Below are 55,961 nucleotides of genomic sequence, written 5' to 3' on the forward strand. Positions count from 1 at the left end.
CGTCATTCTCGCCAACACAATCCTCACCCGACAGACCGAATGGACGCCGAAATATGTGAAAGGATGAGACATGGTTGCTCCCCGCTGGGGAGAAGGGAAAGCCGCACCCGCTGCGGCCTCTTTCCCCTCTCCCCTCGGGGAGAGGGTAGGGTGAGGGGGCCGCTGGTGAGGCGCTGCCAAGGGGCCCCCCACAAAACAGAAATGCGAAGCCACCTCTCGATGGCTCCGCATTTGCATTTCAGGCGGTCTCCGCGACCCGTCTTTGCGCGGCCCTCACCCCGCCGCGAGCGGTGCGCCCCAGCCGCCCCAGACGTAGATCGAGAAGAACAGGAAGAGCCAGACCACGTCGACGAAGTGCCAGTACCAGGCCGCCGCCTCGAAGCCGAAGTGCTGCTTGGGGGTGAAGTCGCCGCGGATCGAACGGATCAGGCAGACGACCAGGAAGATCGTGCCGACGAGCACGTGGAAGCCGTGGAAGCCGGTCGCCATGAAGAAGGTGGCGCCGTAGATCGAGTTCTTGAAGGCGAACGGCGCGTTGGCGTATTCGTAGGCCTGGACGGTGGAGAACAGCACGCCGAGCAGCACCGTCAGCGTCAGACCCTGGATGAGGCCCTTGCGGTCGTTGTGCAGCAGCGCATGGTGCGCCCAGGTGACCGTGGTGCCCGAGAGCAGCAGGATGACGGTGTTGTAGATCGGCAGGTGCCAGGGGTCGAGAACCTCGATGCCCTTGGGCGGCCACTGGCCGCCGGTGAAGGCGACGCGGGAGGCCTGGATGGCTTCGTTCGGAAACAGGCTGGCGTCGAAATAGGCCCAGAACCAGGCGACGAAGAACATCACTTCCGAGGCGATGAACATGATCATGCCGTAGCGCAGATGCAGCGACACGACGCGCGTGTGAGAGCCCTCATGGGCCTCCTTCACCGTGTCGGACCACCAGCCGAACATCACGTAGAGAATGACGGCGAGGCCGATGAAGAACAGCCAGGGATGCGCCCATTCGATGCCGAAGAGACGCAACGAGCCGCCGTTGAGGTAGCGCATGAAGCCGACGCCGCCGAAGGCCATGACGAAGGCGCCGATCGAGGCCAGCAGCGGCCACGGGCTCGGATCTATGATGTGGTAATCGTGACTTTTCTGATGCGCGTCGGCCATATGCACTCCCCCGGATCTATCCTCTCCGCTCCGGCCTGGCCGGAACGGACCCAGTATTAAAGTTTCTTTTCCAGCTTTTGCGTTTTATCCTCGCTCGAAGCCACCGGCTTCGGTCCTTCCTTCGGATAGAACGTATAGGACAAGGTGACCGTGTGGATGTTCCTGGATTCCACGGCCTTGGTGATGTCGGCATCGATGTAGAAGACGACGGGCATGTCCAGCGTCTCGCCCGGCTTGAGCTCGGTATCGCTGAAGCAGAAGCACTGCACCTTGTTGAAGTAGACACCCGCCTCGCCCGGCGTGACGTTGAACACGGCCTGGCCGCGCGAGGGCTTGCTGGACTTGTTGACGGCGGTGAAATTCACCTGGATCGTTTCGCCGATGCGCGGATTGACCTCGCGCTGGACCGGCTTGAACTCCCATTCCAGCCCGGGCGCGACATTGGCATCGAAGGTGACGCGGATCTTGCGGTCGAGGATGACGGACGAGGCCTGCTCGACGCGCTGCGTCGTGCCGCCATAGCCGGTCAGCTGACAGAACATCCTATAGAGCGGCACGGCGGCATAGCTCGCCGCGCCCATGCCGAAGACGAAGGCAAGGCACATGAGGACGACGGCGCCGTTGTTGCGCGGTTTTCTCGGCGTGCCTTGCTGATCGTTCATGTCCCCGGTGTCCTACATAAACTTCACGATTGTTATGGCGTAGAAGATCACGACCAGGCCGGCCAGAACCAGCCCGAGCGCGACGTTGCGGTTGCGGCGAGACTTGCGCTGGGCGTCGGTCAGCTTGACGGTATCGATCACAGCCACGCACCTCCGCCAGTCACGACATAGGCCGCCAGACGATCGAACATCAGCGCCGAGAAGACGGCGAAGAGGTAGAAGATCGAATAGCCGAAGAGCTTCTTGGCCGGCACCATCTTCTCGTCGCCTTCGGGCATGCGCCAGCAGAGGACGGACCAGTAGACGAAGCCGGCGCCAAGCAGGCCGGCGACGGCGCCGTAGCCGATGCTGGCGAAGCCGAAGTAGGTCGGCGCAACGGCGCTGACCGCGCTCAGGACGGCGTAGACGACGATCTGATTCTTGGTGGTGCGCTCGCCCGAGACATTGGGCAGCATCGGCACGCCGACTGCCTCGTAATCGCGCATCTTGAACAGCGCCAGCGCCCAGAAATGCGCCGGCGTCCAGAGGAAGATGATCATGAAGAGCGTGACGCTCTCGATGGTGACGCTGTTGGTGACGCAGGCCCAGCCGATCATCGGCGGGAAGGCGCCGGCGGCGCCGCCGATGACGATGTTCTGCGGCGTCGAGCGCTTCAGCCACATCGTGTAGACGACGGCGTAGAAGAAGATGGTGAAGGCCAGGATCGAGGCTGCGAGCCAGTTGACGGCGAGCCCGAGGATCGACACGGAAAAACAAGCGAGCACGAGGCCGAAGGCCAGCGCCTCGTTGGGCTTGATGCGGCCGGCCGGGATCGGACGCTTGGCGGTGCGCGTCATCACCGCATCGATATCGGCATCGTACCACATGTTGAGCGCGCCCGACGCGCCCGCGCCGACGGCGATGCAAAGGATCGCGATGATCCCGATGACGGGATTGATGTAGCCGGGCGCCACGATCAGGCCGGCGAATGCGGTGAAGACCACAAGCGACATGACGCGCGGCTTGAGGAGCTCGAAATAATCGCGTGCGCTGGCTTCCGACAGGAGAAACTCGCTGTCGTCTCCTAGGCTGCTGCGATCGTCGATAACTGTCATTTACTCTTGTCCTGCAAACTTGGAGCGCGACCGCCACGCAACTTCGGCGGCGGTCGCGATGTCTCGCACCCTTTTACTTGATGCGCGGGAGCTGTTCCCATTGGTGATAGGGCGGCGGCGAGGAAAGCTGCCACTCGAGGGTCGTAGCACCCTCGCCCCACGGATTGTTTCCGGCGACGCGCTTCTTGGCGAAGGCTTCGTAGACGCCGAAGAGGAAGATCAGAACACCGAAGGCCGAGATGTAGGAGCCGATGGAGGACACATAGTTCCAGCCGGCGAAGGCATCCGGATAGTCGATGTAGCGGCGCGGCATGCCGGCCAGCCCGAGGAAGTGCTGCGGGAAGAACACCAGGTTGACGCCGATGAACATGACCCAGAAGTGCAGCTTGCCGATGAACTCGTTGTACATGTAGCCGGTCATCTTCGGGAACCAGTAGTACCAGGCCGCGAAGATGGCGAAGACGGCGCCGAGCGACAGAACGTAGTGGAAGTGCGCCACGACGTAATAGGTGTCATGCAGCGAACGGTCGAGACCGGCGTTCGCCAGCTGCACGCCGGTGACACCACCGACCGTGAACAGGAAGATGAAGCCGATCGCCCAGACCATCGGCGTCGAGAAGGTGATCGAGCCGCCCCACATCGTCGCGATCCAGGAGAAGATCTTCACGCCTGTCGGAACGGCGATGACCATCGTCGCGAAGACGAAGTAGCGCTGCGCGTCGAGCGACAGGCCGACCGTGTACATGTGGTGCGCCCAGACGACGAAGCCGACGGCACCGATCGCGACCATGGCGTAGGCCATGCCGAGATAACCGAAGATCGGCTTTCTCGAGAAGGTCGAGATGATGTGGCTGATGATGCCGAAGCCGGGCAGGATCAGAATGTAGACCTCGGGATGACCGAAGAACCAGAACAGGTGCTGGTAGAGGATCGGGTCGCCGCCGCCCTCGGGCACGAAGAAGGAGGTGCCGAAGTTGCGGTCGGTCAGCATCATGGTGATGGCGCCGGCGAGAACCGGGAGCGACAGCAGAAGCAGGAAGGCGGTGATCAGCACCGACCAGGCGAAGAGCGGCATCTTGTGCAGCGTCATGCCGGGCGCGCGCATGTTGAGGATCGTGGTGATGAAGTTGATCGCGCCGAGGATCGACGACGCACCGGCGATGTGGAGCGAGAGGATCACGAGATCCACCGCCGGGCCCGGCGTGCCGGAGCTGGAGAGCGGCGGATACATGGTCCAGCCGCCGCCGGCACCGTAGGCGCCCGCGGGGCCTTCCACGAACATCGACATGATGAGCAGGATGAAGGCCGGAACGATCAGCCAGAAGGAGATGTTGTTCAGACGCGGGAAGGCCATGTCCGGCGCGCCGATCATGATCGGCACCATCCAGTTGGCGAAACCGCCGATCATCGCCGGCATGACCATGAAGAAGATCATGATCAGCGCGTGCGCGGTCGTGAACATGTTGAACATCTGCTTGGCGCCGTCGATGGCGGCATCGCCCTCGTAGCCGTAGACCAGCGAGGCCAGGCCATGGAAGATCTGGATGCCGGGCTCCTGCAGCTCCATGCGCATGGCGACGGAGAGCGCGCCACCGACGATGCCGGCCATGATCGCGAAGATCAGGTAGAGCGTGCCGATGTCCTTGTGGTTGGTCGAGAAGAGCCAGCGATTGACGAAGCTCGGCTTGTGCGAGTGGTCATGATCGTCATGGGCGTGCGCGCCATGATCGTGGTCGTGCGAATGATCGTGTGCGGAAGGTCCAGCCATGTCCCGTTCCTTTTCCTTTACTGAGCGACGTTTTCGGCGACATCGACGGCCCGTGCGGGACCATCGGTTTCAGCCATGAGGTTCTTGTAAGCACCCGGCAGGTCGGAGGCGGCGGACGCCATCCACTGCTTGTACTTGTCCTCGGAAACGACGCGAATGGCGATCGGCATGAACGCGTGGTCCTTGCCGCAAAGTTCGGAACACTGCCCGTAGAACAGACCCTCGCGCTCGGGGCGGAACCAGGTTTCGTTCAGGCGGCCGGGCACGGCATCGATCTTGATGCCGAAGGACGGCATCGCGAAGGCGTGAATGACGTCGGTGGGCGCCGCGGTCACGAGCACGCGCACCGTCTTGTTGACCGGCAGCACGAGTTCGTTGTCGACGGCCAGAAGGCGCGGATACCTGGCCTTGTCTTCCTTGCCGGCGGCGGCGCGGTCCTGATCCTTCAGGAGAAAGCTGTCGAAGGCGAGCGGATTGTCGCCCGAGCCTTCGTATTCATAGTTCCACTGCCACTGCGTCGCGGTCGCCTTGATGGTGACATCAGGGTTTTCAGGAAGCGTCAGCTGCGCGGTCAGGAGATTGAACGACGGAATCGCCAGGAAGAGCAGCACCAGTACCGGTCCCACGGTCCAGGCGATCTCGATCGCGGTGTTGTGGCTCGTCTTGGATGGCGTCGGATTGGCACCGGCGCGGAAGCGAAGACAGACGATGATAAGAAGAGCGAGCACGAACAGCGTGACGGGAACAATAAACCAAAGAGTATACTGCTCGAACCAACGAATACTGCGCATGATCGGCGTCGCGGCAGGCTGCAAAGTGGTCTGCCACGGCAACGGTTGATCGGCATAACTGCCGGAAGCAAAAAGCAGACAGACCATCGCGGTCATGCCTGCATAGGCCTTCTTAATCACGTTTCATCTCCCTCGAGCGCTGACCCGCGTGCAACACCACGCAGAATCCTTGCCATCCTCATGCGCTTCAAACCACAGTTTAGCACTTGCCGCAATAATCCAAAGAGTTTGGCCATGCGGCATTTTCGCTTCGTTACACCCCTCCTCCGGGCGCATCGAAACATGCCGTGATTTTCCCTATGATACGGAAAATGTTGGCGTCGGCCAGCCACCCTTTCCAAGAATAATCAAGAAACGTCCCATTTCCGCCGTAGTCCCCCGCTTTTCAGCGGTTGGGGCTTTTCATTTTGGACGCCCCGCCCCAACTTAGCGGCACTGATTCGAACTGCAGAGGTTTTCATGGGTTTTCGTTCCCGAGTGCGGCCGTTCGTGCTGTCGGCTTGCATCACCGCCGCGGCGATCGTTCCGGCTTTCGCACAGCAGCCAGCGCCAGGGCAGCCCGCTCCCGGCGCCCCTGCCGCGCAGGCGACACCAGGACAGACGCAACCGCAGGCGCCCGGCACCGTCCGCTCCAATCACGGCGCATGGTCCGTGGTCTGCGACAAGCCGGCCGGCGCTTCGGTCGAGCAATGCGCGCTGATGCAGAACGTGATCGCCGAGGACCGGCCGGAAGTGGGCCTCTCGGTGGTGGTGCTGAAGACCGCCGACCGCAAGTCGAAGATTCTGCGCGTTCTCGCACCGCTCGGCGTGCTTCTGCCGAACGGCCTCGGCCTCAACGTCGATGGCAAGGATATCGGCCGCGCCTATTTCGTGCGCTGCTTCGCCGACGGCTGCTACGCCGAAGTCGTGCTTGAGGACGAGCTGCTGAAGACCTTCCGCAGCGGCGCCAGCGCCACCTTCATCGTCTTCCAGACGCCTGAAGAGGGCATTGGCATTCCCGTCGACCTCAAGGGCTTCGCGGAAGGCTACGACGCGCTTCCCTGATCACGGGGCCCGCTATCCGCTTATGGTCGCTTGTGCGATCCTTACCAATTCGACACTTGCTCGAACCGTCCCCGGGACCTACATCGGCAGGAAGCATTTCCTGCCGCAGCGGAGCATAACGCCATGAATACCGATCTCCTGACGCTTTTCGACGCCGATGAAGCGAAGATGCGTTCGCTTGTCGCCGAGGCCCTTTCCGGTTCGGACGACGGGGAGCTCTACATCGAGCACGCGCAGGCCGAATCGCTGATGTTCGACAATGGCCGCCTCAAGGGCGGCAGCTTCAACACCGAGCAGGGTTTCGGACTGCGCGCGGTGGCGGGCGAAGCCGTCGGTTACGCTCATGCGGGCGATCTCTCGGTTTCGGCGCTGAAGCGGGCGGCCGACGCGGTGGGCGCGGTGACGCGCGGCTATTCCGGCAGCTATGCGGCGGCCCCGCAGGGCACCAACAAGAAGCTCTACAGCGACGAGAATCCGATCGGCTCGCCCACCTTCGAGGAGAAGGTCAAGGTTCTGCAGGACATCGACGCCTATCTGCGCGGCAAGGACGACAAGGTCCGGCAGGTGACGGCTTCGGTCGCCGCCAGCTGGCAGGTGGTCGACATCCTGCGCGCCGACGGCCACCGGGTCCGCGATATCCGGCCGATGACGCGCATCAACATCTCCGTCATGGTCGGCCAGGGCGACCGTCAGGAAAGCGGCTCCTACGGCAGCGGCGGACGCATCGGCTTCGGCGACTTCATCGCCGAGGGCAACTGGCAGCATGGCGCCGACGAGGCGCTGCGCCAGGCTCTCGTCAATCTCGAGGCGATCGACGCGCCCGCGGGCACGATGGACGTGGTGCTCTCCTCCGGCTGGCCGGGCGTGATGCTGCACGAGGCCGTCGGGCACGGGCTGGAAGGCGATTTCAACCGCAAGAAGACGTCGGCCTTCGCCGGCCTGCTCGGCCAGATGGTCGCCGCCCCCGGCGTCACCGTGGTCGACGACGGCACGATCGACAGCCGCCGCGGCTCGATCACCATCGACGACGAAGGCACGCCTTCGGGCTACAACGTGCTGATCGAAAACGGCAAGCTCACCGGCTACATGCAGGACCGCCAGAACGCGCGGCTGATGGGCATGAAGCCGACGGGCAACGGCCGCCGGCAGGGCTACGCGCATGTGCCGATGCCGCGCATGACCAACACCTACATGCTTGGTGGCGACAAGACGCCGGAAGAAATCATCGCCTCGGTGAAGAAGGGCATCTATGCCGTCTCCTTCGGCGGCGGACAGGTCGACATCACATCCGGCAAGTTCGTGTTCGGCTGCACCGAGGCCTATCTGATCGAGAACGGCAAGATCGGTCCCGCCGTCAAGGGCGCCATGCTGATCGGCAATGGTCCCGACGCGATGAAGCGGATTTCCATGGTCGGCAACGACATGAAGCTCGACACCGGCATCGGCAATTGCGGCAAGGCGGGACAGTGGGTTCCCGTCGGCGTCGGCCAACCGCATCTGAGGATGGACCAGGTCACCGTCGGCGGCACGCAAACCTGATTACAGGAAAAAAGCAGCGCTCGCGCATAACCGGACGAGCGCTGTCTTCAACTGTTCGAACCAGAATTTTCGCATGAAACCAGTCGCTTGCGCTTGATCGCGGCGGCAATGTCCATGCTCTCAGGTGGGCGGGATCAGCCGCGGTCGGGAAGCAGCATGCAGTCGTAGGAGCGCTTCTTCAGCGCGTCGCAGGCGGAGGTGGCGGCGTCACGGCTCTGGAAGCCGACGAAGCGGGCGCGGTAGACCTTGTTGGCGCCGGAGCCGACGGCTTCGGTATAGGGGTTGGCCAACTTCAGCGCGGCGCCGCCTTCGGACTTGGCCTGGGCGAGAAGCGCGCGGGCGGCGTCGTCGCTCGGGGCGGCGGAGATCTGGATCTGCCAGTCGCCCGTCGAGGCCACCGATGCGGGCGGCTTCGCCGAGGGGGCAAGCCTGGCCGGCGGTGTCACGGCGTCGAGCGCGGACGGACGCTCCTGCGGAATGGTGTCGGTGAGGTAGCCGAGGGCTCTCGGCGTCAGCTCGCTGCGGGCAATCTCCGGCGCGGCCGGCGCGACATCCTCGACGCGCGGCGCCGATGCCGGAACCGGCAGGTCGCTCGCGGCTGCCGCGGAAGCGACTTCGACCGGCTGGCGCGAATTGACGCTGGCAACCAGGCGGGCGCCGCCCGACGACGAGGCGCGGCCCATGGCCTTGTCGAGGAGGCCGGCCATCTTGTCGTCGCGGCTGCGGGCGGTGCGGCCGCCAAGCACCACGCCGACCAAGCGGCGGTTGCCGTCACTGACGGCGCTGACGAGGTTGAAGCCCGAGGCGTTGGTGTAGCCGGTCTTGATGCCGTCCATGCCCTGGTAACGGTACATCAGGTTGTTGTGGCCACGGATCGTGCGGCCGCGGAAATTGAAGCTCTCGGTCGCAAACAGGCGATATTCGCGGGGATAGTTCTTCATCAGGGCGATGGCGAGCGTGGACATGTCGCGGGCCGTGGTCACCTGCTGCCTATTCGGCAGGCCGGAGGCGTTGGCGAACACGGTGCGGCTCATGCCGAGCTGGCGGGCTTTCTGCGTCATCAGGCGCGCGAAATTGGCTTCGGAGCCACCGAGCTTCTCGCCCATCGCACTGGCCGCGTCGTTGGCCGACTTGACGACCATGCCGAGGACCGCCTCGCGAACGGTGATCGTCGTGCCGGGCCGCACGCCGAGCTTGGTCGGCGGCCGGGAGGCGGCGTATTTCGACATGACGATCGGCGTATCCCAACTCATCTTGCCGCGATTGATGGCCTCGAAGGCCATGTAGATCGTCATCATCTTGGTGAGCGACGCGGGATAATTGAGGACATCGGCGTTTTCCGACGACAGAACCTTGCCGGTTCTCGCATCGAGGATGAGCGAAGCGTTGCCTGCCATGGCCGACAACGGCGCCGCAACGACCAACGTCGCGGTTATGATCGCGGCCAACAGCTTTCTCATGCACTTCCCCTCGATGAACGGCCGACCCTCGTCGCCCGGAATTTGTCCCGTTCTCGTACAGAAGGACACAATATGCGCGACTTTGCGGCAACGTGGACCATTTTTGTCAAATTTTATCCTTTATGGTGAAAAAACCGTAAACCACGCGTGCGAAGTGGGTGTTCAGCAAGGCTTAACCCCCGACTTGCTAGAGTGCCCGCGAACGGAGCGGAGACGATGAACGCCAGAATGCTGGCAAAGCGAATCGCGATAACAGGCGGGCTGGAGGTGGCCAACCTCCTGCGCTCGGTCGGGCTGATGCGCGGCGCGCGCGGCATGGGCGCGATCTTCACGCTGCATCACGTCCGCCCGCACGAGCCTTCCGCCTTTTCGCCGAACGCGCATCTGGAGATCACGCCGGAATTTCTCGACGCGGTGCTGACGCGACTGAAAAGCGACGGCTATCGTTTCGTGTCGCTGGCCGAGGTTCCCGATGCGCTCGCGGAGCCGAAGCCCTCGCAGCCCTTCGCCGCGTTCACCCTCGACGACGGCTATCGCAACAATCTGGTCTACGCCATGCCTGTGTTCGAGCGGCACGAGGCGCCGTTCACGATCTTCGTGGCCAAGGGGCTGATCGAGCGGACGCATACGATCTGGTGGGAGACGCTGACGGCGCTCTTGAGGCGCGAGGAGAGGATCAGCTTCGATTTCGGCGACGGCGCCGAGACGATCGACACCGCGACCCCTCAGGACAAGCACCGCGCCTTCGCCCGCTTCGCGCGCTATATTCACGCGCATGAGGAGACGGCGGCCGTATCGGCGGTGGATACGCTGGCGCGGTCGCACGGGGTCGATCCGGTCGAAATCGTCGACGATCTGGTGATGGGCGCGCCGGAGCTCAACCTGCTCGACGCCAGTCCGCTCGCCTCGCTCGGCGCCCACACCGTCAGCCACCGCGCCGTGGCGCGGCTGTCCGACGCCGAGGTTCGCGACGAGATGGCGCACTCCTCTGACTATGTCGAGGCGATCAGCGGCCACCGCCCGGGGGCGTTCGCCTATCCTTATGGGACGCGCGAGGCGGTGACGCCGCAGCAGGCGACGATCGCAAGGGATCTCGGCTTTTCCGTCGCGGTCACGACGCAGCCCGGCGTCATCGGCCGGCAATCGCTCGCGCGTTCGACCTACCTGCCCCGCCTGTCGATCAACGGCCTCTACCAGAAACCGCGCTATGTCTCCGGCCTTGCTTCGGGGATTCCATTGAAGCTGATGGGCGATCGCGGCTGACGATCGGCCCCGCCCGACCATTATCCACCGATCACTTTATTTTGAGCTCGCGCACCATTGGTTGGCGGCGGCGCCTCTCCGGCGGCTCGTTTTTTTCAACCTAGGATGAAAATTCGAAACGGAAGCGCCGTGGTCGCACGGCACTCCTTCCTTGCGTCATCGGCGGCGACCTCCTGGTGTGCCGACGGACATGCAGCCGGACGTGGCGCTCAGGGGTACATCCGCACCTTGTCCCAGCCACCCTCGGGCGCGGCGCGGCGGAACTCGATGCGGTCGTGGAGCCGGAACTTCTGGTCTTTCCAGAACTCGATCGAGGTCGGCCGAATGCGGAAGCCGGACCAGTGCGGCGGGCGCGGAATCTCGCCGATCGCATAGCGGGCGGTGTATTCGGCGACGGCTTTCTCCAGCGCGAAGCGGCTTTCGAGCGGACGCGACTGCCTGGAGGCCCAGGCGCCGATGCGGCTGCCGCGGGCGCGGGTCTTGTAATAGGCGTCGGCCTCCTCATCGCTCACCACTTCAACCGGGCCGCGCAAGCGGACCTGGCGGCGCAGCGTCTTCCAGTGAAAGCACATGGCAGCTTTTTTCTGGCCGAGGACTTCGCGGCCTTTCTGACTCTCGAAATTCGTGTAGAACACAAATCCGTCTTGATCGAATCCCTTAAGGAGAACCATGCGGACATTGGGAAGGCCGTCTTCGTCGACCGTCGCAAGCGCCACCGCATTCGGGTCATTGATCTCGGAAGCCTCGGCCTCCTTCAGCCATTCCGCGAAGAGCTGGAACGGCTCGTTTTGCTCGGTGAAGTCACTGGTTGTTAACTCATTTTCCGACATATTAGCTCAAATGCCCCGGGTTTATTCGATAATTGCCCAGCCCAAAACCACTGGACAGGACACAGGGTGGAAGTCATAGCAAAGTCAGTTCGTCATACAAAGGGCCTGATGCGCCAGTGCGCGGCCATCTGCGTTGTCGGCGTGGCCGTGCTTTCTCTCTCCGGCTGCATGGCCGGCGGGCTCGACATGCTGAGCGGCAACAAGGTCGACCGTTCGGTGGTGACCGGCACGCTGCCGCAGCCGGCGCCGACGAGCGACAGCATCTCCGACGAAATGACCGTGGGCAATGCCGTGACATCGGCGGACATTCGCGGGCTCGAGGGACGGCCCCTTCCCTGGGCGAACGCCTCCACCGGCAGCGCCGGCGTGATCGACACGATCGTCGAGAACAACGATACCGGCCAAGTCTGCCGCCAGTTCAAGACGACGCGCCACTCCTATGTCGGCATCTCGAAATTCTACGGCAAGACCTGCCTCGTCGGCGGCGGCAACTGGCAGCTGCTGAGCTTCCAGCCGGAAAGCTGACCGGCCTTTCCGGGCAGGCGTTAACGGCTGCTCCGGCCTTTCCTTCAAGATTTAGCAAAAGATAACCATCCCGCGTAAAACCGTGGCGTGTCCTGACGCCAAATAAGGACTGATTAGCAAGTTTACGGGACTGTGCTTCGCATATGTGCGCAGATTTTCCGCCCGCGAAGCGAACTTCGGCGCACCAAATGAGTTTAATCGGGGCTGCGGGGCGCTCAACGGAAACGGGCAACCCGCATTTGGACACCGGGCGGGTTTGGAACATGCGCGATCCTTATAAGATATTGGGCGTCAGGCGCGATGCGGGGCAGGACGAGATCAAGGCAGCCTGGCGCAACATGGCCAAGGTGGTGCACCCCGATCACAATCAGGGCGACCCGCTGGCCGGCGCCCGCTTCGCCGAGATCGGCCGCGCCTACGACACGCTGAAGGACCCGAGGAAGCGCAGTCTTTTCGACAGCGCCGCACGGGCGGCCGAAGCCAAGCAAAACGAAAAGCAGAGCGAAAACACCATCATGGCGCAACGCCAGGCGGCGCGCGAGGCGGCGATCCGCGCCAAGCAGGCGCAGGAAAACGCCGAGCGGGTGATGGAAGAGCTGGCGCGCGCGGCGGCGCAGAAGGCGGCCGCGGAGGCTGCCAAGCAGCCGCAACAACAGCAACAGCAGCAGACCGGCGCCGCCGAACCGGCTGAAGAGATGATCGAGCGGATCTTCGGCGCCCAGGCCCGCACCGCCAGCGGCGGCGGACGGACGCGCGGCTTCGCTTCCGGCAAGACCAAGCGTCCGGAGCCCGAGGGCACCGAAGCCGACAGGCAGACGGACAAGCCAAACGAGAGCGCCAAGGCCGGCGTCGCCGGCAAGGCCACGGAAGACGAGCACGCGGAAGAGGCAGCGGCCGCCACCAGCGCCGTCCTGCAGCCGCTCAGCCTGCTCACCTCCTTCGTCCGCCGCTTTACCGGCGGCGCGGCACCGGTGCCCGAGAAGGCGCCGGATCAGCTGGCGATCGCGACCGTGACCATCGAGGATATCCTGAAGGGCGCGTGGGTGAACGTCGATCTCGGCGATGGCCGCGACGCCGGCTTCACGCTGACGCCGGGAACCACCGAGGGCCACACGGTGCGTCTCAAGGGCCAGGGCCACAAGCTGACGGGCATGCAGCGCGGCGACGCGGTCGTCAACATCCACATCGCGCCGCACGCAGACTTCACCGTCGACGGGTTCGACCTGCACACCGTCCTTCCCGTCACCATCGAGAACGCCGTGCTCGGCACCGACGCGCGCATCGACGGACCGAACGGACCGCTGACGGTCACCGTGCCGGCATGGTCGGGATCGGACAAATCAATCCGGTTCGAAGGCCAGGGATTGCCCAAAACGGATGGCGAAAAGGGCGATCTCGTGGTCGAACTGCGCATTATCCTGTGGGAAAAACCCGACGATAAGGTCACGGATTTGATGCGAATTATGAAGAACGGGCTGTTTTTGTGAATTTTAGGTGACAATAGCACCCTTTGTTACGCTCCCTAACAGTTGATGATTGCTGCCAATCTTGAACAGGGTGGCCGGCTATGCCATAGGCAGGATCGATCAATTATTTAAGGGGCGAAACATGGCTCAGGCACAAGGCCTCATGTCAGGCAAGCGCGGCGTCATCATGGGCGTTGCCAACAATCGGTCGATTGCGTGGGGCATTGCCAAGGCTATTCATGCACAGGGCGGCGAGATTGCCTTTACTTATCAGGGCGATGCGCTGAAGAAACGGGTCGAGCCGCTGGCAGCCGAACTCGGCGGCATTCTTGCCGGACACTGTGATGTCAGCGATGAAGCATCGATCGACGAGGTTTTCGACAATATCGAGAAGACCTGGGGCAAGATCGACTTCATCGTGCATGCGATCGGCTTTTCGGACAAGGACGAGCTCACCGGCCGTTACGTCGACACCACGGCGGACAACTTCGCCAAGACGATGCAGATCTCCGTCTATTCCTTCACCTCGGTCGCACGTCGCGCCGAGAAGCTGATGACGGATGGCGGCTCGATGCTGACGCTGACCTATTACGGCGCCGAAAAGGTCATGCCGAACTACAACGTCATGGGCGTCGCCAAGGCAGCGCTCGAAGCCAGCGTGAAGTACCTGGCGGTCGATCTCGGACCGAAGAACATCCGCGTCAACGCGATCTCGGCCGGCCCGATCAAGACGCTCGCGGCGTCCGGTATCGGCGACTTCCGCTACATTCTCAAGTGGAACGAATACAACGCGCCGCTGCGCCGCACCGTCACCATCGAAGAAGTCGGCGATGTCGGCCTCTACATGCTTTCGGACCTGTCGCGCTCGGTCACGGGCGAAGTGCATCACGCCGACAGCGGCTACCATGTTATCGGCATGAAGGCTGTGGACGCGCCGGATATTTCCGTCATAAAAGACTGATCGTACTCTCTTATGAGTCATGCTCGCGGCCCCTCCTCGCGGAAGCGATCAGGGGCCGTTTGCAATATGGAGCCGATCATTGCTTATCTACGTCATTCGTCACGGCCAGACAGACTGGAACGCGGAACGTCGCCTGCAAGGGCAAAAGGACATCCCGCTCAATGCCATAGGCCGTGAACAGGCGCGCCAGAACGGCATCAACCTGGCGGAAATCCTGAAGGTCGAAGGCATCGAATTCGACTTCATCGCAAGCCCGCTCGGGCGCACGCGCGCGACGATGGAGATCGCCCGCGAAGCGATGAACCTGCCACCCGAGGACTACCGCACCGACGAGCGGCTGGTGGAAGTCTCCTTCGGCGACTGGGAAGGCTTCACGGTCAAGGAACTGAAGGCGACCGCGCGCGACCGGATCACAGAGCGCAATCTCAACAAGTGGGATTTCATTCCGCCGGGTGCCGATGCCGAGAGCTACGAGATCATGTCGTGGCGGGTGGCGTCCTGGCTGAACGAGGTGGACCGGCCGACGGTCTGCGTCACGCATGGCGGGGTCATTCGCAGCCTGTTCAAGACGATCGCCGACGTGCCGAAGGATGAAGCGGCCGAGGGCGAGATCCCGCAGGACCGGATTCTCAAGATCGAGACCGACACGAAGCAGATCGGCTGGATCTGAAACTGATCTCCGGCCGAATTACTGTACGATATCGAGATCGTTGATGACGCGCTTTCCGTCGACTTCCGTATAGAAGACGATGACCTTCACGCCTGCCTTCAAGCCTTCGAAATTGAACTCTTCCGACGCCTGATAGGTCTTGCCGTCATCGAGCGTGAGGCTGAGATTGCTCATGTCGATGTTCTTGATCGTCGCCTCGACGTCGGCGCTTTCGGCAAAGCCGCTGATCGGCGACAGAAAACTCGCTGTGGCCAAAAGTGTAGCAACTACGAAGCGCATAACGGCATTCCTTCGAAAACACGACTCAAACATCCAATGGCGCACAGATAACCTCCCGAATATGGCAAAAGTTGCCCTGAACCGTGACCTTTCCCGCCCAATTGATGAAGCGCATTTTAACAACAATCAAGAGGCTTCGTTAATACAGTCGCACACTTAAAACGTGTCTCCAATACTACCTGTAAGAAATCGTAAATTAACCCCCGCTACTTACAGTCATAGGGAAACGGGGAGACTGGGGTTTTGCTATTCCGCCGGAAACATAACGAGGCAACGCGGAGTGCTTTGAGGAATACCCATATCTCGTTTCTGGTTTCCTGCCTCGTCGCCGTCGTCGTCATTATTGTCGGCTTCAGCCTGGACCGCGCCAATACCGCGGCTAATCTTCGCGAACTGACGATCCGCACGGAAAACGAGGCCGGCCTGATCCGGGCGCGCGTCACCGCGCAGATCAACATGGACATCACCATCGTGCGCGACCTCTCCAACCTGGTCGCGATCAGCTCGAAGATAAGCTCCGAGGAGATGGAACGGCAGATCAACTGGCTGCTGATCCAGAACCCGCATTTCGTGCATATCGCCGTGGCGCCCGATTTCGTCGTGCAGTCGGTGTTTCCCTCGACGGCGGCCAAGCAGAGGCTCGGCCGCGACGTGCGCGAATTTCTCTCGGATCGCCAGTCGGTCGCGCGCACCACCGGCAGCCAGCAGGCGCGCTTCTACGGGCCGATCCGAACGCCCGACGGCAGGGATACCTTCGCGATCTTCTTCCCCGTCTTCGTCAAGGAGAATGGCCAGCGACGCCTCTGGGGCGCGGTCGAGGCGGTGATCGACGCCGACATGTTCTACGAAAACACCGGCCTGAGGCCGGCGCGCGACAGCGAGAACCGCGAAAAATACCCGCAGCTCGACCGCCTTTCCATCGCGCTGCGCGATCTCGGCACGGCCGGCGCCGCCGTCACCCCGTTCTTCGGCGCGCCCGAGGTCTTGGCGCAGCGGCCGCTGACGCGCAAGATAACCTTCGCGGGCGGGCGCTGGGAGATCGCGGCGGTGCCGAAGACGGGCTGGACCGCCCCGCCGGAAAACCAGCGGACGCTGCGGCTCATCATCCTGGCCGCCGCCTGCCTGACGATCATTCCCGTCTTCTTCGCGACGCTGCTGCTTGGCGAGCGCAACAGGAATATCAAGCAGCTGGAAAAGCGCGAGGCAACGCTGCTGGAGCTTTCGCAGCGGCTCAACCTGGCGCTGGAAACCTCCAATATCGGCATCTGGGAGCTCAGGAACGATGGGCAGAGCCTGTTCTGGGACGGCCGGGCCGCGGCGCTGCACGGCAAGCTGCCGATCGAAGGCAGCTACCCGCTCGACGACTGGCTGGAAACGATCGTTCCCGACGACCGCAGGGTGGCGAAGATCCACCTCTTGAAGGACGGCCGGTCCGGCTCCTCCTATACGACGCAATACCGGATCGAGCTTTCCGACGGCGGCACGCGCTACCTGAGATCGGTCGGCTCGGTCTACAACGACGCGGCCGGCACCACCAGGACGATCGGCATCGTCTGGGACGTGACCGCCGATGCGGTCGCGGCCGAGACCATGCGCCGGGCAAAGGATGTCAGCGACATCAAGAACGCCGAGCTGGAACTTGCGCTCGACGAACTCTCGCATCGCGAGGCGGAACTCGCCGAACTCTCGGGCAAGCTCGATCTGGCGCTCGATTCCTACCAGTGCGGCATCTGGGACGCCACGCTCGGCAAGCCCGGCTCCTTCTGGGACGACCGGATGCACGAGCTCTACGGGCTGGAGCCGCGCGCCGGCTTCATGGACGAGGAGACGTGGCTGTCGCGCGTGCTCGAGCAGGACCGGCCGCTCGCGATCGAAAGCGCTCGATATTTCAAGAAGGTCGGCGATACCCACACCGTCGTCTGTCGCGTCCCCACCGAGGACGGGGGGATGCGCTACGTGCGCTCGACCGGCAAGGTGCACGCGACTGCGAACGGCCAGCTGAAGATCATCGGCGTTGCCTTCGACATCACCGAAGACGCGCTGATGACGGCGGAGCTGAAGGCGGCGAAGGACGAGGCGATCGGCAAGAACATCGAGCTCGAACTCGCCAATGCCAGGATCGAGCACAATTCGCTGCACGATCCGCTGACCGGGCTCGCCAACCGCCGCAAGCTCGACGTGGCGCTGGAGCAGCTGACCCAGGCCGGCCAGGACGCCAGGCAGAAATTCGCGATCCTGCACATCGACCTCGACCGCTTCAAGGAGATCAACGACACGCTGGGGCACGCGGCCGGCGACGCCATGCTCGTCCATGCGTCCCGCGTGCTCTCGCGCAGCATTCGCCCGAGCGATATCGTGGCGCGCATCGGCGGCGACGAATTCGTCATCCTGGCACTCAACGCCAACGACGCCGAGATGTCGGCGCTGGCGGGCCGGATCGTCGAGGAGATGCGCCAGCCCATCGATTTCCAGGGGTTTGCCTGCCGCTGCGGCGTGTCGATCGGGATCGCGCTGGCGAGCGGCCTGCGCGTCGATGCCCGCAAGGTGCTGATCAACGCCGATATCGCGCTCTACCGCGCCAAGAGCCAGGGCCGCAACCGCTTCCAGTTCTTCAATCACAACCTGCAGGCCGACATCATCAACAACAAGCGGCTGGCCGACGAGATCCTGTCGGGCATCGAGAGCGGCGAGTTCACCACCTGGTACCAGCCGCAGTTCAGCGCCCGCACCATGCAGCTTACCGGCGTCGAGGCGCTGGTGCGCTGGCAGCACCCTTCCCGCGGGCTGCTGACGCCGGACAAATTCCTGAAGATCGCCGAGGAGATCAACGTCGTGCAGACGCTCGACCGCATCGTCCTCGAAACAGCGCTCAAGGACAAGATGCGGTGGGCGGCGCTCGGCGTCTGCGTTCCCAAGGTGTCGGTCAACGTTTCGGCGCGGCGCCTGCATGACGACGCGCTGGCCGATTCGCTCCGGATGCTGCAGATCAGCCCCGGCGAAATCTCGTTCGAGCTGGTGGAATCGATCTTCCTCGACGAAAGCGAGGACGTCGCCGCCGAGAACCTCGAGAAGATCAAGGCGCTCGGCATCGACATCGAGATCGACGATTTCGGAACGGGTCACACCTCCATCGTCAGCCTGCTGAAACTGAAGCCGAAGCGGCTGAAGATCGACCGGCAGCTGGTGCAGCCGATCATCACCTCGGCACAGGAACGCGCGCTGGTGCGCTCGATCATCGACATCGCCCGCTCGCTCGGCGTCGAGACGGTGGCCGAGGGCGTCGAAACCGTGGCGCATGCCAGTCTGCTTCTCGAACTCGGCTGCGACCTGCTGCAGGGCTACGCCTTCTCGCGCCCGCTGTCCTTCGACGATTTCACGCAAGCGGCCATCGGCACGGCCTGGCGCATCGCCTCATAGCGCCGCCGTGGGCGCTTGTTCGCGCATGAGAGGAAACACCGTTTCCCGATCGAGACGGTTTGGCGCAAAGAAAGCCTTTTGCCCTCCCGCCTTTTGGCCTATGAGTGTCGCGCCTTTTTAAAGAATGGCGCGGCCAGGCGACGCCCGGCGGCGCGATCCGGTCGGAGCCTATGTCACACAATACATTCGGTCACCTCTTCCGCGTAACCACCTGGGGCGAAAGCCACGGTCCGGCGCTCGGCTGCGTCGTCGACGGCTGCCCTCCCGGCCTGCGCTTCACGCTCGCCGAGCTGCAGGTATGGCTCGACAAGCGCAAGCCCGGCCAGTCGCGCTTCGTGACGCAGCGCCGCGAGGACGACCTCGTCAAGGTTCTCTCGGGCGTTATGCTCGACGCCGACGGCGAGACGATGATCTCGACGGGTACGCCGATCTCGATGCTGATCGAGAACACCGACCAGCGCTCGAAGGATTACGGCGAGATCGCCCGCCAGTACCGGCCGGGCCATGCCGACTACACCTACGATCTCAAATACGGCATCCGCGACTATCGCGGCGGCGGGCGTTCTTCGGCGCGCGAGACGGCCGCGCGTGTTGCGGCCGGTGGCATCGCGCGGCTGGTCGTTCCCGGCGTTCGCGTGCGCGGCGCGCTGGTGCAGATCGGCAAGCACAAGATCAACCGCGACAACTGGGACTGGGACCAGGTCGACCAGAACCCGTTCTTCGCGCCGGATCCAGAGATCGTTCCCGTCTGGGAAGAGTATCTCGACGGCATCCGCAAGAAGGGCTCGTCGATCGGCGCCGTGGTCGAAGTCGTCGCCGACGGCGTTCCGGCCGGTCTCGGCGCGCCGATCTATTCGAAGCTCGACCAGGACATCGCCTCGCTTTTGATGTCGATCAACGCCGTCAAGGGCGTGGAGATCGGCAACGGCTTCGAGGCCGCCGAGATCACCGGTGAAGAAAACGCCGACGAAATGCGCATGGGCAATGACGGCCAGCCGATCTTCCTGTCCAATCACGCCGGGGGTATCCTCGGCGGCATCTCGACGGGGCAGCCTGTCATCGCGCGTTTCGCGATCAAGCCGACCTCGTCGATCCTGACGGAACGCCAGTCGATCGACGCCGATGGGAAGAATGTCGATATCCGCACCAAGGGTCGCCACGACCCCTGCGTCGGCATTCGCGCCGTGCCGATCGGCGAGGCGATGATCGCCTGCGCCATCGCCGACCACTATCTCCGTGACCGCGGCCAGACCGGCCGGCTGAAATAGGACGCTTGCCATGGCTTATGATCAGAAGCGCGTCGTAGACGCTATCCGGGCCTTCGAGGCCGGTGAGATCGTTGTCGTCGTCGATGACGACGGCCGCGAGAACGAGGGCGATCTCATCGTCGCCGCCGTTCACTGTACGCCGGAAAAGATGGCCTTCATCGTGCGCCACACCTCCGGCATCGTCTGCACGCCGATGCCGAAGGAAGAGGCCAAGCGCCTCGGCCTCAACGCCATGGTCGCGGAAAACGATAGCGCGCATACGACGGCCTTCACCGTCACCGTCGACTTCAAGCACGGCACGACAACGGGCATTTCCGCCGACGACCGCACACTGACGGTGCGCAACCTCGCAAACCCGAATGTCGGCGCCTCCGACTTCGTGCGCCCCGGCCACATCTTCCCTCTGGTCGCCCGCGAGGGTGGCGTGCTGATGCGCTCCGGCCATACGGAGGCCGCCGTCGATCTCTGCAAGCTCGCCGGCCTGCCGCCGATCGGCGTGATCTGCGAGCTGGTCAACGACACCGGCAGCGTCATGCGCGGCCCGCAGGTCTCGAGCTTCGCCGACGAGCACGGCCTGAAGCTGGTCTCCGTCGCCGACCTCATCGCCTACCGCCAGCGCAAGGAAACGCTGATCCAGCTGCAGGCGAGCTTCGATGTCGAAACGCCGTTCGGCAAGGCCAAGGCGCACAGCTATTCGCTGCCCTGGGACCCGATGCAGCATCTCGCCGTGGTCTTCGGCGATATTCGCGACGGCGTCGACATTCCGGTGCGCCTGCACACCGAAAGCGTCGTGGACGACCTGTTCGGCAAGCGCTCCGTCGATCACTACATGAAGAAGATCGCCGAGAAGGGTCGCGGCGTCATCGTCTATCTGCGCGAGGGTTCGGTCGGCGTCGGCCATCAGGACAATGGCCGCAAGGCTCTCGGCCAAGGCCGCGAAGCCCATGCGGAAGCGCAGAACCGTGAAAGCGAATGGCTGGAAATCGGTCTTGGCGCGCAGATCCTGAAGGATCTCGGCGTCAGCTCGATCAAGCTCCTGACCCGCAGCGAGCGCCACTATGTCGGCCTCGAAGGCTTCGGCATCAAGATCGCCGAAACGGAGATCGGCTAAGACCGATGATCAGCCGGCGGGCAAGGCTCGCCGGTTTGAACCGTCGTCAGGCGGCGATGCGCTTGAAGCGTGTCCTGACGTTCTGCATGTAATATTTGCCCGGCGATTCAGACGTCACCATGGCGATGACATGGGCCTCGGCCACGCCTTCGAACATGCGCTCCTCGCCATTGTTCAGGCAAACCCGCAATCTGCCGTCTTCCTGGCTGAAATAGACCGCATCGATCAGGGCCGACTTGACGGTGACGGGCTTCATCCGCGCACGCTGTTCGCTCAACGAAACAATCGAACCGGTCGCCGCGGCGCGGGCGTCGCGACGGTTACGCATCAGTGCTCTGACCCTGCGGGCGAGGCTGTTCCATGCCGTCCATGCGGCGTATCTGATCGCTCGTGTTTTCATGCTGTAATCGTAGGCGAACGGTCCTTAAGAAGTTCGCGAAGAAGCATGGTAAACCCCCGTCAAGATTAACAGGCGGTAATCATCTAAAATCCGAACTATCTCAACGATGACAATCGGTTAGCCGCGCCAACCATCCAGCATCTCGACCCGCTCGACGCCGGCGAAACGGGCGACGCGATCAAGCTCGGCGGCAAGCTTTTCGAGGCGGCCGGCGGAGGGTTTTACGCCCGGTTCCAGCCACAGACGCCTGACGTCGAGCGAGCCCTTCCTGCGATCCGCCTTCATGTCGATGCGACCGATCAGGCGATCGCCTTCCAGCAGCGGAAAGACGTAGTAACCGTACTCCCGCTTCGGCTCGGGCACGAAGATCTCGATGCGATAGAAGAAGCCGAAGAGGCGTTCGGTGCGGTTGCGGTCGCGGATCATTGGATCGAAGGGGCTCAGCACGCGGATGCGCGGTGGCGCCGCGGGATAGTCGTCGAGCGTATCGAGGAAATCCGAAAACGCCCAGGAGGGGCGCGGTTTGCCGCCCAATGCCGGCTCGATCAGGATCTCGGTCAGTTCATCGCGATGGGCGGTGACCCAGCCCTTGGCTTCATCCGGCGAGACCAGCGCCCAGAAGGCAGCGATCTCGCCATGGGTGGCAAATCCCAGCCTCGTCAACGCGCTGCGGCAAGCCCAGTCCACGAATTCCTCGCGGCTAACCTCCGGCTCATGGAACTCGGCCGGGATGACGCGCTCGACCAGATCGTAGACCTTCTGGAAATTCGAGCGGCCTGAAATGGCGAACTTGCCGGTGCGCCAGAAATATTCGAGCGCCGTCTTGTTGGGATGCCAGTTCCACCAGCCGCCGGAGACGTGACCATCGGCCTTGATCTCGCGGGCCATGATGGCGCCGTCGCGGCTCACCCGCTCGTAGGTCTCGTCGAAAGCGTCCTCGAAGCCCTCGCCGCGCCATTTGCGCCAGCGATCCACCAGCACTTCCTCCTCCCGCCGGAACTTGTGCTTCCAGTAGCGGAAGAAGCTGCTCGGCAGGATGGAAGCGTCGTGCGTCCAGTGCTCGAACAGCGCGCCATCCTTTTCGAGCAGCGTGGTCAGGTGCTCGCGCCTGTAGGTCTGGTTGCGCGAGAAGAGGATCTGGTGATGGGCGCGCTCCACCCACTGGATGCTGTCGATCTGCACGAAGCCGAGATCGTGGATCAGCTGCAGCAGGCCGGATTTGGTGAGCACGCGGTTGGGCGGCGCGCTCAGGCCCTGCTTGGCCAGAAAGATGCGGCGGGCGTCGGCATTGGAGATCAGGTTCGTCATGACAGCGATCATAATCCGGAAAATGTTCCTGAAGCGCGTTGCGCTACAGGTCCCTGTTTTGCCGCATGCCGTTATCGCAAAACCGCTTCACACTTTTGCGCGACATGCCCTGGCCACCCGAATATGGCGGGTTCGGGCGAGGATGCAATGGGGTCAGGTCGCGTCGCGTTTTGATCTTCCCTCCGGCGGGATTCGTTTATAGAACGGCGCTTCATCTCGGGGGGACGCAGTGAATATCCGTTTCGAAAGCGCCGGCGTCAGCTACGGGTCGCGGACAGCGCTGCAGCCGCTGACGCTGGAGCTCAATGAACAGCGCATCGCCATCATCGGGCTGAACGGCTCCGGCAAGACGACCTTCGCGCGCCTGATCAACGGCCTGACCAAGCCGACGTCAGGCCGCGTCATCGTCAACGGGCGCGACACTTCGGATGACAAGGCGGCACGTGGCGATGTCGGCTTCATCTTCCAGTCGCCGCAGAACCAGATCATCCTGCCCGTCGTACGCGACGACATCGCCTTCGGGCTGAAGAGCCGCGGGCTTTCGAAGGCTAAAATCGAGGCGAAGGTGGCCGAAGTGCTCGACCGCTTCAATGCCGGGCATCTGGCCGAGCGGCGCGCGCACGAGCTTTCCGGCGGGGAACTGCAGATGGCGGCCCTGTGTTCGGTTCTCGCCACCGGTCCCGATATCCTCATTCTCGACGAGCCGACCAACCAGCTCGACTTGCGCAACCGCGGCCTCGTCAAGGGGCTGATCGAGAGCCTGCACGAAAGCGCCATCGTCATCACCCACGATCTGGAGCTCATCGCCGATTATCCGCGCGTGCTCGTGTTTCACGAGGGGCAGCTGGCGGCCGATGCGCCGGCGGCAGAGGCGATCGCCCGCTACCGGGAGCTCGCGGCCTGATGCAATCGCTTTACGTCGAGGGCAATAGCCGGCTGCACCTGATATCGGCGCGGGTGAAGCTCATCGTGCTTGCCGCTCTCGGTGTCGCGCTCTTTACCACCGCCAATATCGCGCTGCTGGCCATCGCCGTCGCGGCCACCGGCGTCGTCTATTTCGGCATCGGCATGCCGGTTCGCTCCGCGCTCGGCCGGTTGAAGCCGATCCTGCTCACCATCGTCATCGTCGCCGTCTTCAGCCTCGCCTTCAATCCCTGGCACGGCGCGGTGGTGGCGCTGCTAAGGCTGACGGCGCTGATGCTGTTTGCCGCGAGCGTCACGGCGACCACGACGATCGCCGCCTTCATGGACGAGATCACGCTGGCCGCCCGGCCGCTCGAGCGGCTCGGGCTGGTGCGCGCCGACGATGTCGGGCTTGCCGTCGGGCTGGTCGTGCGCTTCGTCCCTGAAATCATCGGCCGCTACCACGCGATCGCCGAGGCGCACCGCGCGCGCGGGCTGAAGGTGCGGCCATCAACGGTGCTGGTGCCGCTGATCATCCTGACGCTGAAGGATGCCGATAACATCGCGGCCGCGATTGACGCGCGCGGCATTCGGCGGCATGTGAATTAGAATATGTTGAACCACGGAGCCATCATGAGCACCCGAGACCTCGTTCTTTCCGCCCTGTTTGCCGCCATCATCGTGGCGCTCGGCATCCTGCCGCCGATCACGCTCGGCTTCATTCCGGTGCCGATCACGGCGCAATCGCTCGGCGTCATGATGGCCGGCGTGGTGCTCGGCGCCCGGCGCGGCACCGTGGCGGTGCTGATCGTGCTGGTGCTGGTCGCCATCGGCCTGCCTGTTCTCTCGGGCGGGCGCGGCGGGCTGGCGGCTTTCGCGGCTCCCACCACCGGCTTCCTGATCGGCTGGGTCTTCGCCGCCTTCACGACGGGCTATCTCAGCGAGCGGCTGGTGAAGCACGGCCAGGCGGCCGGCATGCAGCTGACCGGCTTCTTCTTTTCGGCCATGATGGGCGGGATCGTCGTGCTTTATGCATTCGGCATCGTCTATCTCGCCTTTGCCGCGCAGATCGGCCTCACGGCGGCGTTTACCGGCTCGATGGCCTTCATTCCCGGCGATGTGATCAAGGCCTTCGTGGCGGCGCTGGTCGGCCGCGCGGTCATGGCCGGCTATCCGCTGCTGCCGGTCAAAAGCTAAGGCAAGAGCCAAGCCAGAAGCTAGTTCATGAAACCGTAGAGCCAGTCCCGCGTCACCTCGGGCAGCGGGACCGGCGCCTTGTCCTCGCGGGTCTGCGCCTGCCAGACGATCTCGACCTCGGCGGCGCGCTCGTCGCCCGTGTCGACCGCGATGATGAAGCCGACGGAGCGCACGCCGATCTTGTCGACGGCGGTGGTGAACAGCACCATTTCGTCATAACGCAAAGGACGATGCAGGATGCAGGTGATCTTGCTCGCCACATAGAGCGGCTCGTCCGCCAACTCAGGGCGCTCGGACCAGAATTTCGCCAGCGCGGATTCGGCATAGGAGATGTAGGAGCCAAGGAACATCTGGCCGTTCATGTCCACATCGCGGAACGGCACGTGGATCTGCACGATATTGGAGCGCATCGCGGCGTTCATCGTTTCCCCCTGCTCTTACCCCTGCTCTTACTCTTGCCAGCCAAGAATAACGTCGCGCTAATATTATGTAAATGAAGGCGAAAGGCGTATGACAACGCGCGATTGTTGAAATCATCGCGCCCTGTCCCATCTGCTGTGGAACATCACGAGGCAGGCAGATAGAGTGATTTAGAGCCTTTCCTGGTTAGCTTGAAGCATTCTGCCGGAGCAGGTTTTCGTCAGGGCAAAGGCGATTGGCGAAGGGCATACCCCGGGTACGGTCGAGCCGATCGCCTTTGATCCTGGCGGAAAGATGCCCGGCCCTTCGGGTTGGCTGAAACGGGCCGCCTGATCGTCCGGCCGGCTTGGCCGTATGCTTGGGCTACGACGCGCGCCGGCCGGACGACCATTCGACTCCGTTTGAGCCAACAGAATGCTTCAATCTAACCAGGAAAGGCTCTTATGAGCACCCGCCTTTACGAACATCCGATCTTTCTTGAACACATCACGCCCGAGGGACACCCCGAGCGATCCGACCGGCTGCGGGCGCTGAACGTGGCGCTGGGGCATCCGCATTTCGACCGGCTGGACCGCCAGCAGGCGCCGCAGGCCTCCGAGGACGCCGTGCTTCTGGCGCATCCGGAAGAGCATCTCTTCGCCGTGATGCGGCAGGTGCCGGAGGAAGACGGCGAGATCAACCAGCTCGAGGCCGACACCTATGCCAGCCCCAAAAGCCTGCAGGCGGCGCTGACGGGGATCGGCGGCGCGATGGCGGCCGTCGACGACGTCTTTACCGGCAACGCGGACAATGTTTTCGTCGCCTCGCGGCCACCCGGCCACCACGCCGAGAAATCCAAGGCGATGGGATTCTGCTTCTTCAACAACGCCGCCATCGCCGCCCGCCACGCCCAGCGCCGGCATGGGGCCGAGCGCGTGGCGATCGTCGATTGGGACGTGCACCACGGCAACGGCACGCAGGACATCTTCTGGGACGATCCGTCGGTGCTGTTCTGCTCGACGCACCAGATGCCGCTCTATCCCGGCAGCGGCGCCAAGACGGAGACCGGCGCGCACGACACGATCGTCAACGCGCCATTGTCGCCCAATGTCGGCAGCGAGCATTTCCGCGAGGCGTTCAAATCCCGCGTGCTGCCGGCGCTCATCGATTTCCGCCCCGACCTCATCATCATCTCGGCCGGCTTCGACGCGCATCACCGCGACCCGCTGGCGCAGATCAACCTTGTCGGCGAGGACTTCGACTGGGCGACCGGACGGCTGCTCGAAGTGGCCGACAAAAGTGCCGGCAACCGGGTCGTCAGCCTGCTGGAAGGCGGCTATGATCTCGAGGGCCTGGCCGAATCGGCCGGGCTGCACGTTTTGAGAATGATGAAGGGTTGAGTATGACCGACAACGCCAAGCCCGATGTATCGGGCCTCTCCTTCGAAAAGGCGGTCGCCGAACTCGAAAGCATCGTCGCGCGGCTGGAACGCGGCGACGTGGCGCTGGACGAATCCATCGAGATCTACGAGCGTGGCGAAGCGCTGAAGAAGCATTGCGAGACGCTGCTGTCGGCCGCGGAAAACCGCATCGAGAAGATCAGGCTCGACCGCGCCGGCAAGCCGCAGGGCGTGGAGCCTTTGGACGGGGCTTGATCGGCGCGCCCCGCCCGGTTGCGAACCGGCCTCAATTGTCGAGGCTGATCATCACGTAGGCTTCGCCGCCTCTCCTGTCGTGCTGGAAGACAAAGCGCTTTCCCTTGATCGTCGCGACGAAAGGCTTTCCGGATTTGCCACCTTGCGGCACATCCGCGCCGGAGCTTGCGATGACACGAAGAAACTGCGCATAGAGCGTCGGGTCGGAACGATTTTCGCTCGTGACCGCGCATTCCTTTTTGGGTTTGACCTGAACGGACATGGAGCCGTCTTCGGTCATGCCGCCGAACTGCTGATCTGCATCCTTCACGCCATAGCGTTTCGCCTTTGCGGCGGCGGTGGCGAATGTCGGCGCCGATGCAAGGCAGACATCCTTGAAAGCGGCGATTGCTATGTCGTTGCCCTTGCTGCTCTTTGACGCGGCCGACGCGGTTTGCGGCACGATCAGGCAAGCTGCGAGAGCCAGTGCGACACCGAACCGTGCGGGGCGGCGGGAAATGCGGTCCGTGGAGATCATCTTCATAGGTTTACTTTGCCTCGGGCTTCGGTGTTAGGGCCGACAACAGCAGGACGTAATCGGCCGTGAATTTCGTGTAGGTGATGCGTGGATAGATTTCCGGAACGTTCAGGCGGATGGCATCCTTGAATGTCTGCGGCGCCTCCGAGCCTGCCAGGCGCGCCCGCGCGCTGGTAAAGAATCCACCGCTGCTGATCTGAACGATATCAATGACGCCGGCATCGACGATCTGGCCCTTGCCGATGGTGATCGTATTGTCGCCAAACAGCGTGGTCGGCTCTTTTCCTTGAGCCCCGAACAGTCCGCCATTCCCCGTCCCCATGGATGCGGTGCTGTTGCCGTTCTCACAGGTGATCATGGTCACGGCATAACGGCCGGGTTCGATGGGGCGGAAGGAGGTGCGGATATCGCGCACGCCATTCTCCTTGATCAGCGCCGGCACGTTCAGCGTCAGCATTTGCGCGGTCGTCTTGGCAAGCTTCTTAACGATCGCATCGGCACCATAAATGCCGCTGGGTTGGCCGATTTCGGTAAACGGCCCCGAACGGATCTTGCCATCGACGACTTCCTGGAGGCGAACGGTGCCGTGCAGGCAATAGCTGCCATTGAGCGAGACGCGCACGACGGCAGCGGCGCCCTTTTCCGCAACCATGGCGTCCGCCTGCCTGGCGGCATCCTTGCCGTCGGCGCCCATTTTGGTTGAGTTTGGATTGGTGGCGCAGGAGGCCAGGGTGGCGACGGTCGCCAGAAGCGCGGCGCTTTTCGCCAGGCCTCGGATTGGTCCACTTTTATTATATTGCATGTAATAATGGCTTTCAGGTTCGAATGCGCCCCTTGGTTGCATCAATCCCGGAATGAGACAAGAGCATACCAACGCCATCGAGCGGCGAAGTTCCCGTGCGGTAAAACCGCCATTAATGGCGACCTCCAGATTGTAATTTTCGCCTAGCGTCGCCTCTGACATGTTCAGGCCGGGTCGCCCGTTACCCGGGCGTCCGCTTTCGCTCGTTATCCCCCTTGGCCAGCGGTCGAATGGCGGTCTATCATCCCCGAAACACCAGAGGGGACGAGACGGCATGACGGACAGGTTGAAGGGCAAGATCGCGATTATCTCGGGCGGGGCGACCGGCATGGGCGGGGCAGCGTCGAAGCTGTTTGCCGCCGAGGGCGCGAAGGTGGCGATCATCGATCGCAATGGCGAGGCGGCGGCCGAGACCGTGAACGACATCCGGGCAGCCGGCGGCGAGGCCGATTTCTGGACGGCGGATGTTTCCGACGAGACCGCGGTGAACGCGGCGGTCGCGGACATCGAGGCACGCCATGGCGCCGTCACCGTGCTCTTCAACCATGCCGGCACGATCGTCATCAAGCCGTTCCTCGAGACGACGCTCGAGGAATGGGACTGGCTGCATGCCGTCAATGTGCGCTCGATGTTCCTGATGACCAAGGCGGTGCTGCCGAAGATGATCGTGGCCGGCGGCGGATCGATCGTCTGCACCTCGTCGATCTCGGCGGTGGCGGCGACGCCGATGGAGGTGCTCTACGACACGACCAAGGGCGCCGTGCACATGTTCGCGCGCGCGATCGCCGTCGAGTTCCGCGACCGCAACATCCGCTGCAACGCGGTCTGCCCCGGCTTCATCCGCACGCCGCACGGCCTGCGCGAAGTGGCCGACCTGCAAAAACTCGGCGTCGACGTCTCGGACGCGGCGATCGCCGCGCAGCAGGGGCGGATCGGAGAGCCGGAGGACGTGGCGCGCGCAGCCCTTTATCTGGCCAGCGATGAATCGAGCTTCGTGAACGGCGCGCATCTGTTCGTGGACAACGGGTTTACGGCGATGTGATCGATAGGGCGACTTGGCCGATCGGGGCGGCGTCTCGACCAAGTCGCAGAGGTCGATTATATTGGCAGCATGGACAAGGATCAGGTCATAGCGATCATTCGCAAGCATGAGACCGAACTACGGGCAGCAGGCGCGGAGCATGTCTCGCTGTTCGGTTCGGTAGCGCGCGGCGAAGCGACAGCGGAGTCTGACCTGGATGTCCTTGTCAAATTCTCAGAGCCCGTGATCCAGTCCGGCTTTGGTTATTTCAGCGCGCTAGAAAATCTGCGTCTGCTGATCAGCAGAATCACCGGCGCGCCTAGCGTCGATATAGTCGCGGAACCCGTGGGCAAGGAACGATTTAAGCGCAACGTGGAACGGGACCGCGCCGTTGCCTACTAAGCGCCCTCTCATCCGCATGCGCGATATCGTCGAGAACGGCCAAGCCATTCTGAGATACTCGCACGGTATGGATTTTGGAGACTATGTTCGCAACAACCTGGTAAAGGATGCTTGCGAACGGTGCTTTTCACGGCTTTCGGAAGCAGCAGTAAAGCTTGGTCCGCTTGCTGAAGAGCTATTCCCCTCACACAATTGGAACGGCATCCGGAATTTCGGCAACATCCTGCGCCATGACTATCCTGATGTACTGGACGATGTGCTTTGGGCCGCTATCAGCCAGCATCTTCCGCGATTGCTTGCCGAGCTCGAAACATTCCTGGCGAAGTATCCTGAAGATCAGGAAACGCTTTAGAAAGGCCCCCCATGTCCTTCTTCCCCGGCAAAGACCCCCTCCCCGGCGATGCCTTTGCCTGCGACGCCATCGAGAACCTGATCATCCCCCGTACCAGCGATATCGGCGGGTTTCAGGTCAGGAGGGCGCTGCCGACCAGGCAGCGGCGGCTGGTGGGGCCTTTCATCTTCTTCGACCGGATGGGGCCGGCGATATTGAAGCCGGACGAGGCGCTTGATGTGAAGCCGCATCCGCATATCGGGCTGTCGACCGTGACCTATCTGTTCGACGGCGAGATCCGGCATCTCGATAGCCTTGGCACCGAGAAGGTGATCCGGCCAGGCGATATCAACCTGATGACGGCGGGGCGCGGCATCGTGCATTCGGAGCGCACGCCCGACAATCTGCGCGGCCATCCGCTTTTGATGTCCGGGCTGCAGACGTGGCTGGCGCTGCCCGACGACAAGGAGGAGATCGATCCCTCCTTCGCGCATACGGAAAAGAGCCAAATGCCCGTGATCGACGAGCGCGGCGTGCGCGGGCGCGTCGTCATCGGCGCGTTCGAGGGCATGACGTCGCCGGTGAGCGTGTTTTCCGACACGCTCTACGCCGATATCAATCTCGATGCCGGCGCGAAGTTCCCGTTTTCCGCCGCGCATGAGGAGCGCGCGATCTATGTTTTGTCGGGCGAGGTGGTGATTTCGGGCGACCGATTCGCGGCCGACCAGCTGCTGGTTTTCCGTCCGGGTGACGCGATCACGCTCGAGGGCGGTGCCCAGGGCTGTCATCTCATGCTGTTCGGCGGGGCGGCGCTGAACTCGAAGCGCTACATCTGGTGGAACTTCGTTTCCTCGTCGAAAGAGCGGATCGAAAAGGCCAAGGAGGAGTGGCGCAGCGGGCGTTTCGACATCGTTCCGGGGGATGAAGAGGAATTCGTCCCTTTGCCGGAGTAGCGTTCTCCTCTAGAAAGGTGGCTTGCGGTTCTTGAAATCGACTTCTTTCACCGCAACTTATGGCCTAAAGGCTATGTGCCCCAAAACGCCTGGAAAAGACGACAAGAACAAGAACGACAAGAAAGAGTGCCTCCCGTGACACAACCGCCGAAGACGCCGCTGCTGGATAAGGTCACCTATCCGGCCGACCTCCGAAAGCTGGAGGATCGCGACCTGCCGCAGCTTGCGCGCGAGGTGCGCGACGAGATGATCGACGCGGTGTCGAAGACCGGCGGGCATCTGGGCGCCGGCCTCGGTGTGGTCGAACTGACGATCGCCATCCACAATGTCTTCAACACGCCCGACGACCGGCTGATCTTCGATGTCGGGCACCAGTGTTATCCGCACAAGATCCTGACCGGCCGTCGCGACCGCATTCGCACGCTGCGCCAGGAAGGCGGGCTCTCGGGCTTTACCCGCCGGGCCGAAAGCGAATACGACCCGTTTGGCGCCGCGCACTCCTCGACCTCGATCTCGGCCGGCCTCGGCATGGCCGTCGCCTCCGATCTTTCCGGCGCCAAGCGCAACGTCATCGCCGTGATCGGCGACGGCGCGATGTCGGCCGGCATGGCCTATGAGGCGCTGAACAATGCCGGCGCGCTCGATGCGCGGCTGATCGTCATCCTCAACGACAACGACATGTCGATCGCGCCGCCGACGGGCGCCATGAGCGCCTATCTGGCGCGTCTGGCCTCGGGCCGCACCTATATGGGCATGCGCGAAGTCGGCAAGAAGCTGACCAGCTATCTCGGCAAGTCGGTCGATCGCGCCATCACCCGCGCCGTCGAGCATGCGCGCGGCTACGTGACCGGCGGCACCATGTTCGAGGAGATGGGCTTCTACCATATCGGACCGATCGACGGTCATTCCTTCGAGCACCTGCTGCCGGTGCTGCGCAACGTGCGCGACAACGCGCATGGGCCGGTGCTGATCCATGTGGTCACGCAGAAGGGCAAGGGCTACGCGCCGGCGGAGGCCGCCGCCGACAAATATCACGGCGTCAACAAGTTCGATGTCATCACCGGCGCGCAGGCGAAGGTGAAGCCGAACGCGCCGAGCTACACCGCCGTGTTCGCCGAAGCGCTGGTGCAGGAGGCCGAGTTCGACGACAAGATCGTCGGCATCACCGCCGCCATGCCGAGTGGCACCGGGCTCGACAAGCTGGCCGATGCGTTTCCGTCGCGCTGTTTCGATGTCGGCATCGCCGAACAGCATGCCGTGACCTTCGCCGCCGGGCTTGCCGCCGAGGGCTACAAGCCGTTCACAGCACTTTATTCGACCTTCCTGCAGCGCGCCTTCGACCAGGTGGTGCACGACGTGGCGATCCAGGGCCTGCCGGTGCGCTTCCCGATCGACCGCGCCGGCTTCGTCGGCGCCGATGGGCCGACGCATGCGGGCTCCTTCGACACGACCTTCCTGGCGACGTTGCCTGGCTTCGTCGTCATGGCCGCGGCCGACGAGGCGGAACTGAAGCATATGGTGCGCACCGCCGCCGCCTATGACGCCGGCCCGATCTCCTTCCGCTATCCACGCGGCGAAGGCGTGGGCGTCGAGATGCCGGTTCGCGGCGAAATCCTGCAGATCGGCAAGGGCCGGATCGTCAAGGAAGGCACCAAGGTGGCGCTGCTCTCCTTCGGCACGCGCCTGGCGGACTGCATGCTCGCCGCCGAAGACCTCGATGCCGCGGGCCTTTCGACCACGGTTGCCGACGCTCGCTTCGCCAAGCCGCTCGACCATGACCTGATCCGCCAGCTGGCGCGTCACCACGAGATGCTGATCACTGTCGAAGAAGGCGCGGTCGGCGGTTTCGGCAGCCATGTGCTGCAGTTCCTTTCGACCGAGGGGCTGCTCGACAACGGGCTGAAGGTGCGCTCGCTCGTGATGCCCGATCTCTGGGTTGAGCAGGCCAAGCCCGAGGTGATGAACGCGCAGGCCGGGCTGGACCGGGCCGGGATCGTCGGCACCGTGTTCAGGGCACTTGGCCGGCCGGCGGCTGTCGGGTTTGCTGGGTAAGCGGGTTGGGTGATGGATTGGGTGAACGCTCGGCCTTTGCGGGTTGCTCAGTAAGCTAACTCAGAGCAAGAATGCCCCCCTCTGCCCTGCCGGGCATCTCCCCCCACAGGTGGGGGAGATTGAACCGCGGCTTGCTCCCAGCCAAACAATGAGCGTAGAGCGAGCGGGTGCGCCCAGCCAATCTCCCCCCTTGTGGGGGAGATGCCCGGCAGGGCAGAGGGGGTGCCACAATCTCAAACGACCGCGCGTCTAGCCTACCCCCACCCCAAACCTCCCCCCTCACAACCCCGCATTGGCCGTCGGGCGCACGACGATGTCGTTGACGTCCACGTCGGCGGGTTGGTCGATGGCGTAGAGGATGGCGCGGGCGATGGCGTCGGGTTTCAGCGCGACGGCGCGGTAGGCGACCATGGCTTCGGCGGCGAAGGGTTCGGTTATGGTGTCGGCGAGTTCGGATTCGACCACGCCGGGATAGACGCAGGTGACGCGCAGGATCTTGTTTTCCTGCCTCAGGCCATCCGAGATCGCCCGCACCGCATACTTCGTCGCGCAATAGACCGCCGCTGTCGGCGAGACGGCGAGGCCGCCGACGGAGGAGACGTTGATGATCTGGCCGGATTGCTGGGCGTTCATAGCGGGCAGCACGGCCGCGATGCCATAGAGCACGCCCTTGATGTTGACGTCGATCATCCGGTCCCACTCCTCGACCTTCAGCGAGGACATCAGCGACAGCGGCATGACGCCGGCATTGTTGACGAGGACGTCGACGCGGCCGAACTCCGCGATAGCGGCATCAACGAAGGCCTGCATATCATTGCGGTCTGTGACATCGAGTGCTCTCGAGATGACGACGCCGCCCGCGGCGCGGATTTCCTCGCTCAAAGCGTCCAAGCGGTCGGTTCGGCGCGCGCCGATGACCAGCTTTGCGCCGGCGAGGCCGAGTTCGCGGGCCGTGGCGGCGCCGATGCCGCTGCTGGCGCCAGTGATCAGCACTACCTTGTTGTTCATATCGGTCATGTCTTGCTCCTCAAGCGATCTGTTGACCGGCACAGGATCGCGCCGACGGGACCTGTCGCGGTAGACGGCTTTTCCGGAATTCTTGCACGATCCTCCGAAACGGGATGATAACCCTTGGCAAAGCGCGCGAGACGTCCGATGCTGGCGCCATGGAAACAATTGCCGATCTCGTCGCCCTGATCGACCGCCATGCAGCGGTGGATGGAAACTTCGACACCGTGCTGCCGCGCGTCGGCGTTATACGATCCTCGGCGACCACCGAGCCGCTGCATACGCTCTACAAGCCCTCCTGCTGCATCGTGGCGCAGGGGCGCAAGCGGGCAACGATCGGCGATACCAGCTATATCTACGATGCCGCGCATTATCTTGTGGTCGGCGTGGACCTGCCCGTCATCGGCGCGGTGATAGAGGCGAGCCCTGACGCGCCCTACCTCTGCCTAAGGCTGGAGTTCGACCGCACGCTTCTGAACGAGATGATCGCGGGGCAACCTACGCGCGACGAGAACCCGGCGGCCGCGCGGGTGAGCGAGACGACACCGCGGCTGGTCGACGCGGCGGCGCGGCTGCTTGGTCTTCTCGATGCGCCCGAGGATGCGCCGGTTCTGGCGCCGCTGGTCGAGCGGGAGATTTTGCATCGGCTGATATCGGGACCGCAGGGCGGACTGATCCGGCAGATCGCCAGCGGCGAGAGCCGGCTGAACCAGATCGGCCGGGCGGTGGATTATGTCTGCCGCAATTTCGGAAGCCCGTTCGCGATCGAGGAACTGGCCGATATCGCCGGCATGAGTTCGTCATCCTTCTACGTGCATTTCCGCGCGGCGATGGCGATGAGCCCGCTTCAGTTTCGCACCCAGATCCGCCTGCAGGAGGCGCGGCGGCTGATGATCGTCGAGGGCATGACGGCGGCCGAGGCAGGGTTTCGCGTCGGATATGACAGTCCCTCGCAGTTCAACCGCGACTATGTCCGCGTGCACAAGGAAACGCCGAAGCGGGATGTGGCGCGGATGCGCACGTCTGCGAACTTTGCCGGCTTCTAGGAAGCGGCCGGCGGCAGCAGGAACAGGGTCAGGCCGAATATGGCGTAGACGGCGAGTGCCAGAACGCCGACATACCAGGCGCCGCGCCCGCCGTTGGACAACAGCGCCGCCGCCAGCATGGCAAGGAACATCATGGCCACCGCGCCCGGCCAGAACTGCAGCGACATGGGCTCGGGGCCGATCACGTAGCTGAGGATCACGAGGACGGGCGCAACGAAGAGCGCTATCTGCGAGGCGCTTCCGAGCGCGATGCTGACGCTGAGATCGAGCCGGTTGGCGCGGGCGGCCGAGAAGGCCGCGGTCATTTCCGCCGCGGCGCCAACGAGCGCCACGACGATGAAGCCGACGAAGGCCGGCGTCATGCCCATCTTCTCGGCGGCGGCCTGCACCGAGCCGACGAAGACCTCGCTGATCAGCGCGACGAAGAGCGTCACCACGACCAGGATGATGATGCTGGTCGACATCCCCCAGCCGCCATGGTGCTCCTCGGCCTCGCCGACGCTGGCGAAGAGTTCGCGGTGGGTCTTCAGCGAAAACAGCATGCCCATGGCGTAGACCGCGATCAGGATCACGGCGAGGCCGAGGCTCAGCGCCTGGACCATCTCCGCCCCCTGGTCCGCCCGGCTGACCAGCGAGGGCACGAACAGAGCGACGGTGGCGAGAAAGAGCAGCGACGCCTGGAAGCGGGCGCTGACGCGGTTGAACTCCTGCAGGTGATGCTTGAGGCCGCCGAGCAGGAAGGAGCCGCCGAGCATGAACAGCGTGTTGGTGACGATGGCGCCGGCGATCGAGGCCTTGACCAGCAGATACTGTCCCGCCTGCAGGGCAGCGAGGGATATGACGAGTTCGGTGAGGTTTCCAAGCGTCGCGTTCAACAGGCCGCCGACGGCGTCACCCGTTCGGGCGGAGACGGCTTCGGTCGCCCGGCTGAGCAGGGCCGCGAGCGGGATGATGGCGAGGACCGAGAGGATGAAGAGCAACGTGTGCGCATCGGGTGCCGCGATATCCGTCAGGATCACGACGGGCACGAAGACGAGAAGCGCCAGAAGCGGCGCGGCGCGAAGCTCGGCCATCGCCGTCGCGACCAGCCCCGAGGGCCCATGTTTGCGCTGAACGTCCTGCACGGCGGGCTCCATCCGGATTTTCGCGCGGTCGAGCATAGGAGCTTGGCGGCCGGCCTGCATTGCGCGCGATCAAGGCGCCGCGAAGATTGCCGCGTTTCGCCGGCAAGATTGATCCTGCGCAATGCGGAACGCCTGCTGGATGCTAGGTTGGCCCGGATGAAAGCGAGGGGTGTGGTCTGAATGAAGTCAGGAGCGGCGAGCGGAGCGCGGTACGACATCGTGCCGGGCCGCCATGGCCTTGTCGATGTCATCGACCGGACGACGGGCCTGCCTGCCGAGGCCGGGGTGACGGCGATCCTGCTCGAGCAACGCGAGGCAAGGGAGCTCGTGCGCTGGCTCGTCCATCGCGCGCATATAGAGGGCGGCGGATGTGCCGAGCGGCCGGAATGCGTCCATCATGACGTGCCGTCTCGCCACCTGATGCACAGCCTGAAAGCGGCGGCGCTCGCCGGGCAATATTGACCCACGTCTTCTGCCAATCTCTCCCGGGGAGGTCCAGTGCCTGTCAATTTTCTCCTCGCCACCGCCCTGATCGCGGCCACCGTCGCCATACAGGCCGTTTTCATGGAAATCGGGCTTCGTTTCATCCGGCGCGCGGAGCCAGGGTATCTCGGCCGCCATGCCACGATCGCGACCGTCGTCTGGATCAGCTATCTGCTCATCCCGATCAGTCTCGATATCTACCTGTGGGCGCTACTCTACTACCTGATCGGGGCGCTGCCGTCGCTTGACGACGCCATCTACTTCTCCACCGCCACCTTCACGACCGTCGGATATGGCGATGTCGTGCTCGGCAAGGAGTGGCGGCAGATTTCGGTGTTCGAGGCCGTCAACGGCTGGATCATCTTCGGCTGGGCGACGGCGCTGATCATGGCGGTCATCCAGCGCCTGTATTTCCGCGCGGACGGGAAGGCGAACGACGTGTGAGGTATCAGCCCCGCGAGGTCATGAAGACGCCGACCAGCGTGACGCCGAGACCGACGAACATCGCAAGCGTCAGCGGCTCGGAAAACAGCGCCCAGGCCCACAGCATGGTGACCGGCGGGCTGAGATAGATGGCGGCGCTGACCTTGGCGACCGGGAAGAGCCGAAGGCTGGTGTAATAGACCGAATAGGCGGCGAAGGTCGCGATCAACACCAGCCAGACCATGCCGATGGCGAAGTTTTGGGTCATCGGCGGCGCGATGTCGCCCTGCATCAGGGCGCAGATACCGAAGAGCACCGAGCCGGTCAGCGTGTGGATGCAGAGGCTCTGATGCACCGGCATGTGGCCGACGCGGCGGCGCTTGTGGAGCACCGAGGCGAGCGCGAAGATCAGCATCGAGCCGACGGTCAATCCGTAAGCCCAGAGCGGTGCCGAGCCGAAGCTGAGGCTGTCGAGCGACACGATCAGCACGCCCGCGACGGCGATCGCCGTGCCCAGCCACTGGCGGCCGCTCAGGCGTTCGCCCAGCACCGGCTGCGACAGGGTGGCGATGGCGAGCGGCAGCAAATCCGAGATCAGCGCCACGAGGCCCGTCGGTACCCGCTGCTCGATCGCCAGGGCGAAACCGCCGAGATAGAGGAAGACCGACATGACGCCGAACCACATCTGCCCGGCCACCGCCTTCCATTGCATGCGCGGGCCGATGGTCAGGGCGAAGGGGAGCAGGATCAGGCCCGACAGCAGCGTGCGCCAGAACAGCACCAGCACGACGCTCGCCTCCTCGCTGGCATAGCGGATACCGACGAAACCGGAGCTCCAGCCGATGATCAGCAACGTGGCCATCAGCGGCCACAGGAAGCGGCGTTGCTGCGCTGTCGTGGCGGTCAGTGCCTGGTCCGTCATCGTGATCCCTGTCGTGCGTGTGCCATCGAGGCAATAAGCCATCGCCGACGGCCAGGCACATGACAAATTTCGATCACCGCATGACTTTCAAGCGATATGGGTCATGAATGTTTGCAAATATTGGCGCGGCGTTGCATCCTCTTCGGCAGGCAACGAGAAGAGCAAGACGCGATGAACGACCTGAACAACCGGCGACTGGAGATCGACGCGCTGCGCGCCATCTGGGCGATCCGCCATCACGGCGGCATCACGCGGGCGGCGGAAGCGCTTGGCCTGTCGCAATCGGCCGTCAGCCACAAGATCAAGCGGCTGGAAACAAGCCTTGGCTGCGAACTGTTGAACCGCAAGGCGGGCGCCACCGCCTTTACCACCGAGGGCGAGGAACTGCTGGACTATGCCGGCCGCATTCTTGGACTGCATGACGAGGCGCTGCTCAGCCTGTCGAAGACGACGCTTGCCGGGCGGATCGCTCTTGGGCTGACGGAGGACACGACCTGCTCGGCGCTCGCCCATATTCTCGGCCGCTTCCGTCGCCTGCATCCCGATGTTTCCGTGCGCACGCAGGTGCGCATGAGCCTGGTCTTGAGGGCGATGCTCGAGCAGGGCGAACTCGATGCGGCGATCGTGCAGGTGTTCGCCCACGAGGTGCGCCCGACCGACGTCGTCCTGTTTCGCGAAACGCTGCACTGGGTGAAGCATCCGGGCCTGCTCTTGCCGCAAAGCACGTCCGTGCCGTTCCTCTCCTTCCACGACGATTGCTTCTACCGCCACTGGGCGCTCGATATCGGGCAGGATGGCGGGATCATGCTGGAGACGGTGTTCGAATGCGCGAGTGCCGCCGGCATCGTCGCGGCCGTCGGCGCGGGCATGGGGGTAGCGCTGCTCAACGAACGGCATCTGCGGCCCGAGATGCAGATTATCACCGACCGTTTCCCCGATCCGCCCGGTCTCGTCTATGTGGTGCGGCGGGGCCGCAAGGTGCGCAACGCCGCACTCGACACGCTGGTGGCGGAGATCGAAAGCGAGATCAGCCGGTACGGCGGACTGGCGCTGGCGAGCTGAGGCTCTGAACGCGAAAGGGGCCGCGCGATGCGCAGCCCCTTCCCTTTCCTATCGATAATCAGGCGTTCGATCAGAACTCCGACCATTCTTCCTTGACCGCCGCGGCACTTGCACCGCCACCACCGAAGGCGCGGGCAACGCTGCGCTTCAGCGCATTGGCCGGCGAAGCGACCGGGCGAGAGGCCGGGGTTGCCGTTGCCGCGCGCGGCGCGGCGCGGTCGTTGCCGAGGTTGAACTGGCGCAGCAGATCGTCCAGCGCCGTGGCCTCCTGGGCAAGCGAGTGGCTGGCGGCCGTCTGCTCCTCGACCATGGCGGCGTTCTGCTGGGTGCCCTGGTCCATGTTGTTGACGGCGGTGTTGATCTCCTGCAGGCCGATCGACTGTTCGCGCGTGGCGGTGACGATGGCGCCGACGTGGCGGTTGATCTCCTGCACGGCGCCGACGATCTCCGACAGTGCCTTGCCGGTTTCGCCGACCAGCGAGACGCCGGCGTTGACCTGCGTGCCCGAGGTGTTGATCAGCGCCTTGATTTCCTTGGCGGCATTGGCGGAGCGCTGGGCGAGCTCGCGCACTTCCTGGGCGACGACCGCGAAGCCCTTGCCGGCTTCACCGGCACGCGCTGCCTCGACGCCGGCGTTGAGCGCAAGCAGGTTGGTCTGGAAGGCGATGTCGTCGATGACGCCGATGATGTTGGAGATCTCGCCCGAGGACTTCTCGATCTCCTGCATGGCGGTGACGGCCTTGCGGACGACCTCGCCGGAGCGCTCGGCGCCGAGACGGGTGCGCTCGACGAGCTGGCCGACATCCTCGGCGCGCTTGGCGCTGTCACGAACCGTCGTGGTGACCTCTTCGAGTGCCGCAGCCGTTTCCTCGACGGCGGCGGCCTGCTGCTCGGTGCGGCGGGCCAGATCGTCGGCGGCGGTGCGGATCTCGCCGGCGCCGGCATTGATGGCGGACGCGTTGTGGCCGACGGACTGCAAGGCTGCCTGCAGCTTCTCGACGGCATGGTTGAAGTCATCGCGCAGGCGGTCGAACTGAGCCGCGAACGGGGTGGTGATGCGGATCGCGACATTGCCGTTGGCAAGGCCGGAGAGGCCATCGGCGAGGTTGTCGATGGCGAAGCGCAAGTCGCTTTCCTCGCGTGCCTTCTGCTCGTCGCCCAGCTGGCGCTGGCGCTCGGCATCTCCACGCATGCGGTCGGTTTCGCCGGCCAGACGCAGCTTCTCGATCGCCGCGTTCTTGAACACCAGCACCGACTGCGCCATGCGGCCGACTTCGTCCTGGCGATCGAGCGCCGGGACATCGGTATCGTTCTGGCCACCGGCCAGGCGGCCCATGGCCGAGGTCATGCCGACGATCGGGCGCACGATGCTGCGCGACAGCATCCAGGCAAGCACGACGGCGGCAAGCGCTGCGAAAATGCCGCCGAGGAGGAGCGTCATGTTGAGCGTTGCGGTGGCGTCGGCCTTGATCGCGGAGAGCGCGGCGGATTCGTCGCGCGCGGCCTGCTTGATCTTGGCCGAGGCCTGGCGGAAGCCGTCGAGCTGACCCTTGGTTTCGTTGACGCCGATCTTGACGATCTGGTCGATCGGCATGTCGGTTTCCTTGCGCGCCTTGGCCTGCGGCACCGCGAGCTGGTTGAAGTAGAGGTCGGCGGCCTTCTGCATGCCGTCGATCTGGGCCACGAACTCGGCCTTGCCGGCAGCCGTCTGCTTGGCGGCGGCGATCGCGTTCAGCATGCGGTCGCGGTTGGCATAGAGATCGCCATAGGTGCTGTCGCTCTTGAAGAGCAGGAAGCCGCGCAGGTTGACGGCCTGCTCAAGCATGGCCTGCAGCGCGTCGTCGATCTGGTTGACCAGATGTTCCGACCGCTTTTCCTCGATGGCAGCATCCGTCACGGCGCCGGCCTTCGAGTAGACGAAGGCGGACACGGACACGAAAATGAGAATGAGAGCCGCGAAGGTCGCGGCGAGCTTACCGTTCAGGGACATGTTTCCAGCAAACATAAGTCGGTCTTTCCTGGGCGTCTGGCGCCATGGCAAATCGGGCACGCGTCAGCGCGTGCGGGGAACATCAACGATGTGAAACATGATCGACGGTGAGATTTTTTGCCTTCATGGCGAACGCGGCTTTCGGCCGCTGCAATCGACGGTGACCCTAATCACGGAAAATTTAAAATTGTTTAAGTCGGCGCGGCAACTGGTCGCAGTTTTTAGCTACAGCTACTGAATTCTCGGGGATTCCACCCGTTTTACGCTCTCAGGACACACGCAATCATGGCGCAGGTTGTAGGTCTCATTTCGCTTGTCTAGAGACCTCTAATCTTCCGCTGACCTCCATGGCGAGGCGACGGGCGGGCCGGCGCGACCGGTCCCGGATACGGCGCGGGACGGGTGCTGCGGCGGCGCCGGCCAACAAAAGGCTTGCAACGCGCCGCTTTGCCCGGCATGGACAGGCCATGTCCGATCAAAATACACAACGTATCGACCAGCTGCTCGTCAGCCTGGGTCTTTTCGCCAGTCGCTCGCGCGCCCGCGACGCGGTCAGCCGCGGCACCGTCAAGGTCGATGGCAAGGTGGTCACCAAGGCCGGCGCCGTCTTCGGCGAGGATGTCTCGATCGAGATCGACGACCCCGCGCAGGACTACGTCTCGCGCGCGGCGCTGAAGCTTGCGGCGGCGCTCGATCACTTCAAGCTCGATCCGACCGGCCATCACTGTCTCGATGTCGGCGCGTCCACCGGCGGCTTTACCGAAGTGCTGCTCGAGCGCGGCGCCGCGCACGTCACCGCGATCGACGTCGGCCACGGCCAGATGCATCCGCGGCTCGCAGAAAACCCCGACGTGACCAATATCGAAGGGCTGAACGCGCGCAATCTGGAGGCCGAGGATATCGGCCATCCCCTCACCTTCATCGTCTCCGACGTTTCCTTCATCACGCTGAAGCTGGCGCTGGCGCCGGCGCTCGATCTGGCTGAACCGGGTGCGACCGCCGTGCTGCTGGTCAAGCCGCAGTTCGAGGCCGGCCGCGAGGCGATCGGCAAGGGCGGCATGCTGAAGGACCCGTCGACCGCGCCCGCCGTCGCCGCCGAACTGGAGCGCTGGTTCGTCGAGGACATGGGCTGGAGCAGCCTCGGGCTCATCCCCTCGCCGATCTCGGGCGGCGACGGAAACCAGGAATATCTACTCGCAGGAACCAAGCCGTGAGCACAGAAACAGTCACCATCCAGAAGCTCGGCGCCCAGGGCGACGGCATCGCCAACGGCACTGATGGACCCGTCTACGTGCCCTTCACGCTGCCGGGCGAAACGGTCGCCATCGCGCGCATCAAGAGCCAAGGCACGGTGATGTCGATCACCACGCCCTCGCCGGACCGGCAGGAACCGCACTGTCGGCACTTCGGACCCGATGGCGTCAACGGCACCTGCGGCGGCTGCACGCTGCAGCACGCGGGCGATGCGCTCTATCGCGGTTTCAAGCGGCAGCTGGTGATCGATGCGCTGAAATCCAAAGGTCTTACACCCGAGGTCGGCGAACTCGTCGTCGCCCATCCCGGCGAGCGCCGGCGCGTGACGTTCGCGGCGCGCAAGACCGAAAAAGAGATGTTGATTGGCTTCAACCAGGCCGAAAGCCACCACCTCGTCAATATCGAGGAATGTCCCATCTCGTCGGCAAGCCTCATCGCCCGACTGCCGGCGATCAAGGCGATCGGTGCGGCACTTGCCGTCAATGCCGAGGCGTTCCGTATCACCGTGCTCGAAACGGCGACCGGCCTCGACATCGCCGCCGACGGCCTCAAGACGCTTTCGGACCAGCAGCGGCGCAAGGCGACCGAGACCGTGCTTTCGATGCGCGGGATCGCGCGCGTGTCGGTCAACGGCGAGATCCTGATCGAGCCGGTGAAGCCGATGCTCGATTTCGGCGGCGTCAACGTTTCGCCGCCGGCCGGAAGCTTCACGCAGGCGACCAAGCCGGCGGAAGAAGCGATGGCGGAGCTGGTGCTTGCCCATGTCGGCAAAGCCAAGCGCGTCGCCGACCTTTTCGCCGGCACGGGCACCTTCTCGCTCAGGCTGGCGCGGATCGGCCGGGTGCATGCGGTGGAGAGCGAAGACAAGCCGCTCGCGGCGCTCGACCACGCCGCGCGCAATACGCAGGGGATCAAGCCCGTCAGCGTCGAGCGCCGCGACCTGTTTCGCCGGCCGCTGATGACCTCGGAACTGAAGGTCTACGATGCCGTCGTCTTCGACCCGCCGCGCGCCGGCGCCGAGTTCCAGTGCAAGGAGCTTGCCCGCTCCACCGTCAAGAAGATCGCCGCCGTCAGCTGCAACCCGCTGACGCTTGCGCGCGACCTCGCGATTCTCGTCGAGGGCGGCTACCGCATCACCTCGGTGACGCCGATCGACCAGTTCCTGTGGACCTCGCATGTCGAGGTGGTGGCGACGCTGGAGAAGTAATCCGGCGTCTCGCGACCGGATAGAAATCAGCCTTCGGTCCGCAACAGGCCGCCGGCGAGATGCTTGAAGGCATCGACGACCTTTTCCAGCACCGCATGCGGATCATCGGCCGCGGCGATCCAGAGGGCCGCGTTGAGCGCCGCGCCGTTGATCAACCGCGCGGCCGCCTCGGCATCCACGGGCTTGACGATGCCGTCAGCAATCAGCGCCGCGATCGTCTGCGTGGAGGTGCGCAGGCACGCGGTCTGGTTCGGCCATTGCGAGGGATCGCCAAGCACAGCGGGGCCATCGAGCAGCATGATCCGCTGGATCTCGGGCTCGAGCGCCATCTCGATATAGGCGATGCCTTCGTTGAGAAAGCCCTCCCATGGCGTCCTGCCCCTGGCCTGCGCGGCACGCTGGCGCACCAGCATCTCGGCGTCGATCTGGTCGATGACGGCTTGCAGCAGACCCTTCTTGTCACCGAAATTGTGATAAAGCGCGCCGCGCGTCAGGCCCGCTTCGGCGGTGAAATCATCCATTGACGAGGCAGCGTAACCCTTTGTGGCGAAAGCCTTTCGGCCGGCCTCGATGAGCTTTGCCCGGGTTTCCTCCACCATCTGCGCCCGCGTTCTTGCCGTCACCGTTGCCTCCATAAATCAACATACGCGGCGTATGCATATTGACATACGCCGCGTATGCTTCCTATATTCACATACGGGGCGTATATCATTCTCGCCCTTGATAGTGAAGAGCAGAGATCCAGGTGACCTATCAGCAACGTGTCGCGCCCTTGGCGTGGCGGCGGCGCTTGGATTTTGCCTTGTCAAAACAGGAGCATGACATGACCAAACGCAACGCGATCTTCCCGGCCGGCAGGCAGGCGCTTTATGAAATCAACAGCTATTCGGCGGCGATCCGCTCCGGCGATCTCCTTTTCGTCTCCGGTCAGGTGGGTAGCCGCGAGGACGGATCGCCCGAGCCTGATTTTCCGAAGCAGGTACAGCTCGCCTTCGACAATCTCGCGGCGGTGCTGAAAGCCGCCGGCGCCGGCTTCGACGACATTATCGACGTCACCAGCTTTCATACCGATCCCGAAAACCAGTTCGCGGCGGTAGACGACGTTCGTCTGAAGGTGTTCGGCGACAAGCCCTATCCGAACTGGACGGCTGTCGGCGTCAACTGGCTGGCGGGATTCGATTTCGAGATCAAGGTGATCGCCCGCATCCCCTCCTCCGCCGACGCGTAAATCCACGCGGCCGGAACCTGGCAACATTCGCGGACATGTGCCGTCGCCGAGGCGCATGTCGAGCATTTCACGCGATGAACGAGCTTTGCCGGCGGGTGGATATACGAATGGATGAATGCTTGGTGTATCAAGAATGAAACACCAAGCATCTCTACAGTGATTCAAGATGGATGATATATAAATTCACCTATGATAAATAATCTCCGTGTATCAATGGATAATACACGGAGGACTATATGTTTGTTATTTCCATTGATGATCATGGCGACGAACGAAACTTCCTGGCGACATCCTTCAATATTGACAGGGGCGTCGTCATTGCCACGATATGCGGCCTGAAGCGCAAATTCGATGCAGCCGATGTCATCGATATTCTACCGGTGGAACCGCTGTCGGACCGCAACGACCGTTTCATCGCCGAGCAGCCCGAGCGCCAGCGGATGCACGGATAACCGGCTTTACCGACTTTTCCAAGTCCCCAGAAGAACGCCCGCGACATGCGCGGGCGTTTTGTCGTTCATGGCGCCGATCGGTCAGGCCGCGGCGTAGCGGCGCGTCATCGCGTGATCGCCCGCTTGCAGGTTGAACTGCCCGAGCAGATGCATCAGCTTGGCCGCTTCCTGGGCGAGGCCATGGCTTGCGGCTGTCTGCTCCTCGACCATGGCGGCATTCTGCTGGGTGCCCTGGTCCATGGTGTTGACGGCGGTGTTGATCTCGGCAAGCCCTGTCGACTGCTCACGGGTGGCGGTGACGATCGCATCGACGTGCCGGCTGATGTCCTGAACCTGACCGACGATGGTTTCCAGCGACTTGCCGGTCTCGCCGACCAGGCTGACGCCGGAGCGAACCTGGGCGTTGGAGGCCGAGATCAGGGTCTCGATCTCCTTGGCGGCGACGGCCGAGCGCTGCGCGAGCTCGCGCACTTCCTGGGCGACGACGGCGAACCCCTTGCCGGCTTCACCCGCGCGCGCCGCCTCGACGCCCGCATTGAGCGCGAGCAGGTTGGTCTGGAAGGCGATGTCGTCGATGACGCTGATGATATTGGCGATCTTCCGCGAGGATTGCTCGATCTCGGTCATGGCGGAGACCGCCTTGCGGACGATGTTGCCGGACTCCTCGGCACCCCCACGCGTGCGCGACACCAGGCTGCCGGCTTCCTCGGCGCGGCGGGCGGTGTCCTTGACCGTGGTGGTGATCTCTTCCAGCGCCGCGGCGGTTTCCTCGATCGAGGCGGCCTGCTGTTCAGTGCGGCGTGCGAGGCCATCGGCGGCGTTGCGGATTTCTCCGGCGCCGGCGTCGATGGCGTGGGCGTTGTAGCCGACCTCCTGCAGCGCTTCGCTGAGCTTGGCGACCGAGGTGTTGAAATCATTGCGCAGGCGATCGAGGTGATCGGCGAAGGGCTGCTCGATGCGGTGGGCGAGATCGCCCGCCGACAGCGCACCCAGGGCGCCCGCCAACGCCTCTACGGCATGACCGATGTCGGCCGCCTCGCGCGCCTTGGCGGCTTCGTTGCGGGCGCGTTCGTCGCGGGCATGCGCGCGGCTGTCCTCGGCGCTGCGTTCGAGATCGAGCCGGGCAAAGGCATTGTCGCGGAAGACGGAGACGGCGGCGGCCATGTCGCCGATCTCGTCATGGCGGCTTGAATAGGGAACGGCGGCGTCGAGATCGCCATCGGCAAGGCGGGCCATGCGCGCGGCGATGGTCGTGATCGGCCGCGAGATGCGCTTCCAGGCGAGGTAGGCGGCGGCGATGGCGGCGGCGAGAGCGACGGCGAGGCCGGCGACGATCGAGACAGTGCCGGCGTAATAGTTTCCGGCGGCCGAGACGAGGGCCGCGTCGGTCGACTGACGGTCCCTGGCGATCATGCCGTCGATCAGCGTCTGGATGTTGTTGGCCGACATCGACAGCTCGCCGCGATAGAGCGAATTGGCCTGGCTGCGCTTGTCGTCGAGGGCGAGCGCTATAATCCTGTCGGCGACGGCGGCGTCGTTGTTGAGCGCCTTCTGCAGCCGCCCGAAATTCTGCGTCATGTACTCGCTTTTCGGCTGCTTTTCGAAAGCATCGATGGCGGCATTAAGCCGCTGGCGACGGGTCTTCAGCGTGGTCTCGGCATTGCGGAAATCGGTCTTTCCCGAGGCCAGGAGATAGTCGGCATAGCTGCGGCGCACGTCGTTCAGCGTGGTGACGATGGTGCTCAGACGCTCGGTATTCGGGATATTGCGGGCGCCGATCTCGCGCGTATTGGCTTCGAGACTGGTGAGCGCGACGGCGGCGATGGCGCCCTGAACCAGCGAAATGGCGACGAGGGACAGGAAGAGCACCGGAAGCAGCGTCTTGATCTTCATTTTGAACATAGCGGGTCTCGAATGCGGCCGACCGACGTGTCAGCGATCGGAGAACCGATCCGCTGGCGTCCGCGCCTTGGATTGTGCCGGAAAAGGGGCCGGGCGCTGATGCCCGTGCTGCGTCATGCATTGCCGGCCACTAAATACTAGAAGTGGTAAAATTTGATTAAAAGTAATACTTTTTGAACATTTCGGCGCCATCCCGGCCATCATCGGCGCATGAAGGCCTCGAAGGCGGCGCGGGCTTCGGCGCTTTGCAGGCGGGAGGCGAAGTGGCGGGCTTCCTCGTCCATGCGGGCGATGATCTGTTCACGGTCGCCACGGATGAGGTCGCGGGAAATGCGCAGCGCTTCCGGCGGCTTGGCGGCGAGCTTGCTGGCGAGGCCAAGCGTTTCCGCCTCGACCCGGTGCGGTTCCACGACCCTGAAGACAAGACCGGCCTCCCTCGCCTCCTCGCCGGAGAAGGGTTCGCCGGCGGCGAGCATGGCGAAGGCGCGCTGGGCGCCCATGATGCGCGGAGCGAGCAGGCTGGAGGCCGCCTCGGGCACCAAAGCGAGATCGACGAAGGGGGTGCGGAACTGGCTGCGGGCGGAACAGACCGTCAGGTCGCAATGCAGGTGCATGGTGGTGCCGATGCCGATCGCCAGACCATCGACGCCAGACACGACGGGCTTTTCCGCGCGCACCAGCGCGTAGAGCAAATCGACGATCTCGCGCGGCATGCCGCCGCCCATCGACGCGGCCAGGAAGTCACCAAGATCATTGCCCGCGGAGAAGCAGCCTTCGCCGCCGAGGAGGACGGTGGCGCGGATATCCGGGTTCCCATCGGCCGAGGCCAGCGCCTCGGTCATGACCGTATACATGGCGCGGGTGATGGCGTTCTTCTTGTCCGGGCGGTTGAAACGGATGATCTGGACGCCTGGATGATCTTCCGGGCGCTCGACGAGAATGTGGTTGGTCATGTCATCTCCTCAGACGAGAATGGATCTGGCGGCGGCGAGGCTCGAGGCACCGTTGACGACGCTGTCCTTCAGCGCCGTGGTCTCGGCCAGCAGGTTTTCGGCGGCGAAGCGGCAAAGCGCGATGCGGTCGGCGGCCTTGCCGTCTTCGGCATCGGCAAGCGCGCCCTTGGCGAGATAGCAGCCGGTCAGCGTCAGGCCGAACAGGCGCTGATAGGGCGTGGCGCCGGCCAAGGCATCGGCGGTGTTGCCGGCCGCGAGTTGCGCCAGGAGCCAATCGGTCGCCTGTTGAAGATCGGTGATGGCGACGTTGAGACGGTTCTCCGTGGCACCGAAGTTTTCGGCGTTGGATGCGCCGACGCGGCCGGCGATTTCCCGCAGCTCGGCGATCAGGCTCTTGACCTCGCCGCCATCCGACAGCGTGAGCTTGCGGGTGACGAGGTCGATCGCCTGGATGCCGTTGGTGCCTTCGTAGATGGGGGCGATGCGCGCGTCGCGCAGATAGCGGGCGGCGCCGGTTTCCTCGATGAAGCCCATGCCGCCATGCACCTGGATGCCGAGCGAAGCGACATCGACGCCGATATCGGTGGCGAAGGACTTGGCGACCGGGGTCAGAAGAGCGGCGCGCTCCTGCCAGTGCTTCCCGGCATCGGCTGCGCGGTGCGCCATGTCGGTGGCATGGGCGCAGCTATAGGCGATGGCGCGCGCGCCCTGGGTCAGCGCCTTCATCGTCAGCAGCATTCTGATGACGTCGGGATGCTCGATGATCGGGCTCATGCCCCCCGTTTGGCCGGCGGCGCTCCAGCCGGGCGCCTTGCCCTGGGTGCGCTCGCGGGCATAGGCGACGGCCTTCTGCGTGGCGGCTTCGGCAATGGCGACGCCCTGCATGCCGACGGCGAGGCGGGCGTTGTTCATCATCGTGAACATGCAGGCGAGACCCTTGTTTTCCTCGCCGACCAGCCAGCCGATGGCGCCCTTCTCCTCGCCGGAGCGACCGTCGCCGTAGATCATCGTGCAGGTGGGCGAGCCGTGGATGCCGAGCTTGTGCTCCAGCGCGTGGCAGAAGAGATCGTTGCGAGCACCGAGCGAGCCGTCCTGGTTGATCAGGAATTTCGGCACGAGGAAGAGCGAGATGCCGCGCGTGCCCGCGGGCGCATCCGGCAGGCGGGCAAGCACAAGGTGGATGATGTTGTCGGCGGCGTCGTGTTCGCCCCAGGTGATGAAGATCTTCTGGCCGAAGACGCGGTAGCTGCCGTCGTCGCGGCGCTCGGCGCGGGCCTTCAGCACCCCAAGGTCGGAGCCGGCATGCGGTTCCGTCAGGTTCATCGTGCCGGTCCATTCGCCGGAAACGAGTTTCGGGAGATAGGTGCTTTTCAGCGCGTCGCTGCCGTGAGCGGCGATGGCTTCGATGGCGCCCATGGTCAGCGTCGGGCAGAGCGCGAACGCCATGGAGCCGGAGTTCCACATTTCGAGTGCCGCGACATTCAGCATATGCGGCAGCGCCTGGCCGCCGAACGTCTCCGATGCCGTCAGCCCGTTCCAGCCGCCGGCGATCCAATCGCGGTAGAGCTCGCGCCAGCCATCCGGCGTCGTCACCGTGCCGTTTTCGATCCGCGCGCCCTGGCGGTCGCCGATTTCGGCGAGTGGCGCGATCTCGTCGGAGGCGAAGCGGCCGGCTTCGGACAGGATCGCATCGACCAGATCCTCGCCGAGATCGCCCAGCAGGCCGTCATCGATCGCCCGGGCCAGACCGGCCACATGCTTGAGGGTGAATGCGATCTCCTCGACGGGCGCCTTGTACATGCTGTTCTCCTCGTATGCCTGATGGCAGGGCAGTCCTACCCTACCCTCTCCTCCGCCGGCAGAGCTAATTGATTTTTACGTAAACGTCAATTTCAAACTTGCAACTGCTTTTGTCATGAAAATGCAGGATAGCTGTCATAAGGAAGGATCAAGGCATCGCTCGAAAGGGTCTTGCCATTCGGTGCGACGCCATGTTCATGCTCTCTGCAGAGCCGCCGATCCGGCGCCGTCGGTCGTAAAGACCCAAAACGCCAGTGGAGCGCACCGCCAAATGCAAGAGGACCGGCGAAGAATGGATACACTGCCTGTTAGCATGCCGGGCTTCGTCTGGGGCTACCGCTTCCCTGAAGGCGGCGGCAAGCCGACACGTCTGGCCAACAACGCATCGCAATCGGACCTCACCGCCGACGGCGGCTTCTACTGGCTGCATCTCAACCTCGCGGATGCCCGCGTTCCAAGCCTGCTCGACAGCCTGTCGGGTCTAACCGACGACGCCAAGGCGGCGCTGATCACCCATGACACCCACTCGGCCATCACCGTGGACGAGCAGATGCTCTACGGCACGCTGGTCGATTGCCAGCGCGAATTCGACCACGAGACCGCCGACCTCGGCTGGCTGCACTTCGCCATCTCCGATCGCTTCATCATCACCACGCGGCTGCAGCCGCTGCGCAGCATCGACAGGGCACGGCAGCTGGTGGAGAAGAACCCGGCGAAATTCACCCGACCGGTCGACCTGTTCGAATTGCTGGTCACCGAGTTTCAGCGCACGCTGATCGCCATCGTCATGGACCTGACCGAGGACCTGAACGCCATCGAGGATTTCGTCTACGATCCGGCGCCGCGCGACGAGCGGCGGCGGCTGGCGCCGGTCCGGCGCACGGTGGTGCGCATCCACCGGCACCTGCGAACGGTGCTGGCCCTGATGCGCCGCGCCGCCGCCTCCGACGACGACGAAATGCCTTTCGGCTTCGAGGATGTCGCCGGCCGGCTGACGGCGCGGCTCGAAACCGTCGATCACGATATCTACGTGCTGCAGGACCGGGCACGGCTGCTGCATGAGGAAATCGATTCCAAGCAGTCCTCCGAGACCAACCGGCACCTCTACATCCTGTCGATCATGACCGCATTCCTGCTGCCGCCAACGCTGGTTACCGGCTTTTTCGGCATGAATACGGCCAATCTGCCGTTCACCGAGGGCGCGACGGGCACGGAATACGCCATCGTCATGATCGCCGCGTCGATCATGCTGGCATGGTTTCTGCTGAAGCGGATGAAGATTCTTTGAGGCGAGTCGCGGATCGTGGATGGCGTGGCTTAGCCCGGCCACTGGCGCCCCTTCTCCCGAGCGAGGAGAAGTCAGAGGGCAAATGCGGGGGCCGCTAGCGCGAAGCTAACGGCACCCCGAGATCCGGACCAGCCCTCAATAAGGCGAGACGCACTGCTGGCGTGGGCCGTTATACGGCTGGAAGGTGTTGTCGTAGGCGCGATACGAGCGGTAGCGCTGCTCGCACCAGGCGACATGGCCGGAGCCGGCGGGCGCGACATAGCGCGGCTGGCTGGCGATCGCGCCGCCGATGACGGCGCCGGCACCGAAGGCGGCGAGCGGGTACCAATAGCCGTTATAGTGGCGATAGCCGGGACGTGCATAGGTGTAGCCGCGATATCCGCCGTACCAGCCGGGGCGATAGGCGGGGCGGTAAGCCGGGCGATAACCGGGATAGTAGCCGCCCGGCCGGCCATAATAGCCCGGACCCGGTCCGCAACGACCATAGCGGCAATATTGCACGTTTTGAACATCCGCCGATTTTTCCACCTGCGGCGCGGCAGGCATCTGCACGGCCTGTGACGGCACGACGCTCGCGACCAGCATCAGGGACGAAATGGCCGCGGCGAAAAGCTGTTTGAACGACCTGGGCATGAAGACTCCAATCTCAACGTAAATGAACCCGTGATGTAACGCATGGATGGGGAAGATGTTCCTGAGCGCATCTTTTTTGCGCGACCCATCCCGATTTTTTGTTTATGCGTAAAGGCTGATAAGCAATACATTAACCAGTTTTCATCACTCTCGTCACATGAAGCAACAACATGGAAGAGCCATTCTCCGTATCCTGCTTCTGGCGATCTCGGCCGGACTGTCTCATTACGCCACGGCCAGCGACACCCTCCCCTGGAAGAAGACCGACAACGCACTGGTCGTCGACGGTTACGAACTGAACACGATCGACTGGGAGGCGCTTACCTCCGACAAGCGGATCGCCGGCTTCATTTCCAAGGCATCCGATGGACTTCCCGAGAGCTTCTCCTGCACGGGCGACTATGCCGGCGACACGGTCGGCCACTGCAAGACGATGTGGCGCAAATACGCGGTCAGCCGCGAGTTGTTCCAGACAAGGCGGCTGGTGGCGCGCGCGGCCGGCCTGCTGTGGGGCGCCTATCATCTCGGCCGCCCGGGAAACCCGGTCGACCAGGCCAACCACTTTCTCGACTACGCGACGCCGAAGGCCGACGAGATGATGATCCTCGATCTCGAGGGCATCGACCCCAAGAAATTCATGTCGCTCGAGGATGCGCAGATCTTCGTCGGACACATCAAGGCGCGGACCGGGCGCTATCCCGTGCTCTACACCAACCACGAGACGGCACGCTATATCGCCGCCTACCGCAACGACTATCCGGTGCTGGCGCGGCTGCCGATCTGGTATGCGCGCTACAAGCCCGACGTCAAGGGCGTGTTCCCGATGGGCAACTGGGACAACTACCTGCTCTGGCAGTTCTCCGCCGGCGCCAATTGCAGCAAGCGGCGCTGCCCCTACCGCGTGCCGGGCACGCTCACCGATATCGACGTCAATGTCGCCGCCATGAACAAGGCCGACCTCGCCAAGATCTGGGCGCAGGGCAACCTTCTGCCGGCGCGCGAACCCGATCCGCCGCTTGTCCTCGCCAAGATCGAGATGGAACCGCTCCAGCCGCTGCCGCCGCCAGTGGCCGCAACACCGGGCCTGCCGCCGATCGCGCAACTGCCCGTCGCCCCGGCCTCGGTGACAGTCGCCGCGCGGGACGCGATCGTCACCTCCTCGGTGCCGCCGCGAGAGATCAACGCCCTGAACTACCAGGATTTCTGAGCGCCAGATACGAACGAAAGCGAGCGCTCGGGGTTATAGTGATGCCAACGCTTGTTTTAGTCAGCTCGGCGATTTCACCCTCCCTCATTCCTGTGCTTGTCACAGGAATCCAGCAGCCCAAGTCCTTGGGCGGAAAGAGTCTTTTCACGGCGCAGACGCGCCGTGGCTAGATTCCTGTGACAAGCACAGGAATGAGGGAGACCGAGGCTTCTTCGACCCGAAAAGCTCTATCGTCAGTCTGACGAGCACACCCTTACCAAGGGTGTGCTCCGGGCTGTCACACCAGACGTCAGGCGACGACGGAGAGCTTTGCCTGGTCACCCTGCAAACGGTTGGTCATGAACAGCGCGTACCACTCGAGGAACTGCATGACGCCGCCCTCGTGCAGCATCGAATACGGGCCGGGCTCGTAGGCCGGCGAGTGGATGCCGAAGGCGTTTTCCTCGACGATGCGGCGGTCCTGGTCGTTGGTCTCGGTCCAGACGTGCGTCAGTTCCTCGAGATCGTAGTCGACACCCTCGACCGCGTCCTTGTGGACCAGCCACTTGGTGGTCACGGCCGTCTCGTTGGCGCTGAGCGGCAGCACGCGGAAGGAGATGGCGTGGTCGCCGAGAATGTGGTTCCAGGTCGTCGGGTAATGGAAGAGCAGCATCGTGCCGATCCGGTCGATCGTCACGTCGTCCGACAGCGGACGGGCGACGGCGCGCTTGCCGGACATGGTGTAGCTCTCGGCATCCTCGATCAGCGGCATGCGGGCGGTGCGGAACTGTCCGTCCGGCGAGATCTGGAACTTGCTGGGAAGGCCGGCGGCCTCGCAGCGTGCCCAGTGGCCCGCGATCTCCGGATCATCGGCGCCGCCATCGGTGCCGGTGACGCTCGGTGCCTCGGGATAGGTGCGGCAGAGCTCGGGATGGTTCGCGGCGCAGTGGTAGCACTCGCGGTTGTTTTCCCAGACGAGCTTCCAGTTGCCCTTCTCGATGATGGTGCTCTGGAAGGCGATCTTGGCGTCCTTCAGGTGATGCGGCATCATGTAGGGGGCGACCATGTCGCGGACCGGCTGGAAGTCCGGCGCCTTGTCGGCGAGGCAGATGAAGATGTAGCCGCCGAAGCTTTCGCAATGCACAGGCTTCAGGCCGAAGCCCGACTTGTCGAAATCGTCGCCCATGTGGCGGGCGAAGGCGAGCTTGCCGTCGAGATCATAGGCCCACTGGTGATAGGGACAGACGAGGCGGACCGACGAGCCGTGATCCTTGGTGCAGACGCGCGAGCCGCGATGGCGACAGCTGTTGTGGAAGGCGCGGATGACGTTGTCGCGGCCGCGAACGATGACGACGGGATACTGGCCGATCTGCACCGTGAAATAGGCGCCGGCCTTCGGCAGTTCGCAGTCATGGCCCATGAACAGCCAGTCGCGATAATAGATCATCTCCATATCGAGCTTGAAGTAGTCCTCGTCGATATAGAAGGGTTGCTCGAGGCTGAAGCCCTCGCGGCGGTTCTTGAGCTGCCGTAAAACGTTGCTGCGAATATCCATCTCATATCCTCGTCTATTCGGGCTGCCACATAACGGATGGCGAAAGCCGCGGGAAGCGCTCGTCCCCTCTCCCGAAGGAGATATTGCCTATATCGCGCATTTAACCACTGCCATCGCCGCCCGCGTGGTTGCAAAGCGACATCGGCTTCGAAAATGGCGACAGTTGCGCCGGGGCCGCGACGGCGGGAGTAAAAACGCGCATTCGCGCGCCGCTCCAAGCAAATAGGACTATTTGCGACGTCGCCGGAATTGCCACGGATCAAGACGCGCGGAACCGGCATCGCGGAGGGTGTTCCGTTTGCGACAGAGCCCGCATCGCCTTATGCGCACCGCCATCGGACCAAACCCGATTTAACACCGCATTAAGCATAACTGCCTATGCTTTCGCGAAAGAGACAGGCAGCCGGAAGCGAGACCATGGCGAAACTCCGTTACTTCGACGCCAGAGCGAACGTCGAGCAGCCGACCGCCCAGGTCGCGCCGCATTCCGAATTCCTGCGGACCGGCAAGATCACCCGCCAACAGTCGCATTGGCTGGCCGCCGAGCGGCGCTACCTGACCCACGACGAAGTGGCGGAAAAGACCGGCCGCAAGCTGCAGAGCGCCGGCGAAAAGACGCACCAGCATATCAACGGCTTCCACCGCTCCATCCAGTTTCCGAAGATGGTGTTTCACCGCACGCTCGAGGACAGCCCGCATCTCGGCTATTGCCATGTGACCGCCGCGCGCACCAAGTTCGCGCAGTATGAAGCGGTGAGCTGGGCTTTCTACATCGCCAACTTCTACGCCGACATCAGCGACAACGACAACGTCTTCGAAAAGATCGACATGCGCTATTCGCGCATGTACTTCGCCGTCGCGATCCGGCCCGGAGAACATACGCCGGAGAAGATGACGATCGACCGCAATGTGCGCGGCAACGGCCTTCTGTTTCGGACCGACGATCCGCAGGTGGCGATCAGGAACGTGCTCCTGCTCGGCGCCCGCAACGAGCAGCTCCGCGAGATCGTCCGCCAACTCTGAGCCCATTCGCCGGCTCTGATATTGATCGCGAGGCCGCAAGGGCATAAGGACTGCCGGACAGACTATCCGGGCGGCATATGGCAGAGATCATCGACATCACCGAGAACAGGCAGCAGGCGATCGACGCCGCATGCAAGGTGCTGGGCGACGGACTGCCGATCGCCATTCCGACCGAGACGGTGT

General features: G+C 63.6%; 56 protein-coding genes (1 of these 56 running past the window's edge). 32 read left to right on the forward strand and 24 right to left on the reverse strand.

Translation table 11 applies throughout. The annotated features are described in order from the left end of the window. Positions 1-273 precede the first annotated feature (273 nt). The 6 genes from GGQ67_RS21200 to coxB form a co-directional block, all read right to left on the reverse strand. Positions 274-1,152, reverse strand: a complete 879-nt coding sequence (locus GGQ67_RS21200; protein ID WP_183902117.1) for a cytochrome c oxidase subunit 3 — start codon at positions 1,150-1,152, stop codon at positions 274-276. Between the two features lie 56 nt (positions 1,153-1,208). Next, entirely contained in the window at positions 1,209-1,814 is a 606-nt protein-coding gene (locus GGQ67_RS21205; protein ID WP_183902118.1) for a cytochrome c oxidase assembly protein, read from the reverse strand. A 12-nt stretch (positions 1,815-1,826) separates the two neighbouring features. After that, positions 1,827-1,961 carry a hypothetical protein gene (locus GGQ67_RS25540; RefSeq protein ID WP_281393629.1) on the reverse strand — a complete coding sequence of 45 codons (135 nt, stop codon included), beginning with the start codon at positions 1,959-1,961 and terminating at the stop codon, positions 1,827-1,829. Then, complete coding sequence (gene cyoE / locus GGQ67_RS21210; protein WP_183902119.1) at positions 1,952-2,908, reverse strand: heme o synthase; 957 nt, start codon at positions 2,906-2,908, stop codon at positions 1,952-1,954. Before cyoE ends, GGQ67_RS25540 begins: the two co-directional genes overlap by 10 nt. Positions 2,909-2,981: 73 nt before the next feature. Next, the gene (ctaD, locus tag GGQ67_RS21215; protein WP_183902120.1) at positions 2,982-4,676 is read right to left on the reverse strand and encodes a cytochrome c oxidase subunit I; all 1,695 of its coding nucleotides are present in this window, start codon (positions 4,674-4,676) and stop codon (positions 2,982-2,984) included. Positions 4,677-4,693: 17 nt separating this feature from the next. Then, complete coding sequence (gene coxB, locus GGQ67_RS21220; RefSeq protein ID WP_183902121.1) at positions 4,694-5,587, reverse strand: cytochrome c oxidase subunit II; 894 nt, start codon at positions 5,585-5,587, stop codon at positions 4,694-4,696. A 339-nt stretch (positions 5,588-5,926) separates the two neighbouring features. On the opposite strand from coxB, the gene GGQ67_RS21225 reads away from it, so the two are divergent. Together GGQ67_RS21225 and tldD are read left to right on the forward strand one after the other, a co-directional pair. Continuing rightward, positions 5,927-6,511 (forward strand): invasion associated locus B family protein, encoded by a 585-nt coding sequence (locus GGQ67_RS21225; protein WP_183902122.1) that lies wholly within the window; start codon positions 5,927-5,929, stop codon positions 6,509-6,511. 123 nt (positions 6,512-6,634) lie between these two features. Beyond that, positions 6,635-8,050: a metalloprotease TldD gene (gene tldD / locus GGQ67_RS21230; RefSeq protein ID WP_183902123.1), complete on the forward strand. Its 1,416-nt coding sequence runs from the start codon at positions 6,635-6,637 to the stop codon at positions 8,048-8,050. Between the two features lie 134 nt (positions 8,051-8,184). Here the strand turns inward: tldD and GGQ67_RS21235 are convergent, their stop codons facing one another. After that, positions 8,185-9,510, reverse strand: a complete 1,326-nt coding sequence (locus tag GGQ67_RS21235; protein ID WP_183902124.1) for a D-alanyl-D-alanine carboxypeptidase family protein — start codon at positions 9,508-9,510, stop codon at positions 8,185-8,187. A gap of 216 nt (positions 9,511-9,726) precedes the next feature. Here GGQ67_RS21235 and GGQ67_RS21240 point away from each other — a divergent pair, with 216 nt between their 5' ends. After that, positions 9,727-10,773: a polysaccharide deacetylase family protein gene (locus GGQ67_RS21240; protein ID WP_183902125.1), complete on the forward strand. Its 1,047-nt coding sequence runs from the start codon at positions 9,727-9,729 to the stop codon at positions 10,771-10,773. 209 nt (positions 10,774-10,982) lie between these two features. On the opposite strand, the gene pdxH is transcribed toward GGQ67_RS21240, so the two are convergent. Further along, a complete protein-coding gene (gene pdxH / locus GGQ67_RS21245; protein WP_183902126.1) occupies positions 10,983-11,603 on the reverse strand; it encodes a pyridoxamine 5'-phosphate oxidase in 621 nt (206 codons plus the stop codon). Positions 11,604-11,669: 66 nt separating this feature from the next. Between pdxH and GGQ67_RS21250 the strand changes: the two genes are divergently transcribed. From GGQ67_RS21250 to GGQ67_RS21265, 4 genes are all read left to right on the forward strand, one after another. Next, positions 11,670-12,128 carry an RT0821/Lpp0805 family surface protein gene (locus GGQ67_RS21250; RefSeq protein ID WP_183902127.1) on the forward strand — a complete coding sequence of 153 codons (459 nt, stop codon included), beginning with the start codon at positions 11,670-11,672 and terminating at the stop codon, positions 12,126-12,128. A 263-nt stretch (positions 12,129-12,391) separates the two neighbouring features. Next, on the forward strand, positions 12,392-13,615 hold the full coding sequence (locus GGQ67_RS21255; RefSeq protein ID WP_183902128.1) for a DnaJ C-terminal domain-containing protein: 1,224 nt from the start codon (positions 12,392-12,394) through the stop codon (positions 13,613-13,615). A gap of 121 nt (positions 13,616-13,736) precedes the next feature. Then, positions 13,737-14,555: an enoyl-ACP reductase FabI gene (gene fabI / locus GGQ67_RS21260; protein ID WP_112430040.1), complete on the forward strand. Its 819-nt coding sequence runs from the start codon at positions 13,737-13,739 to the stop codon at positions 14,553-14,555. A 79-nt stretch (positions 14,556-14,634) separates the two neighbouring features. Then, the gene (locus GGQ67_RS21265) at positions 14,635-15,225 is read left to right on the forward strand and encodes a histidine phosphatase family protein (protein WP_183902129.1); all 591 of its coding nucleotides are present in this window, start codon (positions 14,635-14,637) and stop codon (positions 15,223-15,225) included. A gap of 18 nt (positions 15,226-15,243) precedes the next feature. Here the strand turns inward: GGQ67_RS21265 and GGQ67_RS21270 are convergent, their stop codons facing one another. Next, positions 15,244-15,504 carry a DUF1344 domain-containing protein gene (locus GGQ67_RS21270; protein WP_018902046.1) on the reverse strand — a complete coding sequence of 87 codons (261 nt, stop codon included), beginning with the start codon at positions 15,502-15,504 and terminating at the stop codon, positions 15,244-15,246. 285 nt (positions 15,505-15,789) lie between these two features. On the opposite strand from GGQ67_RS21270, the gene GGQ67_RS21275 reads away from it, so the two are divergent. From GGQ67_RS21275 to ribB, 3 genes are all read left to right on the forward strand, one after another. Beyond that, positions 15,790-18,921: a bifunctional diguanylate cyclase/phosphodiesterase gene (locus tag GGQ67_RS21275; RefSeq protein WP_183902130.1), complete on the forward strand. Its 3,132-nt coding sequence runs from the start codon at positions 15,790-15,792 to the stop codon at positions 18,919-18,921. A gap of 170 nt (positions 18,922-19,091) precedes the next feature. Then, the gene (gene aroC / locus GGQ67_RS21280) at positions 19,092-20,189 is read left to right on the forward strand and encodes a chorismate synthase (protein ID WP_183902131.1); all 1,098 of its coding nucleotides are present in this window, start codon (positions 19,092-19,094) and stop codon (positions 20,187-20,189) included. 10 nt (positions 20,190-20,199) lie between these two features. Further along, complete coding sequence (gene ribB, locus GGQ67_RS21285; RefSeq protein ID WP_183902132.1) at positions 20,200-21,300, forward strand: 3,4-dihydroxy-2-butanone-4-phosphate synthase; 1,101 nt, start codon at positions 20,200-20,202, stop codon at positions 21,298-21,300. A gap of 46 nt (positions 21,301-21,346) precedes the next feature. On the opposite strand, the gene GGQ67_RS25385 is transcribed toward ribB, so the two are convergent. Both GGQ67_RS25385 and GGQ67_RS21295 read right to left on the reverse strand, forming a co-directional pair. Next, a complete protein-coding gene (locus tag GGQ67_RS25385; protein ID WP_081620002.1) occupies positions 21,347-21,700 on the reverse strand; it encodes a KTSC domain-containing protein in 354 nt (117 codons plus the stop codon). Positions 21,701-21,817: 117 nt separating this feature from the next. Continuing rightward, positions 21,818-23,008, reverse strand: coding sequence for a winged helix-turn-helix domain-containing protein (locus GGQ67_RS21295; protein WP_183902133.1), 1,191 nt, complete (start codon positions 23,006-23,008; stop codon positions 21,818-21,820). A gap of 229 nt (positions 23,009-23,237) precedes the next feature. Here GGQ67_RS21295 and GGQ67_RS21300 point away from each other — a divergent pair, with 229 nt between their 5' ends. The 3 genes from GGQ67_RS21300 to GGQ67_RS21310 are packed head-to-tail and all read left to right on the forward strand — an operon-like array spanning position 23,238 to position 25,108. Continuing rightward, positions 23,238-23,912: an ATP-binding cassette domain-containing protein gene (locus GGQ67_RS21300; protein ID WP_183902134.1), complete on the forward strand. Its 675-nt coding sequence runs from the start codon at positions 23,238-23,240 to the stop codon at positions 23,910-23,912. Continuing rightward, a complete protein-coding gene (locus tag GGQ67_RS21305; RefSeq protein ID WP_183902135.1) occupies positions 23,912-24,520 on the forward strand; it encodes an energy-coupling factor transporter transmembrane component T family protein in 609 nt (202 codons plus the stop codon). Before GGQ67_RS21300 ends, GGQ67_RS21305 begins: the two co-directional genes overlap by 1 nt. Positions 24,521-24,544: 24 nt before the next feature. Then, the gene (locus GGQ67_RS21310) at positions 24,545-25,108 is read left to right on the forward strand and encodes a biotin transporter BioY (protein WP_183902136.1); all 564 of its coding nucleotides are present in this window, start codon (positions 24,545-24,547) and stop codon (positions 25,106-25,108) included. A gap of 20 nt (positions 25,109-25,128) precedes the next feature. On the opposite strand, the gene GGQ67_RS21315 is transcribed toward GGQ67_RS21310, so the two are convergent. Then, the gene (locus tag GGQ67_RS21315) at positions 25,129-25,530 is read right to left on the reverse strand and encodes an acyl-CoA thioesterase (protein WP_047507960.1); all 402 of its coding nucleotides are present in this window, start codon (positions 25,528-25,530) and stop codon (positions 25,129-25,131) included. A gap of 441 nt (positions 25,531-25,971) precedes the next feature. On the opposite strand from GGQ67_RS21315, the gene GGQ67_RS21320 reads away from it, so the two are divergent. After that, the gene (locus GGQ67_RS21320; RefSeq protein WP_183902137.1) at positions 25,972-26,907 is read left to right on the forward strand and encodes a histone deacetylase family protein; all 936 of its coding nucleotides are present in this window, start codon (positions 25,972-25,974) and stop codon (positions 26,905-26,907) included. Between the two features lie 2 nt (positions 26,908-26,909). Next, entirely contained in the window at positions 26,910-27,161 is a 252-nt protein-coding gene (locus GGQ67_RS21325; RefSeq protein WP_183902138.1) for an exodeoxyribonuclease VII small subunit, read from the forward strand. Positions 27,162-27,192: 31 nt separating this feature from the next. Here the strand turns inward: GGQ67_RS21325 and GGQ67_RS21330 are convergent, their stop codons facing one another. Together GGQ67_RS21330 and GGQ67_RS21335 are read right to left on the reverse strand one after the other, a co-directional pair. Beyond that, entirely contained in the window at positions 27,193-27,684 is a 492-nt protein-coding gene (locus GGQ67_RS21330; protein ID WP_183902139.1) for a hypothetical protein, read from the reverse strand. Positions 27,685-27,688: 4 nt separating this feature from the next. Next, positions 27,689-28,777, reverse strand: a complete 1,089-nt coding sequence (locus GGQ67_RS21335; RefSeq protein ID WP_210279734.1) for a hypothetical protein — start codon at positions 28,775-28,777, stop codon at positions 27,689-27,691. On the opposite strand from GGQ67_RS21335, the gene GGQ67_RS21340 reads away from it, so the two are divergent. The 5 genes from GGQ67_RS21340 (at position 28,755) to dxs (ending at position 33,239) form a co-directional block, all read left to right on the forward strand. Further along, complete coding sequence (locus GGQ67_RS21340; protein ID WP_183902141.1) at positions 28,755-29,522, forward strand: SDR family NAD(P)-dependent oxidoreductase; 768 nt, start codon at positions 28,755-28,757, stop codon at positions 29,520-29,522. The two genes, GGQ67_RS21335 and GGQ67_RS21340, sit on opposite strands and share 23 nt — an antisense overlap. Positions 29,523-29,591: 69 nt before the next feature. Continuing rightward, positions 29,592-29,903 (forward strand): nucleotidyltransferase family protein, encoded by a 312-nt coding sequence (locus GGQ67_RS21345; protein ID WP_183902142.1) that lies wholly within the window; start codon positions 29,592-29,594, stop codon positions 29,901-29,903. Between the two features lie 16 nt (positions 29,904-29,919). Continuing rightward, a complete protein-coding gene (locus tag GGQ67_RS21350; RefSeq protein ID WP_183902143.1) occupies positions 29,920-30,255 on the forward strand; it encodes a HepT-like ribonuclease domain-containing protein in 336 nt (111 codons plus the stop codon). Positions 30,256-30,266: 11 nt separating this feature from the next. Next, complete coding sequence (locus GGQ67_RS21355) at positions 30,267-31,187, forward strand: pirin family protein (protein ID WP_183902144.1); 921 nt, start codon at positions 30,267-30,269, stop codon at positions 31,185-31,187. A gap of 135 nt (positions 31,188-31,322) precedes the next feature. Beyond that, positions 31,323-33,239, forward strand: coding sequence for a 1-deoxy-D-xylulose-5-phosphate synthase (gene dxs, locus GGQ67_RS21360; RefSeq protein WP_183902145.1), 1,917 nt, complete (start codon positions 31,323-31,325; stop codon positions 33,237-33,239). Positions 33,240-33,518: 279 nt separating this feature from the next. On the opposite strand, the gene GGQ67_RS21365 is transcribed toward dxs, so the two are convergent. Further along, positions 33,519-34,256 (reverse strand): SDR family oxidoreductase, encoded by a 738-nt coding sequence (locus GGQ67_RS21365; RefSeq protein ID WP_183902146.1) that lies wholly within the window; start codon positions 34,254-34,256, stop codon positions 33,519-33,521. Between the two features lie 149 nt (positions 34,257-34,405). Between GGQ67_RS21365 and GGQ67_RS21370 the strand changes: the two genes are divergently transcribed. After that, positions 34,406-35,293, forward strand: a complete 888-nt coding sequence (locus tag GGQ67_RS21370) for an AraC family transcriptional regulator (RefSeq protein WP_246400258.1) — start codon at positions 34,406-34,408, stop codon at positions 35,291-35,293. Here GGQ67_RS21370 and cax read toward each other — a convergent pair. Beyond that, on the reverse strand, positions 35,290-36,366 hold the full coding sequence (cax, locus tag GGQ67_RS21375) for a calcium/proton exchanger (RefSeq protein WP_183902171.1): 1,077 nt from the start codon (positions 36,364-36,366) through the stop codon (positions 35,290-35,292). The genes GGQ67_RS21370 and cax overlap by 4 nt on opposite strands. A gap of 231 nt (positions 36,367-36,597) precedes the next feature. On the opposite strand from cax, the gene GGQ67_RS21380 reads away from it, so the two are divergent. Both GGQ67_RS21380 and GGQ67_RS21385 read left to right on the forward strand, forming a co-directional pair. Next, a complete protein-coding gene (locus tag GGQ67_RS21380; RefSeq protein WP_183902148.1) occupies positions 36,598-36,879 on the forward strand; it encodes a hypothetical protein in 282 nt (93 codons plus the stop codon). A 36-nt stretch (positions 36,880-36,915) separates the two neighbouring features. Next, positions 36,916-37,344: an ion channel gene (locus GGQ67_RS21385; RefSeq protein ID WP_183902149.1), complete on the forward strand. Its 429-nt coding sequence runs from the start codon at positions 36,916-36,918 to the stop codon at positions 37,342-37,344. A 4-nt stretch (positions 37,345-37,348) separates the two neighbouring features. Here the strand turns inward: GGQ67_RS21385 and GGQ67_RS21390 are convergent, their stop codons facing one another. Continuing rightward, on the reverse strand, positions 37,349-38,245 hold the full coding sequence (locus GGQ67_RS21390) for a DMT family transporter (protein WP_183902150.1): 897 nt from the start codon (positions 38,243-38,245) through the stop codon (positions 37,349-37,351). A 171-nt stretch (positions 38,246-38,416) separates the two neighbouring features. Between GGQ67_RS21390 and GGQ67_RS21395 the strand changes: the two genes are divergently transcribed. Then, positions 38,417-39,307 (forward strand): LysR family transcriptional regulator, encoded by an 891-nt coding sequence (locus GGQ67_RS21395; RefSeq protein WP_183902151.1) that lies wholly within the window; start codon positions 38,417-38,419, stop codon positions 39,305-39,307. Between the two features lie 70 nt (positions 39,308-39,377). Here the strand turns inward: GGQ67_RS21395 and GGQ67_RS21400 are convergent, their stop codons facing one another. Further along, a complete protein-coding gene (locus GGQ67_RS21400; protein WP_183902152.1) occupies positions 39,378-41,312 on the reverse strand; it encodes a methyl-accepting chemotaxis protein in 1,935 nt (644 codons plus the stop codon). Between the two features lie 452 nt (positions 41,313-41,764). Here GGQ67_RS21400 and GGQ67_RS21405 point away from each other — a divergent pair, with 452 nt between their 5' ends. Together GGQ67_RS21405 and GGQ67_RS21410 are read left to right on the forward strand one after the other, a co-directional pair. Beyond that, the gene (locus tag GGQ67_RS21405) at positions 41,765-42,511 is read left to right on the forward strand and encodes a TlyA family RNA methyltransferase (protein ID WP_183902153.1); all 747 of its coding nucleotides are present in this window, start codon (positions 41,765-41,767) and stop codon (positions 42,509-42,511) included. Continuing rightward, positions 42,508-43,758: a class I SAM-dependent RNA methyltransferase gene (locus GGQ67_RS21410; protein WP_183902154.1), complete on the forward strand. Its 1,251-nt coding sequence runs from the start codon at positions 42,508-42,510 to the stop codon at positions 43,756-43,758. Before GGQ67_RS21405 ends, GGQ67_RS21410 begins: the two co-directional genes overlap by 4 nt. Before the next feature lie 26 nt (positions 43,759-43,784). Here GGQ67_RS21410 and GGQ67_RS21415 read toward each other — a convergent pair whose 3' ends face one another. Next, entirely contained in the window at positions 43,785-44,357 is a 573-nt protein-coding gene (locus GGQ67_RS21415; protein WP_183902172.1) for a TetR/AcrR family transcriptional regulator, read from the reverse strand. A gap of 224 nt (positions 44,358-44,581) precedes the next feature. Between GGQ67_RS21415 and GGQ67_RS21420 the strand changes: the two genes are divergently transcribed. Then, positions 44,582-44,986, forward strand: coding sequence for a RidA family protein (locus GGQ67_RS21420; RefSeq protein WP_183902155.1), 405 nt, complete (start codon positions 44,582-44,584; stop codon positions 44,984-44,986). A 236-nt stretch (positions 44,987-45,222) separates the two neighbouring features. Continuing rightward, positions 45,223-45,438 (forward strand): hypothetical protein, encoded by a 216-nt coding sequence (locus GGQ67_RS21425; RefSeq protein ID WP_183902156.1) that lies wholly within the window; start codon positions 45,223-45,225, stop codon positions 45,436-45,438. 81 nt (positions 45,439-45,519) lie between these two features. Here GGQ67_RS21425 and GGQ67_RS21430 read toward each other — a convergent pair whose 3' ends face one another. From GGQ67_RS21430 to GGQ67_RS21440, 3 genes are all read right to left on the reverse strand, one after another. Continuing rightward, positions 45,520-47,340 (reverse strand): methyl-accepting chemotaxis protein, encoded by a 1,821-nt coding sequence (locus GGQ67_RS21430; RefSeq protein WP_183902157.1) that lies wholly within the window; start codon positions 47,338-47,340, stop codon positions 45,520-45,522. 200 nt (positions 47,341-47,540) lie between these two features. After that, positions 47,541-48,293, reverse strand: a complete 753-nt coding sequence (locus GGQ67_RS21435) for a crotonase/enoyl-CoA hydratase family protein (protein WP_183902158.1) — start codon at positions 48,291-48,293, stop codon at positions 47,541-47,543. Between the two features lie 9 nt (positions 48,294-48,302). Continuing rightward, positions 48,303-50,093, reverse strand: coding sequence for an acyl-CoA dehydrogenase family protein (locus GGQ67_RS21440; RefSeq protein WP_183902159.1), 1,791 nt, complete (start codon positions 50,091-50,093; stop codon positions 48,303-48,305). A 292-nt stretch (positions 50,094-50,385) separates the two neighbouring features. Here GGQ67_RS21440 and GGQ67_RS21445 point away from each other — a divergent pair, with 292 nt between their 5' ends. Beyond that, positions 50,386-51,381 (forward strand): transporter, encoded by a 996-nt coding sequence (locus GGQ67_RS21445; protein WP_183902160.1) that lies wholly within the window; start codon positions 50,386-50,388, stop codon positions 51,379-51,381. Positions 51,382-51,516: 135 nt separating this feature from the next. Here the strand turns inward: GGQ67_RS21445 and GGQ67_RS21450 are convergent, their stop codons facing one another. Then, a complete protein-coding gene (locus GGQ67_RS21450; RefSeq protein ID WP_425503822.1) occupies positions 51,517-51,966 on the reverse strand; it encodes a BA14K family protein in 450 nt (149 codons plus the stop codon). Positions 51,967-52,171: 205 nt separating this feature from the next. Between GGQ67_RS21450 and GGQ67_RS21455 the strand changes: the two genes are divergently transcribed. Continuing rightward, positions 52,172-53,221: a glycoside hydrolase family 25 protein gene (locus GGQ67_RS21455; RefSeq protein ID WP_183902162.1), complete on the forward strand. Its 1,050-nt coding sequence runs from the start codon at positions 52,172-52,174 to the stop codon at positions 53,219-53,221. A 289-nt stretch (positions 53,222-53,510) separates the two neighbouring features. Here the strand turns inward: GGQ67_RS21455 and GGQ67_RS21460 are convergent, their stop codons facing one another. Beyond that, entirely contained in the window at positions 53,511-54,755 is a 1,245-nt protein-coding gene (locus tag GGQ67_RS21460; RefSeq protein ID WP_183902163.1) for an aromatic ring-hydroxylating oxygenase subunit alpha, read from the reverse strand. Between the two features lie 417 nt (positions 54,756-55,172). On the opposite strand from GGQ67_RS21460, the gene GGQ67_RS21465 reads away from it, so the two are divergent. Both GGQ67_RS21465 and GGQ67_RS21470 read left to right on the forward strand, forming a co-directional pair. Next, entirely contained in the window at positions 55,173-55,778 is a 606-nt protein-coding gene (locus GGQ67_RS21465; protein WP_183902164.1) for a DUF6656 family protein, read from the forward strand. A gap of 77 nt (positions 55,779-55,855) precedes the next feature. Further along, positions 55,856-55,961: the beginning of an L-threonylcarbamoyladenylate synthase gene (locus GGQ67_RS21470; RefSeq protein ID WP_183902165.1), read on the forward strand. It continues 869 nt past the right edge of the window; 106 of the gene's 975 nt are visible here — the first part of the coding sequence; the start codon lies at positions 55,856-55,858; its stop codon lies off the right edge, out of view.

The sequence above is a fragment of the Rhizobium metallidurans genome (genome assembly GCF_014196505.1).
Classification (GTDB): Bacteria; Pseudomonadota; Alphaproteobacteria; order Rhizobiales; family Rhizobiaceae; genus Rhizobium; species Rhizobium metallidurans.

Excerpts from the sequence above, each read along its gene's own strand:
- GGQ67_RS21200 (WP_183902117.1), bottom strand. The coding sequence starts at position 1,152 with ATGGCCGACGCGCATCAGAAAAGTCACGATTACCACATCATAGATCCG.
- GGQ67_RS21205 (WP_183902118.1), bottom strand. The coding sequence starts at position 1,814 with ATGAACGATCAGCAAGGCACGCCGAGAAAACCGCGCAACAACGGCGCC.
- cyoE (WP_183902119.1), bottom strand. The coding sequence starts at position 2,908 with ATGACAGTTATCGACGATCGCAGCAGCCTAGGAGACGACAGCGAGTTT.
- ctaD (WP_183902120.1), bottom strand. The coding sequence starts at position 4,676 with ATGGCTGGACCTTCCGCACACGATCATTCGCACGACCACGATCATGGC.
- GGQ67_RS21225 (WP_183902122.1), top strand. The coding sequence starts at position 5,927 with ATGGGTTTTCGTTCCCGAGTGCGGCCGTTCGTGCTGTCGGCTTGCATC.
- tldD (WP_183902123.1), top strand. The coding sequence starts at position 6,635 with ATGAATACCGATCTCCTGACGCTTTTCGACGCCGATGAAGCGAAGATG.
- GGQ67_RS21235 (WP_183902124.1), bottom strand. The coding sequence starts at position 9,510 with ATGAGAAAGCTGTTGGCCGCGATCATAACCGCGACGTTGGTCGTTGCG.
- GGQ67_RS21240 (WP_183902125.1), top strand. The coding sequence starts at position 9,727 with ATGAACGCCAGAATGCTGGCAAAGCGAATCGCGATAACAGGCGGGCTG.
- pdxH (WP_183902126.1), bottom strand. The coding sequence starts at position 11,603 with ATGTCGGAAAATGAGTTAACAACCAGTGACTTCACCGAGCAAAACGAG.
- GGQ67_RS21255 (WP_183902128.1), top strand. The coding sequence starts at position 12,392 with ATGCGCGATCCTTATAAGATATTGGGCGTCAGGCGCGATGCGGGGCAG.
- fabI (WP_112430040.1), top strand. The coding sequence starts at position 13,737 with ATGGCTCAGGCACAAGGCCTCATGTCAGGCAAGCGCGGCGTCATCATG.
- GGQ67_RS21270 (WP_018902046.1), bottom strand. The coding sequence starts at position 15,504 with ATGCGCTTCGTAGTTGCTACACTTTTGGCCACAGCGAGTTTTCTGTCG.
- aroC (WP_183902131.1), top strand. The coding sequence starts at position 19,092 with ATGTCACACAATACATTCGGTCACCTCTTCCGCGTAACCACCTGGGGC.
- ribB (WP_183902132.1), top strand. The coding sequence starts at position 20,200 with ATGGCTTATGATCAGAAGCGCGTCGTAGACGCTATCCGGGCCTTCGAG.
- GGQ67_RS25385 (WP_081620002.1), bottom strand. The coding sequence starts at position 21,700 with ATGAAAACACGAGCGATCAGATACGCCGCATGGACGGCATGGAACAGC.
- GGQ67_RS21295 (WP_183902133.1), bottom strand. The coding sequence starts at position 23,008 with ATGACGAACCTGATCTCCAATGCCGACGCCCGCCGCATCTTTCTGGCC.
- GGQ67_RS21305 (WP_183902135.1), top strand. The coding sequence starts at position 23,912 with ATGCAATCGCTTTACGTCGAGGGCAATAGCCGGCTGCACCTGATATCG.
- GGQ67_RS21310 (WP_183902136.1), top strand. The coding sequence starts at position 24,545 with ATGAGCACCCGAGACCTCGTTCTTTCCGCCCTGTTTGCCGCCATCATC.
- GGQ67_RS21315 (WP_047507960.1), bottom strand. The coding sequence starts at position 25,530 with ATGAACGCCGCGATGCGCTCCAATATCGTGCAGATCCACGTGCCGTTC.
- GGQ67_RS21320 (WP_183902137.1), top strand. The coding sequence starts at position 25,972 with ATGAGCACCCGCCTTTACGAACATCCGATCTTTCTTGAACACATCACG.
- GGQ67_RS21325 (WP_183902138.1), top strand. The coding sequence starts at position 26,910 with ATGACCGACAACGCCAAGCCCGATGTATCGGGCCTCTCCTTCGAAAAG.
- GGQ67_RS21330 (WP_183902139.1), bottom strand. The coding sequence starts at position 27,684 with ATGAAGATGATCTCCACGGACCGCATTTCCCGCCGCCCCGCACGGTTC.
- GGQ67_RS21340 (WP_183902141.1), top strand. The coding sequence starts at position 28,755 with ATGACGGACAGGTTGAAGGGCAAGATCGCGATTATCTCGGGCGGGGCG.
- GGQ67_RS21345 (WP_183902142.1), top strand. The coding sequence starts at position 29,592 with ATGGACAAGGATCAGGTCATAGCGATCATTCGCAAGCATGAGACCGAA.
- GGQ67_RS21350 (WP_183902143.1), top strand. The coding sequence starts at position 29,920 with ATGCGCGATATCGTCGAGAACGGCCAAGCCATTCTGAGATACTCGCAC.
- GGQ67_RS21355 (WP_183902144.1), top strand. The coding sequence starts at position 30,267 with ATGTCCTTCTTCCCCGGCAAAGACCCCCTCCCCGGCGATGCCTTTGCC.
- GGQ67_RS21365 (WP_183902146.1), bottom strand. The coding sequence starts at position 34,256 with ATGACCGATATGAACAACAAGGTAGTGCTGATCACTGGCGCCAGCAGC.
- GGQ67_RS21370 (WP_246400258.1), top strand. The coding sequence starts at position 34,406 with ATGGAAACAATTGCCGATCTCGTCGCCCTGATCGACCGCCATGCAGCG.
- cax (WP_183902171.1), bottom strand. The coding sequence starts at position 36,366 with ATGGCCGAGCTTCGCGCCGCGCCGCTTCTGGCGCTTCTCGTCTTCGTG.
- GGQ67_RS21380 (WP_183902148.1), top strand. The coding sequence starts at position 36,598 with ATGAAGTCAGGAGCGGCGAGCGGAGCGCGGTACGACATCGTGCCGGGC.
- GGQ67_RS21390 (WP_183902150.1), bottom strand. The coding sequence starts at position 38,245 with ATGACGGACCAGGCACTGACCGCCACGACAGCGCAGCAACGCCGCTTC.
- GGQ67_RS21395 (WP_183902151.1), top strand. The coding sequence starts at position 38,417 with ATGAACGACCTGAACAACCGGCGACTGGAGATCGACGCGCTGCGCGCC.
- GGQ67_RS21400 (WP_183902152.1), bottom strand. The coding sequence starts at position 41,312 with ATGTTTGCTGGAAACATGTCCCTGAACGGTAAGCTCGCCGCGACCTTC.
- GGQ67_RS21405 (WP_183902153.1), top strand. The coding sequence starts at position 41,765 with ATGTCCGATCAAAATACACAACGTATCGACCAGCTGCTCGTCAGCCTG.
- GGQ67_RS21415 (WP_183902172.1), bottom strand. The coding sequence starts at position 44,357 with ATGGTGGAGGAAACCCGGGCAAAGCTCATCGAGGCCGGCCGAAAGGCT.
- GGQ67_RS21420 (WP_183902155.1), top strand. The coding sequence starts at position 44,582 with ATGACCAAACGCAACGCGATCTTCCCGGCCGGCAGGCAGGCGCTTTAT.
- GGQ67_RS21425 (WP_183902156.1), top strand. The coding sequence starts at position 45,223 with ATGTTTGTTATTTCCATTGATGATCATGGCGACGAACGAAACTTCCTG.
- GGQ67_RS21430 (WP_183902157.1), bottom strand. The coding sequence starts at position 47,340 with ATGTTCAAAATGAAGATCAAGACGCTGCTTCCGGTGCTCTTCCTGTCC.
- GGQ67_RS21435 (WP_183902158.1), bottom strand. The coding sequence starts at position 48,293 with ATGACCAACCACATTCTCGTCGAGCGCCCGGAAGATCATCCAGGCGTC.
- GGQ67_RS21440 (WP_183902159.1), bottom strand. The coding sequence starts at position 50,093 with ATGTACAAGGCGCCCGTCGAGGAGATCGCATTCACCCTCAAGCATGTG.
- GGQ67_RS21445 (WP_183902160.1), top strand. The coding sequence starts at position 50,386 with ATGGATACACTGCCTGTTAGCATGCCGGGCTTCGTCTGGGGCTACCGC.
- GGQ67_RS21450 (WP_425503822.1), bottom strand. The coding sequence starts at position 51,966 with ATGCTGGTCGCGAGCGTCGTGCCGTCACAGGCCGTGCAGATGCCTGCC.
- GGQ67_RS21455 (WP_183902162.1), top strand. The coding sequence starts at position 52,172 with ATGAAGCAACAACATGGAAGAGCCATTCTCCGTATCCTGCTTCTGGCG.
- GGQ67_RS21460 (WP_183902163.1), bottom strand. The coding sequence starts at position 54,755 with ATGGATATTCGCAGCAACGTTTTACGGCAGCTCAAGAACCGCCGCGAG.
- GGQ67_RS21465 (WP_183902164.1), top strand. The coding sequence starts at position 55,173 with ATGGCGAAACTCCGTTACTTCGACGCCAGAGCGAACGTCGAGCAGCCG.